This window comes from Streptomyces mirabilis (genome assembly GCF_039503195.1).
Taxonomy (GTDB): Bacteria; Actinomycetota; Actinomycetes; order Streptomycetales; family Streptomycetaceae; genus Streptomyces; species Streptomyces mirabilis_D.
In genome coordinates this window covers 9560530-9614804 of the sequence record NZ_JBCJKP010000001.1, presented here as the reverse complement: position 1 = coordinate 9614804, position 54275 = coordinate 9560530, and the positions used below count along the sequence as shown (strand labels likewise).

The following is a 54275-nucleotide window of genomic DNA, read 5'->3' as shown; positions in this document are numbered from 1 at the left end:
TCCCCGATCACCACATCTGTGTCGTCCGCGTTCCCGACCAGGTCGTCTCCTCCGTGCCCCAGGCCCTGGAGCGCCTGGATCCGACCCGCCCGCTGACCTGGATCTCCGGCCCGTCGGCGACCAGCGACATCGAGCTCGACCGGGTCGAGGGGGTGCACGGTCCGCGCACCCTGGAAGTGGTGCTGGTGAGCGGGGAGTGACCTGCGCGGTTAGCGTGAGGGGATGATCCGGTTCGAACAGGTCACCAAGCGCTATCCGGACGGCACGACGGCCGTGGACGGCCTCTCGTTCGAGGTCGCGGAGGGCGAACTCGTCACGCTCGTGGGCCCGTCGGGCTGCGGCAAGACAACGACCATGATGATGGTGAACCGGCTGATCGAACCGACCTCGGGCCGGATCTTCGTGAACGGCCAGGACATCGCCACGGTCGACCCGGTGCGGCTGCGGAGGCGTATCGGGTACGTCATCCAGCAGGTGGGCCTGTTCCCGCACCGGACGATCCTCGACAACACGGCGACCGTGCCGACGCTCATCGGCTGGAAGAAGGCGAAGGCGCGGACGCGCGCCGCGGAGCTGCTCGACCTGGTGGGCCTGGACCCGAAGACGTACGGCTCGCGCTATCCGGAACAGCTGTCGGGCGGCCAGCGCCAGCGGGTCGGGGTGGCCCGGGCGCTCGCCGCCGATCCACCCGTACTGCTGATGGACGAGCCCTTCGGGGCCGTCGACCCGGTCGTCCGGGAACAGTTGCAGGACGAGTTCCTGCGCATGCAGGAGGCCGTGCGCAAGACGGTGCTGCTGGTCACGCACGACATCGAGGAGGCGGTACGGCTCGGCGACCGCATCGCGGTGTACGGGCAGGGCCGCATCGAGCAGTTCGACACGCCGGGGGCCGTGCTCGGCACCCCGGCCACCCCCTATGTCGCCGAGTTCGTCGGCGCCGACCGCGGGCTGAAGCGGCTGTCGGTCACCGACATCGAGCCCGGCGACCTGGAACAGCCGCCCGTCGCCCGCCTGGACGAGGCCGCCGAGACGGCGGTCGCCCGCCTGCACGCGCAGGGCGCGCGATGGGCGGTCGTCCTGGGCACGGAGGACGACCTGCACGGGTGGGTGGGCGTCGACGAGTTGGCGGCGGGCGGGTCCGTCGGAGACCGCGCCCACCGGATGAACTCGTGGGTCCCGGTGGGAGCCCCGCTGAAGCAGGCCTTCGGTGTGATGCTCCAGCACGACGCGGGCTGGGTCGCGGTACTGGACGGGGCCCGCTTCCTCGGCGTACTCACCCCGGCGAAACTGCACGAGGCACTGCGGAGGTCGGTGGACGCGGATGCGCGGGGGGTGCGGCGGGGGCAGGTGTCGATCGACTCGATCTCCGATGCGTGAGCGCTCCCCTGGGTTGGGCGGGGGTGCGGGTTGGCCGGGGGGTGCGGGTTGGGCAGGGGGTGCGGGTTGTTCGGCGCTGCGGGTTCGATGTGGCTGGGCGCGCAGTTCCCCACGCCCCTTTGGGGCGCCCGCGGCAGCACCCGTGGCCGCGACGGCCGCCACCGAGGGGAGTACGGCCCTGATCGGGCCCAGCAGACCGCGCGGGCGCCCCACGTCAACGTACGCCTCCTGAAGCGGAGTTCCCTCCCGTCGCGCGCTAACCGAAGACGGCCTTCAGGCGGGCCGCCAGGGCCGCCAGACGGGCGGTGAGTGGGGCGCCGCCGAGCTGCCGAGCCAGGCAGGCGAGGATCTGCTCGACGGCCCTGCGGACCCGTTCCTCATCGATCGGGGGGCGGGCCAGCTCCACCTTGATCACCGCCGCGGCCTGCCGAATGACGTACTGCGAGTAGAGATCGAGCCCCAGCCGATCGACCTCGCCCCGCAGGGTTTCCACCACCTGTACGGGGTCCGCGCGCCGCGCCGGATGGAAGTGCGTCCGGTACAACTGCTCGGGCCGTGCGTCGGTTTGATTTCGAGTCACATTCCCTTGGGAGCTGATCGCCACCTGGCTGTCGGTGATCGGGCCGAAGACATAGACCAACGGAGTCGTCGGCTCGTCCGGACGCAGGGGGCTGATCTGCTCGGGACTCGGCTCACGGGCCAGGCGCAGTAAGGAGTCGTAGTCGCGGTAGTCGATGAGCGGCGGCCCGGCGGTGCGCGGTGCCTGTGCCGGCCCAGCCGTCGGCGGTGCACCATGCGGCGTCCATGCCGGTACCCCGGCCATCCCCCGCCGGTGGATCGATCCCCCCGCCTCATGCGCGGTCTCCCTCGCGGGCTGGGACGACACGCTGGGGTGCGGGCGCTCGTTCTCGTACCGGAATCCCGCACTGGCCATGTGAACCCCCCGTGGCAGAGCACCTCCTTGAAGCGTAGCGAGACAAACCCCGGGAGGAAGGCCTCATCCGGCATCGGAACACCGCATTCTGGCCACTTCCGCGCACGTGTGTCTCTCCGATGCGAGGGCACCCGTTCCGCGGGAGGTCCACATGAACGCAAGTGCGACAGCACGAACCGGACGCATCAAGGCTCGGCGCGCGGCGAGGGGCTCGGGGGTGGAGTACGCCGCCCGGGCGGGTCTGACCGCGCGGGGCGTGATCTACCTGCTGGTCGGTGTGCTGGCGCTGCGGATCGCCTTCGGGGACGGGAAGAAGCAGGCGGACCGCAATGGTGCCGTCGCGGAGATCGCGCAACAGCCCTTCGGCGCGGTGCTGCTGTGGGCGCTGGCCGTCGGCCTCGTCGGCATGGCGTTGTGGCGGCTGTCCGAGGCGTGCTTCGGTTCCGCCGGGCCGGACGGCCGGGCGGCGAAGAAGCGACTCCTGTCGGCCGGGCGCTTCGTGTTCTACGCGTTCGTCGCCTACTCGGTGCTCTCGTTCGCGGCGGGCTCGGGCAGTGGCGGGAAGGGTTCGAGCGACCAACGGTCGCGGGACGTGACGGCCAAGGTGCTGAATCTGCCTGCGGGGCAGTGGATCGTCGGAGTCGCCGGAGTCGGCATCGTCGTGGCGGGTCTGCTGATCGGCGGGCGGGCCGTGTTGCGCAAGTACCACAAGAAGCTGAAGCTCGGTCAGATGTCGGCGCGCACGCGGCGGCTGGTGGATGTGACCGGCGTGGGCGGTGGCGCGGCGCGCGGGCTGGTGTTCGCCGCGGCGGGGTGCTTCGCCGTGCGCGCGGCGATCGACTACGAACCCGACCGGGCGAAGGGGCTGGACGACACGATCCGCTCGTTCGCCCACACCCCTGCGGGGCCGTGGCTGCTGGTGTGCGTCGCCGCCGGACTCGTGCTGTTCGGCCTGTTCTCCTTCGCGATGGCGCGCTGGCGCCGGGTCTGAGGGCATCTGAGGGCACTGAGGGAACCGAGGGCATCACTTCAGCAGGCCCTTGTCCTTCAGATAGGTCCGCGCCACGTCCTCGGGCAGCCGTCGCCAGCTGTCCACCTGCTGGTTCATCGATGCCAGGTCCGCGGTGGTGAGTACGTCGTTGACCTTGCCGAGTGCCTTGATGACGCCCTCGCTGCCGGCGCGCGAGCGGTTGACGACGGGCACGATGTAGTCGGCGTTCTGCAGATGTTTGTCGTCGGCGAGGAGGACGAGGCCGAACTCGTCGAGCGTCGCGTCCGTCGTCGTGGTCAGGACCATCTGGTCCTGACCACTCTGCACGGCCCGCTTCGCCTGGGTGGTGCCCACACCCTTCGGGTCGACGCCGGTGATGTCGATGCCGTACGTCTTCTTCAACCCGGGTTCGCAGTAGGGCCGTTGGACGCACTCGTCGCCCGCCGCGAGCCGTACCGGAAGACGGGACGCGCCGAGGTCGCTGAGCGTCTTCAGGTGATGCTGCCCGGCATACGCCGCCGTCACCGCGAAGGCGTTCTGGTCGACGGCCCTGCTGGGGTCGAGGACGGTGAGGCCGCGCGGTGTGGCGAGCGCTCGGAGCGCCTTCATCGTGGTGGCGAGATCGGGTGAGCCGACGGGCGGCGCGTCCGCTCCGTGGGTCTTGGCGTTCAGCCAGTCCGCGAAGGTGGCCGCGTACTCCGGTACGACGTCGATCTGGCCGGATTCCAGGGCGGGTTCGTAGAGTTCGCGGTTGGCGACCGTCAGCATGGAGGTCTTGTATCCGGCCTGGTCGAGCAGCAGCGCGTACATCTGGGCCAGCAGGTCGCTCTCGGTGAACCCGGCCGAGCCGATGGTCAGGTGCTTGCTGTCGCCGGGCGGCGCGGTGACCGCTCCGCGGTTCTCCAGGGACGGGCCGGTGGCGCAGCCGGTCAGCAGGGCCAGGCTCAGCAGGGCCAGGCTCAGCAGGGTGCCACCTCGCCTCATCGGATGCCCCTCGCCCAGCGCGGTGCCAGCCGTTCGGCGATCTCGAAGATCCCCTCGACGATCAGGGCGAACACGGCGACGAGGATCGCGCCGGCGACGACCTGCGGGGTACTCGCCAGGTTGAAGCCCGCGGTGATGATCCGGCCGAGTCCGCCGCCGCCCGCGAGCGCGGCGATCGTGGCGGTCGCGACGAGTTGGACCGCGGCGATCCGTACGCCGTTCATGACCATCGGGAGCGAAAGGGGCAGTTCTACGTGGAACAGCATCTGTCGGCCGGTCATCCCCATGCCTCGCGCCGAGCTGACCACGCTCCGGTCGACCTCGCGCATCCCTACGTAGGCGTTGGTGAGCAGCGGTGGTACGGCGAAGAGGACCAGCGCGACGACGGTCGGACCCTCGCCCCACTTGCCGAGCGGGGTGAGCAGCAGGAGGACCAGTACGGCGAAGGTGGGGACGGCGCGGCCGATGTTGGAGATGTTGACGGCGAGCGCGCCGCCCCTGCCGAGATGGCCCAGGACGAGGGCGACGGGCAGCGCGATGAGGCAGCTGATGACGAGGCAGACGACGGTCAGGACGAGGTGCTGGGCGAGGCGGTGCCAGACGCCGTCGTCCCCGGACCAGTGCGCGGGGTCGCTGAGCCAGTCCCAGGCCCCGGTCAGGGCGTTCATCCGCGGGCCGCCCGGGTCCAGGGGGTGAGGAGCCGCTGCACCGCGAGCAGGAGGAGGTCCGCGGCGACGGCGATGACGACGCAGAGTACGGACGCGGTGAGGACCTGCGCCTTGAAGTAGGTGTTCATGCCCGCGTAGATGAGATTGCCGAGTCCCCCGAAGCCGACGATCGCGCCGACCGTCACCAGTGAGACCGCCGAGACGGTGGCGATGCGCAGTCCGGCCATCGAGGCGGGCACCGCGAGCGGCAGTTCCACGGTGAGCAGGAGGCGGATGGGCCCGTATCCCATGCCGCGAGCGGCCTGCCGGGTCTCCTCGGGGACGGCGCGCAGGCCCGCGAGGATGTTCCGGACGAGGAGGGTCAGCGAGTAGAGGACGAGTCCGGAGACGACCAGCGTGGCCGACAGCCCGTACACGGGCAGGAGGAGCGAGAACATGGCGAGGGACGGGATGGTGTAGAGGATCGTGGTCACCGCGAGGACGGGTCCGGCCGCCCAGCCCCAGCGCCGGGCCAGGACGGCCAGCGGCACCGCGATGACGAGTCCGACGAGCACGGAGACCGCCGTGAGCTGGAGGTGCTGGACGACCGCGTCCAGGAGGATCTGGCGGCGCGTGCTCAGATACTCACCGCAGATCCACTCGTTGCGGGCGAGACAGTCGTCCGGGGGCGCGGTCACGCGTCCATTCCATCGGGGGCGGGCGGGAGTCGGCGCGTTCTGGTGGCCCGTACGGGGTGTCGCTGAGTACACCCCGCGATACGGGTTCTGCGCCCCATGTGGGTCGAGCGTTCGCTCCGTAGCGTCGTGAGCGAGGCACAGGGCGTGCCGGACGGAGAGTGATGACGATGTTTCGCCGCACCTCGCGACGTACGAACGGATCGGAGCCCGCCCAGGAGGCGCTGCGGCTGGTCAAGGTCGGCAAGACCTACGGCGCCGGGGAGAGCGCCGTGACCGCGCTGGACGGGGTGAGCCTCGGCCTGGCGCGCGGCAGCTTCACCGCGGTCATGGGGCCCTCGGGGTCCGGCAAGTCCACGCTGCTGCGGTGCGCGGCGGGGCTGGAGCGACCCGACAGCGGCATCGTGCGGGTCGACGGAACGGAGATGACGGGCCGCGGCGAGGCCGAGCTCACGAGGTTCCGGCGCGGCCGGATCGGTTTCGTCTTCCAGCAGTACAACCTGATGCCGACGCTGACCGTCGCCCAGAACACGATCCTGCCGCTGAAACTCGCCGGGCGGCGCGTCGACCGGGCCCGGGCGCGGGAGATCCTAACGGCGGTCGGTCTGGGCGACCGGCTCGGCAGCCTGCCCGACCAGCTCTCCGGCGGGCAGCAGCAGCGGGTGGCGATCGCCCGTGCGCTGGTCGCCGAGCCTCGGGTGATCTTCGCGGACGAGCCGACCGGCGCCCTCGACAGCCGCGGCGCACGGGAGGTGCTGCGGCTGCTTCAGGAGGCGGTGCGGGCGCACGGCAGGACGGTCGTCATGGTGACGCACGACCCCCTCGCCGCCTCGTACGCCGACGCGGTCGTGTTCCTCGCGGACGGGCGGATGGCCGGCCACCTGCACGCGCCGACGGCGGACGCCGTGGCCGAGCGCCTGGCGCACCTCGGCGACGACACGAGGGTGGGGGTGTGAGCCATGCTCGCTCTGGCCCTGCGTTCCCTCCGGCAGCGCCCCGGGCGCGCCACGGCGACCCTGCTGTCCGCCTTCCTCGGCGCGGCGGTCGTCATGACCTTCAACTCCCTGCACGACACGGCCGCGCGACCGGGCGTGGACTCCGTGAGCGCGGAGTCGCTGTCCACCGCGGCGGGCGTCGTCGGCGGCTACGGGACCCTGCTGGTGTTCTTCGCGATCGCCTCGACCCTGACGGTGAACGTCCGTCAGCGCGGCGCCGAGATGGAGCTGCTCAGGTGCTCCGGGGCGACTCCCGCGCAGATCAGGCGGATGGTCGTGGGTGAGGCGGTGGCGATCGCGCTGGTGGGCGCGGTAGTGGCGATCGGTCCGGCGATGCTCGGCGGACGCGCCCTGCTGGGCGTCTTCCAGGACAGCGGCCAGGTCGCCCGGTCCGTCGACTACTCCTTCGGTCCCGTCGCCCTCGCATCGGGCATCGCCATCACGGTGTCGGCCGCGGCGGGCGCGGCGTTCCTCGCGGTGCGGCGGGTGACGCTCCGCCGTCGCCCCCGGGGTCGGGCACGGACGTTCCTCGCGTACGCGGCTCTGCTCGCCGGTGGTGCGGCGGTCTGTTCCACCTTCGCGTTCTCGGCCGAGGACGCCGCGCTGATGGCGCCTCCCGCATACGGGGCGATCCTGCTGTCCGTGGGGTGCGCGCTGCTGGCGCCGCGGCTGCTGGAGGGCCTGCTGGACCGGCTGCCCCTGGCAGGCCCGAGCGGCTATCTGGCCGTACGGAACCTGCGTCGGCGTGCCGCGGAGATGTCCGGTGTCCTGATGCCGCTGATCCTCTTCACCTGCATGGCGTCGGCGACGCTGACCATGCAGGCGGTCGAGAGCGACGCGATCAGGGCCTCCGGTGTTCCGAAGTCGGTCGACGCGAAGAACCTCGAGACGCTCAACCTCACGGTCGTCGGCGTCATCGTGGTCTTCTGCTGCGTCATGCTGATCAACTCCCTGTACGCGGCGACGACTTACCGCGGCCGGGAGTTCGGGCAGCAACGGCTGGTGGGTGCGACGCCGGGGCAGGTGCTCGGGGCGGTCGGCGCCGAGGGCCTGATCCTGACGGTGACGGGCGTCTTCCTCGGCACGGTTGCCGGGCTCGGCGGGGTCGTCGCGTTCAGCGCCGTGCGCACGGGCTCCCCGTGGCCGGGCCAGGGGCCCGGTATCTGGCTCGCCGTCGTCGCGGTCGCGACGGCGGTGACCCTGGGGACCGTCCTGTTCACGGCCCGCCGCACCCTGCGGACGCCGGCCGTGGCGGCGGTGACCCTGGTCGCGTGAGCGGGCGGCGGACTGGGGGCTGTATATGGGCGCGGTCCGCGCTGGCACCTGAGCGGCCGAGTGGCCACGATGGACTCCAAGGACGACGGTTTCCGCCGCCAGGATCCAGGCCCCGGAGGGGACGATGACGTCAGACGCCCGTTCGGGAGGCGCCGAACCGTGCGACGCGCCGCAGGAGTCGGCTTCCCCTTCCGACACGGCGGACCGGATGGTCGAGTTGCGGGAAGAAGTCGACCAGCTGAAGGAGGCCGTCACCTCGCACGCCACGGTGGACCAGGCCATCGGCATGGTGGTCGCCCTCGGCCGGGTGTCGCCCGACCAGGGCTGGGCCGTACTCCGGGAAGTCTCTCAGCACACGAACATCAAACTGCGCACCGTCGCGGAAATGATTCTCGTCTGGGGGCGGCAGGGAGATCTTCCGCCCGATATTCGCGCGGCTCTGGAGGAGACGCTCGACAAGTACGGGCCCACGCAAATCCCGGACGGTCCCCCCGCCCCGTAGGCGCGGAATTTGTTTGGATCTGATCCACCCAGGTAGTTCAGAGAGAGGTGGCCCGCTGGCCAACCGCTCCCGGGAGGGTTCGGCAGTGAGCTCGCCTCCGACCGCCCGGACGGGGTGACCCCCCGGGCGGCCGGGTGTCGTCCCACCCCTCGTACGCCCGGGCAGGCCCTAGGCCGCATCGGCGAGCACCTGTTCGCGCAGGGTGGCGCAGCAGTCGCTGAGGAGGCGCGAGACATGCATCTGTGAGATGCCGAGCTGGTCGGCGATGCAGCTCTGCGTCATGCCCTGGAAGAAGCGCAGGTAGAGGATGGCCCGTTCGCGCTCGGGGAGTTCGTGCAGGGCCGGTTTCACCGACTCGCGATCGATGACCAGGTCGAATCCGGTGTCGCGCGCGCCCAGCGCGTCGTTGAGCGCGTAGCCGTCGTCCCCGCCGGGCAGTTCGGCGTCCAGGGAGAGGGCGGAGAAGCTGTCCAGGGCCTCGAGACCGGTACGTACCTCGTCCTCGCTCAGGTGTGCGTACGCGGCGATCTCGGCGACGGTGGGCCGTTGGCCCTGCATCGTCTGTGACAGGTCCTTGAGGGCCGCGCGCACCCTGTTGCGCACGTCCTGGACGCGGCGCGGGACGTGCAGGGTCCACATGTGGTCGCGGAAGTGCCGCTTGATCTCGCCGGTGATGGTCGGGACGGCGTAGCTCTCGAAGGCGTTGCCGAGCTCGGGGTCGTAGCGGTCGACGGCCTTGACCAGGCCGAGCGCGGCGACCTGGTTGAGGTCCTCGACCGACTCGCCCTTGCCCCGGTAGCGGCCGGCGACACGCTCCGACATCGGCAGCCAGGACCGGATGATCTCCTCGCGAAGCGCCTGTCGCTCGGGCCCGGCCGGCAGCCCGGCGAGGCGGACGAAGGCCGCGGCGGTGTCGGGGGCGTCGTCATGGGGATGTCTCTTGGAGCCGGACGTCATGCGCATAGTGCTCACAACTCCCTCAGGGGTTGCCGACGGGGCAGTCCCCGTGGGAGGGCGCGCACAAAAAACCGGACGGGAGACATCCGGCGATCTGGCGAACCAGCTCCCACGGACGTGCCTCCTGTCCGAAGCACTGCTAGGACAATTCCCGCATATCGGTCACTCAAACAGTGTCGAAACAATCCAGGAGAATCATCCAAGGGGCGTGGCGCCGGGCGAGGGGGCGATTCCGGAGCGTCACGCGTCGTCCATGAATCCACTTCCGTACGCCGCGCATTCACTGCGCGACATCCACGCGATCTCCGCACCCGCCGCCACACCGTTCACCGCGCGATACGCCGCGCGAACGAGCGATTCGACGCCGGATTCACGATGCGGATCCGAGGCAGGGCACGCGGCGCCACGCTCCGCGACGGCGCCTTCCACGAACCCCGGCCGGCAAGGGTCGTCTCGAAGTCCTCGACGACGATACCGAGATGGAACTGGTCCTGAGCCTTCAGCACCCGGCCGACGGCCGCCTGCCGTCGGGGAGCGCAATGGAGGGACGGGGCCGCCACGAGGCCCGGCGACGACCTTTCTTCGTATCATCGGACGTATGCCGTTTCCCAACGGATCCGGGGGTCACGGCGTGGGTGTTCAGGTTGTGTTCAGGCCCCTCGCGGGCCCTGGCAACTCCTGCACCAGAAGCCCCAAAGCAATGGCAAAAACCCCTGTGGCCAGCACTGTTCGCCATGTCATCGTGCGGGCATGAGCACAGAGCACCTCACCCGCCGTCGTCGCGCCGCCGACCCCACCCATCTGGCGAGCAAGGTCCCGGAAGTCACCGTCTACTTCTGGGTGATCAAGGTGCTGACCACCGGCATGGGTGAGACCGCCTCGGACCTCCTCGCCAAGAAGCTCGGGCCGATCCCCGCCGTCGGCCTCGGCGGCCTGGCCCTCGTGGTGGCGCTCTTCGTCCAGCTCAAGGCCCGTCGCTACGTCGCCTGGATCTACTGGACGGCGATCGTGATGGTCAGCGTGTTCGGCACCATGGCCGCGGACATCCTGCACGTCGGCCTGGGCGTCCCGTACACGATCTCCACCCCCTTCTTCATGGCCGCGCTGGCAGCCGTGTTCGCCGTCTGGTACGCCAGCGAGAAGACCCTCTCCATCCACAGCATCCACACCCGCCGCCGCGAGCTCTTCTACTGGGCCACCGTGCTGGCCACCTTCGCGCTCGGCACCGCCGCCGGTGACCTCTCCGCCACGGTCGGCCTCGGCTACCTCGGCTCGGCCGTGCTGTACGCCGTCGCCATCGCCGTCCCTGCCGTCATGCACAGGTGGGGCGCCCTCAACGCGGTGGCCGCCTTCTGGACCGCGTACGTCATCACCCGCCCGCTCGGCGCCTCGGTCGCCGACTGGATGGCCCTGAGCCACGCCCGCGGCGGCCTCGACCTCGGGCTGGGACCGGTCACCCTGTCCTGGACCGTCGCCATCATCGGCTTCGTCGGATACCTGGCCATGTCCCGCAACGACGTCGGGGACACCGAGCGCCTCGCGTAGGACACCGGCCCTACGGGGGGTGACCACCGGGGCCGCTCTCACAGTGGTGGACGACCGCGGATCGACGGGCGCGCGGTCGTCCACGTGGGGTTCACCACCTGACGCCCGCGCCGCCCGTCCCGCCACTCCTCAGCAGATCCTCGGCAGCTGTTCCCCGATCGGCAGGTCGACCACCCGGGTGCCGCCCAGCCCGGTGCGGGCCACCACCATGCCCGGATGGGCGTCCACGACCTCGCCGATGATCCTGGACTCCGCACCCAGCGGATGCGCCCGCATGGCGTCCAGGACGGCGTCGGCGTGCTCGCGGGGCACGAACGCCACCAGCTTGCCCTCGTTGGCCACGTACATCGGGTCGAGGCCCAGCACGGCGCAGGCGTTGGCGACGGCCGGCGGGACCGGGACGTCACGCTCCCGGATGACGACGCCGGCGCCCGAGGCCACCGCGATCTCGTTCAGGGCGGCGGCCAGCCCGCCCCGGGTGGGATCGCGCAGCACATGCACATCCGGGGTGACGGCGAGCATGGCGTCGACCAGACCGCCGAGCGCCGCGCAGTCGCTCTCGATCTCCACCCCGAACTCCAGGCCCTCACGCACGCTCATGATCGCCACGCCGTGCACGCCGATCGCACCGCTGACGATCACGACATCGCCGGGCACGACCCGCTGCGGGCGCAGATCGACGCCCGCGGGGATGAGCCCGATACCGGCCGTGTTGATGAAGATCCCGTCGCCGTGACCGGCCTCCACCACCTTGGTGTCGCCGGTCACGACCTCGACGCCCGCGCTCCGCGCCGCCGCGCCGAGCGCCTCGGCCACACGGGCGACGGTCTCCATCTCGACGCCCTCCTCCAGGATGAAGCCGCAGGAGAGGTAGGCGGCCCGGGCACCGCTCATGGCGAGGTCGTTGACGGTGCCGTTGACGGCGAGGTCACCGATGCTGCCGCCGGGGAAGAACAGTGGCCGCACCACGAAGGAGTCGGTGGAGAAGGCCATCCGGACACCACCCAGCGACAGTGCCGCGGCGTCGCCCAGCTGGGCGAGCACCTCACCGCCGAACGCGGGCGCGAAGACGTGCTGGACGAGTTCGGCGGACAGGGCGCCGCCTCCCCCGTGGCCCATGACGATCCGCGGCTGGTCGCGCAGCGGGGCCGGGCAGGTCCAGGCGGCGGGGTCGAGTACGGGCGTACGGAGTTCGGTGGTGGTGCCGGTGGTCTCAGACAACGGGGGTCGCCTCCCGGGGCGCGGGGGTGAGGTCCAGGCGCCGGTAGAGGTAGTACGCGGCGCAGGCGCCCTCGCTGGAGACCATGGTGGCGCCGAGCGGGGTGCGGGGGGTGCAGAGCGTGCCGAACGCCTCGCACTCGTGCGGCTTGAGCAGGCCCTGCAGGACCTCGCCGCTGCGGCAGGCGGCCGGTTCGCGGGTCTGGATGCCGTCGACCGAGAAACGGTACTCGGCGTCGTATTCCCGGTACTTCGGGGACAGCCGCCAGCCGCTGTCGGGGATCACCCCGATGCCGCGCCAGGCCCGGTCGGTGACCTCGAAGACATCCTCCAGCATGGCCCGCGCCGCCGGGTTCCCTTCCGGGCGGACGGCACGGGGGTAGGCGTTGTCGACGGTGTGTTCGCCGCGCTCCAGCTGCGCCACGGTCCGGCGTACGCCTTCGAGGATGTCCAGGGGTTCGAATCCGGTCACGACGATCGGGACCCGGTAGCGCTCCGCCAGTTCCGGGTACTCCCCCACCCCCATCACGCTGCACACGTGCCCGGCCGCCAGGAAGCCCTGGACGCGGCAGGTCGGTGACTGCATGATCGCCTCGATGGCGGGCGGTACGCGCACGTGGGACACCAGCAGGCTGAAGTTCGGGATGCCGAGCTTGCGGGCCTGATACACCGTCATCGCGTTGGGTGGCGCGGTCGTCTCGAAGCCGATGCCGAAGAAGACGACCTGGCGGTCGGGGTTCTGCTGGGCGATCCGCAGGGCGTCGAGCGGCGAGTACACGACCCGTACGTCGCCGCCCGCGCCCCGCACCTGGAACAGGTCCCGTCCCGTGCCGGGCACCCGGAGCATGTCGCCGAAGGAGCAGAAGATCACTCCGGGCCGGGAGGCGATCTCCAGCGCCTTGTCGATGACCTCCAACGGGGTCACACACACGGGACACCCTGGCCCGTGGATCAACTCGACCTGATCCGGCAGGAGTTGGTCGATGCCGTGGCGGATGATGGTGTGCGTCTGTCCGCCGCAGACCTCCATCAGCGCCCATGGCCTGGTCACCGTGGAGTGGATGTCGTCGAGCAGCCGACGTGCCAGGTCGGGGTCCTGGAACTCGTCGATGTACTTCACTTCCGCGCCTCCTCTCCCGCGGACGGCAGGGCCTCGCCCGCCTCCGCGGCCATCTCCCAGGGGTCGCCGAACTCCTCCTGCAGCAGGCCGAGGGTGGCGAACAGTTCGAGCGTCTGCTTCGCCGACTCCTCGTCGAGGCGCTGCAGGGCGAATCCGACGTGCACGATGGCGTACTCGCCGACCTGGAGGTCGGGCAGGTACTCCAGGCACACCTCCTTGACCACACCGCCGAAGTCGACGTTGGCCATCCGGGTGCCGTCCCGTTCCTCGATGTCCAGCACTCTGCCGGGTACCGCCAGGCACATGAGCCTCTCCTCTCTGTTGGTCAGTCGTTGGCTCGGGTACGGTCCTCGGCACGCGCGGCCACCACGAGCTGCCCGAGGGCCAGACCGCCGTCGCCCGGCGGGACCAGGCGGTGGCGCAGGACCGTGAAACCGTCCGCACCCAGGGCCGCCGCGCAGGCGGAGGACAGCAACGAGTTGGCGAACACCCCGCCGGTCAGGGCCACCGTCTCCACCGCGTGCCGTTCACGCGCCAGCGCACAGACACGGTGCACGAGACCGGCGACGGCCCGATGGAAGCGCGCCGCGACGACGGCCGGTCCGGCCCCCACCCGCAGGTCCTCGACGATCGCCGCGAGCACAGGTGCGGGATCCGCGAGGACGGGTGAACTGTCGGTCGGCCCTGCCGGTCGTAGGGCGAACGCGTACGCGACAGGGTCCCCGGCGGGAGCCCCCAGCGCCGCGGCCTCCAGCTCCATCGCCGCCTGGGCCTCGTAGCCGACCGCATGGCACACGCCCACGAGGGAGGACACGGCGTCGAAGAGGCGGCCCATGCTGGAGGTGGGGACGCAGTTCAGGTCGCGCTCCAACTGCCGCTCCAGCACGCGCCGTTCGTCGGGCGGGCAGGCGCTCACGCAGGCCAGCTCGTCCGACCAGTCGATCCCCGCCGCGCGCAGATGCGCGAGCGCCATCCGGTACGGCCGTCGCACCGCCGCGTCACCACCGGGCAGCGGCGCATAGGCGAGGTGTCCGAACCGGGTGAAGCCGTCGTAGTCGGCGAGCAGGATCTCCCCGCCCCACACCGCACCGTCCTCGCCGTAACCCGTGCCGTCGAAGGCGACCCCGATCACCGGACGGCTGCCGTCCAGCCCGTGTTCGGCCATCGCGGCCGCGACATGGGCGTGGTGGTGCTGGACGCGTACGACGGGCCGGCCCGACGCGTTCCGGTCGGCCCAGCGCGCCGAACGGTATGCGGGGTGCCGGTCGGCCGCGAGCAGTTCGGGCCGTACGGGGGTGATGGACTCCAGTTGGGCCACGGCGCGTTCGAAGGCGTGCTGGGTGGCGAGGTCGTCCATGTCGCCGATGTGGGCGGACAGCCAGGCCCGGCGGCCCTCGCCGAGGCAGAGCACGTTCTTGAGGTCCCCGCCGACGGCGAGGGCCGGGCGCACCGGGACCGGCAGGGTCAGCGGCAGGGGCGCGTAGCCGCGGGCACGGCGCAGCGGCAACAACGCGCCGTCGCACACGCGCACCACCGAGTCGTCGCACGGCACATGGATCGGCCGGTCGTGGGTGAGCCAGCCGTCGGCCAGCCGCGCCAGCCGCTCCAGTGCCTCACCGTCGTCGGTGACGATCGGCTCACCGGACACGTTGCCGCTGGTCATGACGAGCAACGGGGGCCCCTCGAGGTCGCCGGGCAGTCCGAACAGCAGGTGGTGCAGGGGGGTGTACGGCAGCATGACGCCGAGGTCGGGGCTGCCGGGCGCGACGGAGTCGGCGGGCCGTGGTGCCCCCGCCACGGGTACCTCCCTACGGCGACGCAGCAACACGATGGGCCGGGTGGCGCCGTCGAGCAGGCTCCGCTCCTCGGCGCCGATCCGAACGAGGTGCCAGAGGTCGTCGAGGCTCCGGGCCATGACGGCGAAGGGTTTGTCCCCTCGGGCCTTGCGGCGGCGCAGCAGGGCGACGGCTTCGGGGTTCGTGGCGTCGCAGGCCAGGTGGTAGCCGCCGAGGCCCTTGACCGCGAGGATCGCGCCACCCGCCAGGAGCCGGCGGGCCTCGGCGACCGGGTCCGCTCCCTCGAAGGGCTCCACAGGGCCGCTCACGCCCGGTCGGGGGACGAGCAGCCGAAGTCGGGGACCGCAGGCCGGGCAGGCGACGGGTTGCGCGTGGAAGCGGCGGTCGGCCGGATCGGCGTACTCGCGGGCGCAGGCGGAGCACATCGGGAAGCCGGCCATGGTGGTGTGGGAGCGGTCGTAGGGCAGGCCGGTGACGATGGTGAACCGGGGGCCGCAGTGCGTGCAGTTGATGAAGGGGTGGCGGTGGCGCCGGTCGGAGGGGTCGGCGAGTTCGCGCAGGCAGTCGGCGCAGGTGGCCGTGTCCGGCGGGATCAGGGTGCCCGCCCGGCCGCCCGTGCGGGAGGCGAGGATGGTGAACGCCGCCTCACCGGTGACGGGTACGTCGTCGTGGTGCACGGAGTCCACCCGGGCCAGCGGCGGTGCCTGGACGGCGATGCGGTCGCAGAAGCGGGCGACGGCCGAGGGGGCGCCCTCGACCTCCGCGATGACGCCCTCCGGGGTGTTGGTGACATGGCCGGACAGTTCGAGGCCGGTGGCGAGGGTGTAGACGTACGGGCGGAAGCCGACGCCCTGCACCACACCCCGTACGGTGACCCGTCGGCGCAGCGGTGTCCCGTCGGCGACGGCGGCCGCGGAGGGCGGACCGCTCACGAGTGGGAGTGCGCCATGGCGCCGGTGCCGTGCTGGTGCTCGTGGCCGTGATGTCGGTGGGTGTGTGAGGCGCCGTCGGGTCGGCGTGCCATGACGGGCTCATGGAGCGGGACGCCGTCCGCGGCAGCCAGCGCCCGGTCGAGCACGGCGCCGACGCCCCGGTCCCGGCGGGCCGAGGTCAGCAGCACGTCCACTCCGGGGTTGACCCGCTCGACGTTCGCGCGGAACGCCGCCTCGTCGAACTCGACGGCCTCGGCGATGTCGGTCTTGGTGACCACCACCAGGTGGGCGAGGCCGAAGGCGGTCGGGTACTTGAGCGGCTTGTCCTCGCCCTCGGTCACGGAGGCGAGCACCACTCTCAGGGTCTCCCCGAGGTCGTAGGAGGCCGGGCAGACGAGGTTGCCGACGTTCTCGACGAACAGCAGCCGGGTGTCGTCGGGCAGCCAGCCCTCCAGGTGGCGGCCGAGCATCCCGGCCTCCAGGTGGCACAGCCCGTCCGTGAGGACCTGCTTGACCGGGACGCCCGAGCGGGCCAGCCGCTCCGCGTCGTTCTCGGTGGCGAGGTCGGCGGTGAGCGCCGCGACCGGCACGGACCGCTCGCGCGCGAGTCCCAGTTCCCGTTCCAGCAGGGCGGTCTTGCCGCTGCCGGGGCTGGAGAGCAGGTTGACGACCGTGGTGCCGCGGGCCGCGAGGCCGACGCGCAGGGTGTGCGCGGTCTCGTCGTTCTTGGCCAGGACGGCTTGCTGCAGGTCGACCACACGGCACATGGTTCAGCGCTCCTCGGAGATCGGTTCGCGGGGGTGGGCGTGCGTCGGGCCGTCCTCCCACTGCACACTGAGGATCTGGAGTTCCCGGCCCGCCAGTAGCTCCGTGGTGGCTCCGCCGCACCGCGGGCAGGTCAGCGCGGGCGGCATGCCGACGGCCCATTCGTGCGCGCAGGATGCGCAGCGGGCCCGTCCCGGCACGGCTTCGGTGACCAGTTCAGCGCCTTCCAGCACGGTTCCGGCGCAGGCCAGTTCGAAGCAGAAGGAGAGGGCGTCGGGTACGACACCCGCCAGCTCGCCCACCTGAAGCCGCACCGAGCGCACGGCCGTGACGGCGCCGGCCCGCTGCGCCGCCTCTTCCACCTGGCCGATCACCGCCATCGCGAGGGACATCTCGTGCATCGATCGGTCTCCGTCTCGGGCAGGGCGTCCGCCGCCCCTCATTAGAGGGGAGGCGTCGGAGGGCGGCGGACCGGCACGCCGTCGTCGGCCGGCCACGTACGCCGTTCGCCGCAACGGCACGGCACGGCGGAGACAACGGAGGGCGTACGAGGGGAAGGTGTCGGCTCACATGCTCCGGATCCGCAGGTAGCGTCTGAGGTCGGGCAGGATCTGCACGAGGACGGCGGTGACAGCGGCGGCCAGCACGCCGCCGACGAGGGTCTTGATCATGGCTTCTCTCCTCACTTCGCGGCTTCGCCGACCGTGGCCCGCGGCGCGGACTCTCCCGGTTCGTCGGCCCGCAGCAACTCTTCGATCAGCCGGACGGCCTCCGGCACGGCGGCCGAGACCGGCGGGCTGAGCCCGATGCCCTCCTCGACGGAGGCGGGTTCGCATCCCACGACCAGCGTGCGGCGCGGCGGCTGCCCACCGGTTGTGGCGCAGAGGGTCCCCAGCAGTGCGAGCACCGTGTCGGGGGTCATCCGGTGGCCGTCGAGCGGGACGCCGTGCGGCTCGCCCGCGTCGGCGCCGTCGTGCTCGATGACGTACAGGGTGCCGGGGCGCTCGCCGCGCGCGGTGGCGTCCACCAGGATCAGGGTGTCGTAGCCGTCGAGGACCTGGTACGCGAGGTGCACGCCCCGTACGCCGATGTCCACGGCCTCGACGTGCGGGGGCAGTTGCCGCCCGGTGAGCGCGCGCACGGTTTCCACGCCGAAGCCGTCGTCCCCGAGGAAGATGTTCCCGATCCCGGCGACGAGGACCTTGCCGCGCTCCTGGCGGGGTGGGTCCGGGGGCGGGCTCATGCCTCGTCCTCCAGTGGTTCGACCTCGTCGGGCTGGAAGTAGAGGAAACGGCCCTGTTCGCGGCGGATGTCGGCGCCCGGATCGTCCTCGACCGTCACGGCCAGGTGCACCCCGCCGTCCACGTCGTGCAGCACGGCCTCGACCTTCGCCGTACGGCCCGCCAGGAACAGGTCCTGTGCGTCGGTGCGGCGCAGCCCGGGCCGCAGCAGCACCCTGCTTCCCGCGCCCAGCGACCGGCCGTCGACGACGATGCGGTCCTGCCCCGGGTCGAAACCGGCATCGCTCGCCGGGTCCCACCACGGGGTGTCGGGTCGCGGCACGCCGAACTCGTCGGGGAAGCCGTCCGCGGCCGGAGCGGACGCCGTTCCCGTGCGCGTCCCGGTCACCTCGCGCAGACTGCGCACCGCCCCGTGCAGGCGCTCCAGGACCTCGGGCGGCATGGTGTCCGCCAGGTCGATCACGGCGGCCGCCCGGTCGTCGGTGCCCCGGGCCTCGCGCTTCTCCTCGTCGGTGAGCGCCGCGGTGCGCAGGGCGAGGATCTCGTCGATCTCGGTGGCGTCGTACAGGGCCCCGGGGCTTTCCGGGGCGATCGCCGGGTGGTCCTCCAGGATGATCGGCGAGGACAACACCACGTCCGCGCGCCCGGGTTCGCCGGCGAGGACCGGCCAGGTGTGCAGATTGCGGCAGGTCGCGACCGCGTCCTTCGCCCACTCGGGGGGATCCGTCATCGAAAGGAACGACCCCGCGCCGAGCCCCATGAGGAGGTGGGTGGCGACCAGGGAGCGCGGGAGGGCCGCGTCCCGGTCGGCCGCGGTGCCGTCCGGGGGTGTCCAGGTGCTGGTGTTCTCGACGACCGCGGTCAGCCGCAACACGCGGTAGGGCCCGTCGAGTTCGCTCGCGGACAACCGGAGTACGCCGCTCGTCTCTTCGTGGCGGCGGACCATCCGGCCGACGACGCGACCGCTCTCGTCGAGGACGGGCTCGGTGTCCTCACCCGCGGGGCGGTCGAAGGGGACCCTCACTCCTTCACCCAGGAGTTCGTCGACGGGTGCGACCGCCTCGACGCGCTCCTCCGTTCCCTCGTCCCAGGGGACCAGCGTCCGGTCGCCGAGCCGGAGTTCGGGAACCGTCTCGAAGCCGCCGTCCGGGCGCGCCTGTTGGACCGTGCGGCGCCGGGCGCGCAGGAAGCGCAGCTCGACCGCGAGGGTGGCGTCCGCCTTGGGTTCCATCAGGCATTCGGTGTGCTGGAATTCGTGCTCCTCGCGGTCGGCGCCCCAGGCGGGCGGGACGAGCACGCCGAACTGCCAGCGCAGCCGGTTCTTGGCCGCGGAGGCACGGTACGGGTAGAGCACGTAGCCCTCGAAGAGGACGGCGTCGGCCACCTGCCGGGCGACGGCGAGGCGGGCCTCGGTCTCCGGGGCGAACGTGGTCACGCTCACGGAGCGGTCCTTCCGGTGGTGCTGGCGATGCCGGTGAGACTGAATCTTCGGGGTGGTGCGGGAGCTGCTCCGCCGCTCTCGTCGAGCAGGGCCCGCACGGTCGCCTCCCAGGAGGGCAGGGCCCGTCGGGAGCGGAAGGCGAGCAGGGCGTCCATGGTGTCGCGGGGCAGCCGGATCCAGCCGCAGCCGGGGAAGTGCTGCTCGACCATCTCCCGCCAGGTGGCCACCGGCATCCGGAAGACCGCCTCCCGGTCCCACGGGACGGGTTCGACGCGGAAGCCGCCCGCTCCGGTGAACGCCGTGCCGGAGAACAGCATCAGCAGCGGCACCTCGCCGCCGGTCAGGGCGTCGAAGTAGCGGGTCGCGGCGATGTCCATGTCGTACGTGCACGGCACGACGAGGTCCGTCTCGGTCTCCCCGGTGAAGGCGGGGACCATGACGGAGACCTGGGCGAACTGCACCGGCTGGAGGGTGCTGCCCCAGCGCGAGCGCTCGCCGAAGAGGTCGGCGAGCCCCTCGGCCTCCGCGGTCTCGTAGCCGCGCTTGGCGGGCTCGATGCGGATCTGGCAGCGCAGCGCCATGGCGTGGACCGGTTCGTCTCCGGTCGCGGTGATGCGCAGCCGGAAGACCAGGGTCGGTCCGGCGGCGAACCGGTCCGCGCGCACACCGGTGCAGGCGAAGGCGAACTCCGTCACGCCGGGCCCTCCTCGCGTACGGGGCGGGCGCGTCGCCCGACGTGTTCGAAGAAGGTGTCGAGGGCGGCGCGGGCCTCGGCGCCGCCGTCGAAGCCCTGCCACAACAGGCGCATCCGGCCGACCAGTTCGTAGCAGATGTCGACGGGCACGAGATAGCACTCGCAGCGGCCCTCGTGGCGGCGCAGCAGCAGCGCCTCCACATCGGGTTCGAGGAGTTCGGCGAGGCGGCTGTCGCCGAGGACGGCGCTCCACGTCGCCGGATCGAGCTCGCTCTCGGTGGCCCCGGCCGGGCTCGGATAGAGGGCCACCAGCCGGTCGAGCGCGGCGTTGCGGAAGAAGAAGGCGACGCCGACCGGGATCTGCAGCGCCTCCCAGGCCCCGTCGTCGAGGTGGTGGTCCGGGTCGGTGAGAAAGCGGTCCGGAACCGCGCGGAAACGGCCGCGTGCGGCGCCCGGCTGTTCCATCAGCAGGGCGCAGGACGTACAGGCGCAGACGATGGCCCGCTGCTCGATGTCCACCAGGTGGCGGTGGCGCGCCTCGTCCACCGCCACCGCGCACAGTCCGCAGCGCTCCGGCCGCGGTTCACGTCCGGTCAGGAACCTGCGCAGCCCGGAGTCGCGCGTGGCCGGTCGGGGAACCGGGGGCGCGTTCACGGGGCCTTCGCCGGAGCCGGGGCGGCGGCGGTGGCGCGGGTCCCGGGGCCGGTGCCGATCTGGAGCAGCGTGGGCTCCCCCGAGCGGCCGGCGGCCTGTACCTCGACCGCCGTGACCTCCGGCGCGAAGCAGGCCAGCGCGCCCTCGGCCGCCTGCTGGGCCGTCGTACCGCTCGCCGCGCAGCCGCATCCGCCGCCTCCGGCCGCCCGCAGCCGGAGGGTGCCCGTCTCCTCGTCGAAGTCCACGACGTCCAGTTCGTGGTCGCGGACGCTGTCGAGCGCGCGGGTGATGCGGGTCGTCCGGTCCTCGGGGTGCAGATCGTGCAGGACGAGGAGGCTCGCGACCAGTTCGTCGCCGAGCAGGCCCGCCAGGGGATCACCGGGGGTTCCGCGGCCCACGGGCGTGGACAACAGGTGGAGCATCCGGGCCAGGCCCGCACCGTAGAAGTCCATGAGGGCCTGGACGAGTTCCTCGGCCGCCGCGCGGGCGGCCGGGTCACCGGTGGTGGCGAGCCGGTCGAGTACGTCCTCGATCCGCTGCCCGGTGCGCACCGCGTCGACCGCCGGTGCCGCCTTCGTCGCCTCGATGGTCGTGCCCGCGCTCATCCGCCCAGTCCGCTCAGGCCGGTGGGCATGTGCATCTTCTGGACGGTCTTGCCGCCACCGACGTACATGTGCACGCCGCACGGCAGACAGGGGTCGAAGCTGCGGACGGCACGCATGATGTCGATGCCCTTGAAGTTCTCGGGGGAGTTCTCCTCGAAGATCGGCGTGTTCTGCACGGCGTCCTCGTACGGGCCGGGTGTGCCGTAGGTGTCCCTGGTGCTGGCGTTCCACGGGGTCGGCGGGTACGGGTGGTAGTTGGCGATCTTGCCGTCGCGGATCACCATGTGGTGGGAGAGCACACCACGCACCGCCTCGGTGAAGCCGACGCCGATGCTCTCGTCGGGCACCTCGAACTTCTCCCAGGTCTGGGTGCGCCCGGCGCGGACCTCCTCCAGCGCCTTCTCCGCGAAGTGCAGGGCGACGGCGGCGGTGTAGGCCTGGAAGTAGGTGCGCGCCCGGTTGCGTTCCAGCGCGTTGCTCCAGCGCGGGATCTTCCACTCGAAGGTGGTCTCGGGCTTGTTCATGGTGCGCGGCAGGTTGATGACCACGCTGTGGCCGGTCGCCTTCACATAGCCCGTGTCGACGAGGCCGGACAGGGCCGTGGACCACAGGCGGGCGATGGGGCCGCCGCCGGTGTCGAGGGCGAGGTGGTCCTTGCCGTCGAACCAGCGGGGCGACATGACCCAGCTGTACTTGTCGTCGAAATTCCGCTTTTGCGGGGCGGGGATGGTGTGCTGGTTCCACGGGTGGCGCGGGTCGACCGGGTTGCCGAGCGGGTCGTGGGTGACGAACTGCTCCTGGCCCTCCCAGTCCTCGTAGTACGAACTGCCCAGCAGGATGCGGATACCGAGGTTGATCTTGGTGAGGTCGTTGGTGACGAGCTTGCCGTCGACGATCACGCCGGGGGTGACGAACATCCGCCGGCCCCAGTCCGTCATGTTGGCGTAGGTGAAGTCGCAGTACTCGGGGTCGTTGAGCGCGCCCCAGCAGCCGAGCAGCACCCGTCGGCGTCCCACTTCCTCGTACCCGGGAAGGGCCTCGTAGAAGAAGTCGAACAGGTCGTCGTGGAGGGGGACGACCCGCTTCATGAACTCCACGTAGCGCATCAGACGGCTGAGGTAGTCCGTGAAGAGCTGGACCGAGGCGATGGTGCCGACGCCGCCCGGGTAGAGCGTGGAGGGGTGCACATGGCGGCCCTCCATGAGGCAGAACATCTCCCGGGTGTAGCGGCTCACCTGGAGCGCCTCGCGGTAGAACTCGCCTTCGAGGGGGTTGAGGGACCGCATGATGTCGGCGATCGTGCGGTAGCCGTGCTCGGCGGCGTGCGGCGCCTCGGTGCGCTCGGCGAGTTCGAGGACGCCCGGGTTGGTCTCCTTGACCATCTTCTCGCAGTAGTCGACCCCGACCAGGTTCTCCTGGAAGATGTTGTGGTCGAACATGTACTCGGCGGACTCGCCGAGGTTGATGATCCACTCACCGAGGTGCGGGGGCTTCACGCCGTACGCCATGTTCTGCGCGTACACCGAGCAGGTGGCGTGGTTGTCCCCGCAGATCCCGCAGATGCGGCTGGTGATGAAGTGCGCGTCGCGGGGGTCCTTGCCGCGCATGAAGACGCTGTAGCCGCGGAAGACGGACGAGGTGCTGTAGCACTCCGCGACCCGCTTCTGCTTGAAGTCGATCTTCGTGTGGATGCCCAGGCTGCCCACGATCCTCGTGATCGGGTCCCAGGCCATCTCCATCAGGCCGCTACCGTCGCCGGCCGCCTTCGTCTTCGGTGCCATCGTGTGTGTCGTGCCCTTCTTCGCGGGTGGTCCGGGAGGGTGTGGACGGGGTGGTGGAGCTGCGTCTCAGGTGGGTCGGGGGTTCACCACGGCGGCCGGTATCCGGTGGTGATCTTGTCTCCCGTGTGGCGCCACTTCGGCTCCTTGTCCACGGTGTTGGTCGTGAGCGACCTGAGTCTGCGGATGACCGCCCCGTAGGCGCCGCTGGCCGTGACGGACAATTTCGCGCCGGGAGGTTCGTCCATGAACGGCATGAACTTGTCGGGGAACCCGGGCATGGTGCAGGCGATGCAGATACCGCCGACGTTCGGACAGCCGCCGATGCCGTTCATCCAGCCTCGCTTGGGCACGTTGCACTTGACGACCGGGCCCCAACAGCCCAGCTTCACCAGGCACTTGGGCGAGTCGTAGGTCGTCGCGAACTCACCCTGCTCGTAGTAGCCCGCGCGGTCGCAGCCCTCGTGCACGGTGGCGCCGAACAGCCAGGACGGGCGCAGCTTGTCGTCGAGCGGGATCATCGGGGCGGAGCCGGCCGCCTGGTAGAGCAGGTACGTCAGTGTCTCGGCGAAGTTGTCGGGCTGGATGGGGCAGCCGGGGACGCACACGATGGGGATGCCGGCGTGCGACTTCCAGTCCCAGCCCAGGTAGTCGGGCACGCCCATCGCGCCGGTCGGGTTGCCCGCCATGGCGTGGATGCCGCCGTACGTGGCACAGGTGCCGATGGCGACGACGGCGAGCGCCTTGGGCGCGAGCCGGTCGATCCACTCACTGGTCGTGATCGGCTGGCCGGTCTCGGGATTGTCGCCGAAGCCGCACCAGTAGCCCTCGGGCTTGATCGACTCGTTGGGGATGGACCCCTCGACGACCAGCACGAACGGATCGATCTCGCCCCGCTCTCCCTTGAAGAACCACTCGATGAACGTGTCCGCGCCGCCGACCGGACCGCATTCGAAGTCGATGAGGGGCCAGTGGACGGCGATCTTGGGCAGACCCGGCAGATCACTGAGCGCGATCTGTTCGATGCTCGGCTGCATGGCCGCCGTCAGCGCGACGGAGTCTCCGTCGCAGCTCAGCCCGGCGTTGATCCAGAGGATGTGGATCGTGGGCGTCTCGTCGGCGGGCGCACCACCGGCGTTCGTCGCGCCGGCCGTACTGGGTGTCGCCGCTGTCATGGGACCGCCTCCTCGGGGAGGTGAGGGATAAAAACGTACATTTCGACCATCAGCTCTCTTGGTACCAGCCATCCGGCCGACGCGAGAGGTCATCCAGGGCCGTTCCGGTGACACGCGTCCGCGTGGACCGATCCGCTCCCGCCGCCGCCCTCGCGGCCGTGGTCGCCGCGAGGCCGAGGTGCAGAGGGGTGGACCGCGGTCGCCGCTTGTGGACGAACGCGCGGCGCAGTGCGTGGTAGGGGGCGTCCGGGTCGTCGAAGGTGTGGCGCATCCTGGTCAGCTCCCGCTCCCGGAAGGCGGCCAGGGGCTCGCCGCACTCCTGACGTTCCAGTTCGGCCTTCTTCGCGGCGATCCGGGACGGTGAACCCGGCAGCGCCGCCAGCCGGGCCGCGAGGCGGCCGACCTCCGCGGCGAAGTCCCCGGGGCCGCAGTCGACCACCCGGTCGACGAGCCCGAGGTCGTGGGCGCTCGCCGCGCTCATCGGCAGGGCCTCGCCGAGCAGTCGGTCGGCCGTCGCCGCACCCACACGGCGCGGCAGGGTGTACGTCCAGTACTCCGAGCCGTACAGGCCCATGAGCCGGTAGTGCGGGTTGAGTACGGCGCCGGCGCGGCACCAGACCTCGTCGGCGGCGAGGGCGAGCATCATCCCGCCCGCCGCGGCGTTGCCCGCGACCGCGGAGACCACGAGCCGGTCCGTGGTGGTCAGGACCGCCTCGACGAGGTCGTCGATGGCGTTGATGTTGGCCCAGGACTCGGCGGCGGGGTCCTCGGCGGCCTCGATGACGTTGAGGTGGATTCCGTTGGCGAAGAAGTCCCGCTGCCCGCCCAGCACCAGCACCGAGGTGGGCCGCGCGCACGCCTGCCGGTAGGCGTCGAGAAGGCGTCGGCACTGCGTGGTGCTCATCGCGCCGCCGGGGAACGAGAACGAGAGGACTCCGACGCTCCCCTCCTCCCGGTACCCGATGTCCGTCCAGGTGCGCCGGCGCGGGTCCGCGGAATCCGGTGCGGCGAGCTCCGGCAGGGACGGCAGCCGGTCGCCGAGGGCCTGTACGGCGGGCAGTTTGTACGTGGGCGGCCATCCCGGAGCGCGCCTGCGCCGCAGCTCGGGGATCCACACGGCGCCGTCCTTCGTGGCCCGGCAGATCGCCCCGGCCCGGGTGGCGAGCAACTCCCCCGGGGCGCCGCGCAGGCCGCCCTCGGGGTGGCCGCCGTGCAGGTACCACTCGGCGCCGCACAGCACGTCCAGCACGCCGGGCTGCGAGTCCGCCGCGCGCAGCTTGCGCAGGACGGTCTCGGTGGAGTCGGCGTGCCAGTCGATCCGCCGGACGCCCTGGTCGAGGTACGGGCGGATGCGCACCGGGGTGTACTCGGCGTGGGCCGGGCCCTGTGGGCGCGGGGTGTGGGTGCCGGAGGCGAAGCGTTCCACGGCGAGCAGGACGGCCGTGAGCGCGGCGTCGGCGATCTCGCCCCGGTACAGGTCGCTCTTTCCCACCGGCGGGACCACGCAGTCGACGGACGCCCAGACGTCCCCTGCGTCCATGTCCTCGACCGCCTGAAGGACCGTCACCCCCCATCGGTCGGCGCCCCGCTGGATCGCCCAGTCCAGCGAGGACGGCCCCCGGTCCCCGAAGGGCCCGGGGTGGACGATGAAGCACGGGTACGCGGCCCACACCTCGCGGGGGATCGCCGTCTTCAGCATGGGCGCGAGCACGAGGTCCGGCGCGTGCCGTCGGACGGCCTCGGCCAACGGGCGCTCGGGCAGAGCGAGTTCCACCGCGACCGTGTGCCCGTGGTCGCGCAGTTCGACGTGGACGCGCTGGGTGAGGCTGTTGAAGGCGCTGGCCACGAGCAAGATGTGCACGGCGGGCTCCGGCGGCGGACGGTGCGGGCGGCGACGCCCCGGTCGACTGCGATGCTCGGACACGCCGAACCGCCGGGCCCGACGACAGGCTGAGGGGTCACCCGAAAGCGGACGCCTACCCGCCACCCGGCGGCCCGGTCCTGATCCGAACGACAGACCCTAAGTGCGGTACGTCGCCTCGTCGAAGTCGGCCGGCAGCCCGCCCCCGGTCAGGTCCCAGGCCCAGAGTCCGACGAACGCTCCGGTGAACCCGAGGGCGCGGATCCGCTCGCCCTCCATCTCCTCGGCGTGTTCGTCGGAGAGCACGGTCGCGTCGAGTGTCGGGCCGAGGGGACGCCAGCCGGGCCCCGTGTCGTAGCGGAAGCGCAGGGCGGATCCGTCGAGGTCGAGACCGAGGCGCAGCCGCGTGGTGTCGCCGAGGGGTTCCCCGCCCGCTTCGTCGACGGTGAGCTCGCCCCGGTCACGGGCCGCCAGGCGCAGCACCCGGCTCCCACGCGGAGGATGGACGGGTCCGGATGCGAGCCGGCGAGGACCGGATTCCGGACGACCCGCGTGGTCCGCTGCCGCAAATGTCTCCTTCGACGGGCGATGATCGAGAGCGGGTGATCGAAGAGGACCGTAGTGTCGAACACGTTCGCAGGCAACGGTGGTTCCGCCGCCGACAGCCCGTGCACACCGAAGGGATCGGAATCGATGAACGACGTCACGACCGAGAGCCAGGTCCGCTCGCTCAAGGAGGCCGTCGGGCGGTACGGCATCTGGAGCGCGGGCCTGCGCTCGGAGGATCCGCAGGGGCGTGGCGAGCGCGCCGAGGCCGCCGCCGAGCTGGAGCAACTCGGCTTCGGCGCGGCCTGGTTGGGCGGCAGCGGCACCGCTCAGAACGCGGCGCCGCTCCTCGCGGCGACCGAGCGGCTCATCGTGGGGACCAGCATCCAGAGCATCTGGACACAGGACGCCTTCGCGAGCGCCGCGGGCTTCGCGAAGGTGGAGACGGCCCACCTCGGCCGCTTCGTGCTCGGCCTCGGGGTGAGCCACGCCAAGATGGCGGACCAGTACCGTCGCCCCTACGCGAGCATGGTCGCGTATCTGGACGAGCTGGACGCGAAGGGGGTGCCCGCCGGACGCCGGATGCTCGCCGCCCTCGGCCCGAAGATGCTGGAGCTCTCACGTGACCGCGCCGCCGGGGCGCTCCCCTACCTCGTGACGCCGGAGCACACCGCGCAGGCCCGCGAGATCCTGGGCGAAGTCCCGCTGCTGGCACCGGAGTTCAAGGTCGTCCTGGAGACGGACCCGGACCGCGCCCGCACGCTCGCCCGGGGCGTCCTCGCCCTCTATCTGTCGCTGCCGAACTACACCAACAACTTTTTGCGGCTGGGCTTCGCCGAGTCCGACTTCGCGGACGGGGGCAGCGACCGCCTCGTGGACGCGATGTTCGCCTGGGGCGACGAGGACCGTATCCGCGCCCGTGTCGAGGCCTTCCACGCGGCGGGCGCCGACCACGTGGCGCTCCAGGTGGTGACCGGACAGACCCCCGACTCCCTCCCGCGCGTGGAGTGGCGCCGACTGGCGGGCATCCTGCTCTGACTCTCCCCGCGCTTCCAGGTCCTCGCTGGTCTCCTCCGTGGCGGCTCACATGGTGTAACGCGCTACACCATCCATCCGGGGGACCGGTCCCGCGTGGCGGCGGACGGGCGACGGGATCGTTGACGGCAGAGATCGCAACGGACCTGCGCGTCCCCTGCCGAACGAAGATCCCGTGAAGTCACTGCTCGCCGCCGTGCGGTCGTTCGTCGCCAACCTGCTGCTCTGGTCGTTCTTCGTGGGCGGTCTCGCCGCGAGTTCCGCCTCCGGCGCCGTCCTCGACGGCACGCAGAAGGACGTGGCCACGTACGCCGGTATCGCCGTGGCACTGGTGGCCGGGTCGCGCATCGCGAAGAAGCCGAAGATCAAGGCGTTCCTCTCGACGCCGCCGGTGCTGTGGTGCCTGTTCCTGTTCAACGGCGCCGTGGCCGCGGTCTGCTACGTCACCCTGGACGGCGTGAAGGGGATCATGGCCGCGGTCGGCATGGGTCTGGTCTCGCTGGGCGCCGCCGGTGGCCTCGCCGCAGGCCGCCGGAAGAAGCCGGTCCAGGCGGTCGACCAGCCCTGGTACTGACCGGCCGACCCACCCCGCTTCCGCTGCCCCCTCACCCAGTCACGCCCGCATTCCTCTGAAGGGACCCTCCCATGGCCGCCGACCGCCGACGTGGACGCCGCGTCGCCACTCTCGCCACCACCCTGGCCGCCATCGCCCTGACCGCCGGGCTCGCCACCGGTTGCGACGGCGTCGACAACTCACTGGACTGCCTGCAGAACGCCGACACGATCGCCGACAGCCTCAAGGTCATCAACGAGGCCGGCCTGGACGCGGCGAAGGATCCCACCCGGACCGACAAGTCCATCGAGACCATCAACAAGAACCTCGACAGGATCGGGGACAAGACGGGCGACGGCAAGGTCGACAGGGCGGTCGACAAGCTCGACAAGGCCGTCGTCGACTACAACAAGGCCATCCTGAACGGCGACACGAACCCGGACTCCAACAAGATCAATGACGCGGCCGACGAGTTGAAGAACGTCTGCGCGTCGTAACGTCAGGTGCGGCGTGCGGCCCACACCGTGCGCTCGGTGCGCACACTCAGGTCGATGCGGCGCAGGATGCTGTGCGGGCCGCCGGTGTCGAGCAACCGGTCGAGAGCGGTCAGGTCCTCGGCCGTCAGGGCGGATGCGACGCTGCCGCGCATGCGGCGCAGACTGCTGAGTGCGTAGCGGCCTGCCGCGTAGGTGCGGGGCGGGCCGATGTCGACGGTGACGGTGCGCTCGCCTTCGACGATGAAGCCGGCCTTTGTCAGCTTGGTTCCCCAGTCGGCTCCGCGGTGGGGAACCTGCTCGGCGTGATGGTGGTCGAGTGCGGCATGGCAGCGCTCCTCCAGACCGGGAGCGTCCTCCGGGGCGTCCTCGGGCAGGAACCGGGGAAGCCGGCCAGTTCGACGACGGCGAACAGCCCGCCCGGTGCCAGCAGGTCGTGAACCTGGCGCAGGGTGCGGTCGGGGTCGGGCATGTGGTGCATGGAGGCCGATGCCCAGACCAGCTCCGGCGTGCCGAGTTCGGGCCACGCCGTCGCGTCGAGGTCGGCCCGCACGATGCGCACGCGGTCGGCCGCACCGACTGCGGCTGCCTTCTCCCGCAGACGGTGCAGGTGGGCGGCTGACAGGTCGACAGCCGTCAACTCCGCCTCGGGAAAGCGCTCGAGCAGGGCGAGGGTGCCGGCTCCGGTCCCGCAGCCCAGGTCCACGATGCGGCGGGGGCTGGTGCCGACGGACAGCCAGGCGGTGAGGGACGCGATGTGTTCGGCGAGCACTTCCGCGTCCAGGTCGAGGATCTCCGCCTGGTCGCCTGCCTCGTGCTCGTGCTCGTGCTCGTGCTCGTGAACATGGTGCCCGCCTTGGGGCGCTGTGTGCGGGGAGAGGTGGTTCATGCGGCCACGCTAAGCGGGCCCTCCGCGTGTGACCTGGCGGGTTGCTGAATGCGCAAGACGATGGCCCGCCGGACTGCGGAACACGCAAACGGTCACAGTGACGGGCGGTTCGCTGTCCCTACGCCCTCGCCACGCTGGTGGCCGCGGCGGGCGTCGCGGTCGAAGATGCCCAGGATCTCGCACGGTCCGCCCTCGGCGCCGATGGCGTGCGGGAGCATCGTGGGGAACTCCGCCGCCTGGTGGGTCTCGATCCGCAAGCGCCGATTGCCCAGAAGCAGGCTCGCGGTGCCGGAGAGAACGACGAGCCATTCGCGGCCCGGGTGGGCCCGCATGCGCGAGGGGTTGTCGGGCGGCGGGTCGGTCATGCGCTGGCGTACGACGGTCATGCCGGGTTCTGCCTTGATGGGCCAGCGCATCAGCCCGTGGGCCGCGTCGATCATCGGGTGGGAGACGATGTCGTCCGCGGCGGTCTCGACCAGCTGGTCGAGGGAGGTGTCCAGGGCGCGGGCGAGGGTGACGAGCTGGTCCAGTGCCAGGCGGCGCCGGCCGTTCTCGATGCGGCTGAGCGTGGAGGGGCTGATCCGGGCGCGGGCGGCCAGCTCCTCCAGGGACCAGCCCTGGGCCACGCGCAGGGCGCGGATGCGTTTGCGTACCAGGCCGTCCAGCTCACCGTTGTCTTGCGCCATGGGCAACATCGTATGCCGCTGCGGCAAGGTGCCGTCAGGTACGCGTGGGAGGACCCCGCCACCGGGGCGGGGTCCTCCACCAGGGCGGTCGAGCCGCCGTACGGCTACACGGTCAGCGACGGAACAGGATCAACGGCGGCCGTCGTGACGCTCACCGTGGCGCCCTCCGAGGTCATGACGCCCATCGAGGTCATGACGCCCATCGAGGTCGTGGCGGTCACCGACGTCGTGACGCCCGCCGACGTCGTGGCGGTCACCGACGTCACGAGGGCCACCGTGCTCGCCGCCACGCTCACCCCGGTGCTCACCGGCACGCCCGCCGCCGCGGTACTCCACTCCACGCTCATCCCCGTAGGCGCCGTCACGGTTCCCGGGGTGACGGGCGCCCCAGGAGAAGGTGTCGACCAGGCGGCCGTGCTCGTCGCGCAGGGCGGCCGTGTCGGAGCGGTCGCCCCACACGGAGGTGCGGCGGTCCTGGTAGAGGTCGTGGGAGGTGTCGCGGCCCATGCCGGTGTGGACACGGACGACGGAGCGGCCGTCCAGGCGGTAGTGATGGAAGGTGTACGTGTGACCGTCACGGTCCGACAGCGTCCAGCCGCTCAGGTTCACCGCACGGCGGGCGCCGTTGGTGACCTCCACCCACTCGCTGTTGAGCGAACGGTTGGAGCGGACCCCGTCGCCCACGAAGCCGTGCTGCACGTCGGCGATCCTCACGGCGGCCTCGCGATCCGCGCGGTCGGCCGCGGACGCCGGCAGCGTCGCCGCCCCGGCCACCGCCACCACCGTCAACGTGGCGGCGGCGAGACGACGAACGGTCACAAAAGCAGAAGCGGACACAAAGCCCTCCTACTGGGTGCTGGCATCCCGCGGCCGTCCTACGCGGTCCGTTCCGGGGTGCGTGTGCGGGTGTGCGGCCTGCTGGCCGACGCGCACACATTGCTCTCACTCCCCGACGATTCGGGCGATACATGAGTGCTGTTACCCATCAGCCATATTTTCGTGACACTCGCATGTAACGTCCATTTATGTACTGAATGCGATGACTTACCGCTTCGTCAGGAGGCTTTCCCTTGCGGGCACGCGCCTCGAACGGGTCCACGCGACGCTCCGCCCCGCCACGCCCGCCCCGGCCATCACCCGAAAGTTGATCACGACCCCCGGAGGGCGTCCTGTCGCAACGGACAGGTTTGCGCTGAGCTTCCCAGGTCAGGCGTAGTGGTAGAGCGCAGAGGAGAGAGGCATGTGTGCGGAGCACCGGACGAACTCCCCCGACACCACGACCGTTCCCGGCCGACTGCGTTCACCCGGACCGCGCAGCCCTGCCGAAGTGCGCGAGGCGATCAGGCACGCACTCGAAGAGGACGTACGACGGTCCGGCGGGCGCGACGGCACGGGCGATGCCGTCGCCGTCGGCGACGCTCTGCTCGTCGCCTCGGAACTCACCACCAACGCGATGATGCACGGCGGCGGTGTCACCGAGTTCGAGGTGGTGCTGGTCGACCGGGAAATACGCCTGTCGGTGAGCGACCACAGCCGGGAACTGCCCACACCGGCAGAGCACCCCGCCGAGCCGGGATCCATGAGGATCGGAGGCCATGGCTGGCCGATCATCTGCCGCCTCGCCCGCGACATCACCATCGCGGAGCTCCGCGCCGGCGGCAAGTGCATCACGGCCGTCGTACCACTCTCACCGCACTAGGACTGGGATCACGAGGGCTGGGAGTACGACGCCGCCGTACTCCTGTGATCGGCCGCGGCCGGAACGAGTTCACGCCGTGAGGACCTGGCGGGGTGTGCCGGTCGCGGAGGGCGCGCCTCGCACGACGGGGCGCACCGGGTACGTGGTCTTCGCCGGATCCACCACCGGGTCACCCAGCTCGATCCGGCCCGCCGCGTGCAGCGCGTCACACTCGTCCGTGGGCAGCGCCACGTAACAACCACCGCGCCCGGAACCGGAACTGAAGGGCTGCCAGTACCCGTACCGGCGCCGCCCGTTGACATGCACGGTGAGACAGACGAGGACGCGCTGGACGGTGATCAGACGCAGGACCTCCGCACCGCCGGGGCCGAGGGGAGCGGGCGTGCGCGGGAGGGATCGGAGCATCATCAGCGGTCTCCGTTCAGGGCTCGCGGCACGGCGCGGCGTCGGAGAGCGGGCGTCATGTGCGGGCGGCCTTTCGACGGACGGGTTCGATCGCGTACCGCCGGGAGCGGTGACGTTCTCGCTGCTCAGCATTGTTGCGGAGGGCACTGACAATGCGGTCGGGGCTGCTCCGGGGCACTCCCCCGATCCCGGGCCCTATCCAGATCCCGGTCCGGTTCCGGGTCCCGTTCACCGCTGGCGCGGCAGTGTCCGTGCGCGAGGGGCAACGGGGGCGGGGCCGTCGCGAGCGTCCTGCTCGCCCTGGACGAAGGGGTCGTCGGCGGGGTCGTAGGGTCCCGCGTGGTCGGCGAGCGTCCCGGTGACCCGCTCCCACTCCTCGACCTCCGCCCGTGCGACGACCGCGTCCCGCCCGGTGGGCGAACCGCCACGCGCCTCCTTCCGGGCGGTGGCCAGCGCGGACCTCGCCTCGGGGTGGCACATTCCCGTGGCCGAGCGGCGTACCCGCGCCCAGGCGGCACGCTCTTCGTCGGAGGGCTCCGGCACCTCGTCACCCGTGTCGTCGACGGGACCGGACGCTCGGCGCTGCTCCAGGCTCACTGCTCCACCTCGTTCGGGTGCGGGGGCTGATGTGTCCTTCGGCAGTCCCGTGTGCCCCGTTCGCGCGAACCGACACCTGCCGGCGGCGAAGAAGCGCTCACCAGGGCAGGAAAGCGTGCACATCCTTGCCGTCGGGCCGCACCACGACGCTCACCTGGTGGCACAGCGCGTGGAGGAGGTGCCAGCCGATTCCGCCCGCGCCGTGGGCCGGGTCGACGCGGCGCGGCGCGGGCGGCGTCCTGCTGCTGTCACGGAGCGTGACATGCACGCCGTCGAAGGTGGGGCGGATCCGGAGTTCGAAGGGGCCGGGAGCGTACTGGACGGTGTTGGCCGCCAGCTCCGTCACCACCAGAAGGATGTCGTCCCAGTGCTCGGCCGCTCCGGGCGGTGACGTCCGCGCGAGTTCCCACAGATAGCCGTCCGCCACGAGGCGGGCGTCGGTCACGTTGCGCAGCTGTCCGGGGAAGGTGCTGGTCAGGCCCTGGGGCTCGTCGCTCGGCACCTTCTCGTCCCCGTTCGGGTCGCTTTCCATCGCGCCTCCCGGGTCTCGTCGGCGGGATGTCCTGCTCTTCATCGCCCCACGCCTCTTCGCACAGGGTGTCCTCGCACCGCGCGGGCGTCGCCCGCCCTTCGCGACCCGCGTGTCTACGATCCGGTGTCCCGGGACCTACGGGCGACCGTACGTCGCCTCAGCGCGCGTCGTTCGGTCTCGCTCGTACCGCCCCAGACGCCGATGGTCTGCCCCGTGTCGAGCGCCCAGCTCAGGCACTCCTCACGGACGGGGCAGTGTCGGCAGACGGCCTTCGCCTCCTCGACCTGCGGCAGCGCGGGGCCTGTGCTGCCGATGGGGAAGAACAGATCGGGGTCGACGTTCCGGCAGGCCGCGGACTCGCGCCAGTCGTTCATGGGTGCCTCCTGTGATCACGATGGTCTTGCGCGATCTGTTGTTCGTGGGACTTCGGTCCTCCTTCGGGTCACCCTTGATCGCACCTGCGAAACAGACGGTTTCGCGGGGACGGCGCGGTTTGAACGAGGAATGGCGGGGACAGCCGTGTACGGACACGGCTCCCCCACCCGCCCGTCCGGCGCGGCGGGGACGCTCGAGTGGCAAAATGGGACCGCGGATGAGCGTCGGCGGCGCTTCGACGAACAAGCAGGTGGCACATGTCGCAGGAGCCCGGCGAGGTCTGGGAGCAGTTCGCCGTCGCCCTGGCGGAAATGGCGCGGGATCTGCTGGCCCAGGACACGGTCCAGGCCACACTCGACCGCGTCGTGGAGCACGCGACGGTTCTGATCAACGGTTGTGACGACGCCGGCATCCTCACCGTGCGGCGGGGCGAGGTACGTCCTCTGGCGGCGACGAGCGACGTGGTGCGACGTGCGGACCGGATCCAGCAGGATCTGCAGGAAGGTCCGTGCTTCGACGCCGTGACCGACCGTCAGCAGATCTACACCATCGAGGACTTGAGCCGACCGCATGAGCGCTGGTCCCACTTCGCCCCCGAGCTGAGAAGGTTGGGCATGGGGAGCGTGATGGGCTTTCTCCTCTTCACCGAGGACGACGAGCTCGGGGCCCTCAACCTGTACTCCCACCGGCCGCGCACCTTCGACGAGGCCGCTCAGCGGGCCGGCTGGATCCTCGCCTCGCACGCGGCCGTGGCCTTCTCCGCGGCCCGTACACATCAGCAGCTCGGTGACGCCCTGGAGACCCGTCACGAGATCGGCGAGGCCATGGGCATCCTCATGGAGCGCTACGCGCTGACCGAGGACTCCGCGTTCAAGCTGCTCAAGAAAGCGTCCCAGGACCGCAACATCAAACTGCGCGAGGTCGCCCGCCGCATCTGCGAAACCGGCGAGAAGCCCAGCTGACCCCTCCGGTCACAACGGGCGGCGATCCGGCACGAGCGACCCTGCGGAGACCGCCGAAGCAGCCGCCGACCTGCTGTGACTTCGGCCACCCCCTCTTGCCCCGGCAAAGAAGGCATACCTAAGTTTCGTTTCATGGCCCCACATACCCCCCCGCATCCCGACGGCACCGCCGCGCTGGTCGACTTCTCCGTCGACCTCACCGCACAGGAGGTGCAACGACAGGCCCAGGTCCTGGCCGCCCTCGGCCCCGACTGGGACCCGATGGAGGTCATGCGCGGCGAGGAGGCCGCGTACGACCTGCTGTACTCCGGTCTCGATGAGGAGCAGCAACGCCTGTACGACGACCTGGTCGCGGCCGGCGTGCTGCCCCCGCGCGGAGGCGGCCATGCTGCCGCTTGACCCGCAGGCGGACCGCGGGCGCCGTGCCTGGGTGAGCTGTCCGAACTGCAACGACAGTCGCGGCTGCGCACCGTGCGAGCAACGGCGCACCTGCTCCGACCACTGGCGCTATCTGCTCTCCAACACCGGCAGCCTGCTCCACCTTCAGTGCCCGTCCTGCACGCACGTGTGGGTCCACGAGAGCGGCTTCGGTGCCACCCGCTCCCTGTGGAACCGCATCACGAGCGGCCGCCCGGATCCTCGCTGATCGCTCCGGCTCAGAGCGCGTGCGGGTCGGTGGGTGCCCGCGGTTCGTCGGGGATGTAGCAGGCGATGAGTGCGGCCGTGTCGTCGTTGAGATGGTTGTCGCTGTAGGCGAGCAGATCGTGGTGGAGCCGGTCGAGGAGTTCCCGGGGCGGGAGGACTCCCCAGGAGCGGATGCGCTGGACGAGCGGGTAGAAGGCGCCGTCACTGTCGCGTGTCTCGGTGACGCCGTCGGTGTACAGCAAGAGCTGATCGCCCGGCCGAAAGGGATGTTCGTCGGTGCGGAACGGCTCTCCGACGAGCACTCCGAGGTTGAGGGGCGGTGAGGACTGGGCCGTCTCCAGTTCGGTGACTTCGGCGGCGCTGATGAGCAGCGGGGGCGGGTGGCCGCAGTTGACGATCCGCACGACACGGTCGCGGCTCACGATTTCCACGAAGACCGCGGTGACGAAGCGCTCGGCCATGTCGCTGCTCGTGTAGTCGGCGGCCCGGCGACTCATGCTGGTCTCCACCCGTTCCGCCAGGGCGGCGAGATCGGGTTCGTCGTGGGCGGCTTCCCGGAAGGCGCCGAGCAGGGTGGCGGCGGTCTCCACGGCGAACAGACCCTTGCCCCGGACGTCGCCGATCACGAGGCGGAGGCCGTGCGTCGTGGGCACCGCCTCGTAGAGATCGCCGCCGACGCGTGCCTCCGCGTCGGCGGAGAGGTAGAAGCTCTCCACCAGGATGTCACCGACGCGGTGCGGAACGGGCCTGAGCAGGACGCGCTGGGCGATCTCGGCCACGAAGCGCACGGTGGCCAGCGTGCGCTCCCGTCGCATCCGGCTGACGGCCAGGATGGTTCCCAGGGTGCCGATGAGAGCGGTGCAGAAGTAGGCGGCCACGTAGTGGCGGTCCCACAGGTAGCCGACGGAACGTCCCGCACAGCACGGGGTACCGGCCAGAACCCCTTCGAACACCACGGCGAAGACGGTGACACAGACGACCGTCACGGGGCCGTGCGCGAAGGCGGCCACCAACGGGAGAGCGATCAGCAGGAAGCTCACCGGCCACTCCACGGGCGTGAGGGGCTCGATCAACAGGACGGCCGCGACGTAGAAGAGGGGGAGCCAGCGCATCCACATGGGGGGTGCCGGCAGCGAGCGGCCCGTGCTGTTCGGGTGCGGCGTGGCGCTCATTGCCTCCGCGCCGCGGCCCCGCCACCTCACGGTGTCCCGCGACGCTGTGCGAGGGGCGGGAACTCGGACACCAGCGAGGCAGGGGGATGCACCGAGAGCGGGCCCGCGAGTGGACGACACGACTGACGGCTCGTTTGATGCAGCCTGTTCACACGGAACTCCTGGCACACGGTTTCGGCAAGACGCCCAGCCTGCTGGGACTCGGTACGGCGTACCGGTCATTGCTCCACTCAACGGCATGTCAGGCACCGGACCGTGCCGACGACACACCCGTGACCGCAGCTGCCGCGGGGGTGCGTGCTTCAGAGTGCCTGGAGCTGGGTGAGCAGGCTCAGGGTGTCGGTGTTGACCCAGTACTCCGCGAACTTGCCGTCCCGCATGCGCAGTGTGTCGGTGCCGGTGAAGGTGACCACGGTTCCCGGCTGGGCCTTGGCGCCGGGGAAGCCGCCGGCGTAGGTGCCGGTGGCCGTCCAGCGCACCGATGCGTAGCGGCCGTCGACCAGCGGGGGAACCTCGATGGTGAAGCGCAGGTCGCGGAATGCCGCGCGGGTCTGGCCGATCCAGGTCACCAGGCCGTCGACGCCCCGGATGGAGCTGCCGTCACCGCCGTCGAGGAGGGCGGCGTGGACGCGGAATCCGGAAGAGATGATCCCCGGGGCCTGGGCGAAATCGCCGTTCCAGAGCCGCAGCCACGCGTCGAGCATCGCCTTCGGCTTCTGCTCGGCCCCCCGACGGTCGTGGGCCGTGGCCGTCCCGACCGCGGTTGTCGGTGAGGTGTCCGCGGCGGCCGTCGTGGCGGTGAAGGCGAGGACGGCGATCGCCGCGGGGACGAGCAGCCGAGCCCGGCGACGCCTCGGGGTGGCGGGGGCGGGCGTGTGAGTGGTGGGGGTGCCGGTCATGGCGGTTCCTCGCGTTTCTGGGCAGGGAGGGATGGCAGGGGCAAGGTGTGCGATCGCCCGGCAAGGTGTGCGACCGGGCGGCTGCGGAAGACCCCGCTACGGGTTCAGCACGACCTTCCCGGCGACGGTGCCGGACTCGGCCAGTCGCAGGGCGTCGGCGACGCGGGTGAGGGGCAGTTGGGCGGCTATCTGGGCGGTGACGTCACCGCGCTGGAGGGCTCCGAAGACCTGGGTGAGGTCGGCGCGCAGCTGGGCCCGGAACCGGTTCTTGGCCAGCGCCCGCCCGGCCCACACATTGAAGAAGTAGGCGCGGCGGCGGTTGGGCAACGCGTTCCACAGCCACACCCGGCCGAGCAGCTTGAGCACGGGCCACTGCTTGGAGCCCTCGTCGTCCCGGGTGGAGGCGCTGCCGTACGAGACGAGCGTGCCGCCGGGCGCGAGGAGGTGCCAGGAGTCGACCGCGCTGCGGCCGCCGACGTGGTCGAAGACGGCGTCCACCCCGGTGGGGGCGAGCTCGCGGACCCGTGCGACCACGTCCTCGGTGCGGTAGTCGACGGGGATGACGCCCCGCTCCCGCAGCGCGTCGTGGTGACGTGCGGACGCCGTACCGATCACCTTCACGTCCGCGGCCTGGGCGAGCTGGACCAGGACCGAGCCGACGCCGCCGTTGGCACCGTGGACCAGGATGGTCTGCCCCGCGCGGACGCGTGCCTTGCGGTGCAGCATCTGCCAGGCGGTGATGCCGTTGACCACCACGGTCTCCGCCTCCGCAGCGCCGATCCCGTCGGGCACCGGCACCACGTCCGCCGCGTCGACGAGCACGTGGCTCGCCCAGCCGCCGACCTTGACCAGCGCGGCCACCCGGGTGCCGGCCAGAGCGGGCTCGACGCCCTCGCCGGTCGTGAGGACGGTGCCGACCAGGTCGTAGCCGGGCACGAACGGGAACGCCGGCTGGTCGTAGTACCGGCCGCGGCGCATCTGCTGTTCCGCGAAGGAGACCCCGGTCGCCTCCATCCGGATCAGGACCTGGCCGACGCCCGCGGCGGGCACGGCTCCGTACCGGATCTCCAGCCCTTCCGGCTCCACCTTGCCCGGCAGTACGACCTCGACGAGTCCTTCGGCGTTCATGACGACCTCCACTGCGCTCCGCGTTGGTTACTCACTTTTGCGTTCGTGAGAAGTTATAACGCAACACGAAGAGGAGAGTCAAGAAGTTCAGTGATACCTTCTAACTACAACTTGACTCTCTATCGTCGCGACCGCGGAAAGGTGGCAGGCCATGGTCGACGGGGCACACGGATCCCGCGTGGGCGCTACCGCGCCCACATCCGTGCGGAGATCAGGGAACGCGCAGGGGAGCAGCCCCGTGCTCAGGGAAGCGCGGGCTCCTCCGGAACGACCACCTGGTCGACCATGCGCTGGATCTGTTCCGTGGGGAGGGCAACCGCCATGGCCCAGTAATAGATGGCGAGGCTGAGGACTGTGACCGCCGCCAGGTCCCACCACAAGGGGAACCACGGATGCCTGAGGGGGCCGAAGTCGCTGGCGTAGACGACGAGGCCCATGCCGATCAGGTAGGCGGGGAGCCACTGAGCGGCACGCAGATCGAGTTGGGGAGTGACCGGGTTCATCCTGAAGACGCGGTTGACGATGAGGATGACGTAGCCGATCAGGATCGCGATGCCCAGTTTCCAGTCCGTGGTCCAGCCCGACCACAGGATCAGGAAGTTGGCGACGACGAAGGCCAACGGGGACATCCAGCCGCCGCCGGGCAGCCGGTACGGACGGTCGACGTTCGGGAGACGGCGGCGGAAGACCCCGAAGGACAGGGGCGCACCGGCGTACATCAGCACGCTGGCACTGGTGATCAGCCCCACGAGCGAGCGCCAGCTCGGGAACGGCAGGAAGCACACACAGCCGACCACGAAGGCGGCGATGAGACCGACCCACGGCACCCCGCTCCGGTTGGTCGCCTCGAAGGCCGACGGCACATAGCCGTTGCGGCTGAGTCCGTAGGAGACCCGCGAGGAGCCGGTGATGTAGATCAGGCCGGTGCCCGCGGGCGAGACCACCGCGTCGAGGTAGAGGACCGTGGCCAGCCAGCCCAGACCGATGAGCGTGGCGACCTGCGCGAACGGACCGGTCAGGGTGTTGAAGGCGGCGGTGGCCCAGGTGCCCTGGATCTGGGAGGCGGGAAGCGCGGCGAGGAACGCGACCTGAAGCAGGATGTAGATGATCGCGCCGATGACGATGGAGCCGATCACCGCACGCGGGATGTCGCGTTTCGGGTTGGCGCTCTCACCGGCGAGCTGGTCGGCCTGTTCGAATCCCAGCAGCGCGAAGATGATGCCGCTGGAGGAGACCGCGGACAGGATGCCCTTGGTGCCGTAGGGGTTGAACCCGTCGGCGGCGGTGAAGTTGTCGACGTGGAACTGGGCGACGGCGAACACGAAGATCGTCAGCAGCGGGATGCCGACCTTCCACCAGGTCGCCGCGCTGTTGGTGCGGGCCAGCAGGCGGATGCTGAGGAAGTTGATGGCGGTGATCACCGCCATCAGCCCGACCGCGACGGCGATCCCGGAAGCGGTCAGGATGTGCTGGCCCCCCTGGGTCTTCAGCCAGCCGTTCGCCCATGAGTAGTGCTGGCCGTACGTGATCATGGCCAGCACCTCGATCGGTGCCACCGTGGCCGCCTGGAGCCAGGAGAACCAGCCGAACGACGCTCCCGCAGCGCCGCCGAACGCGTAGTGCGGGAAGCGGGCCGTACCGCCGGACACCGGGTACATGCCGCCGAGTTCGGCATGCACCAGGGCCAGGATGAGGATCGCGACGCCGCCGATCCCCCAGGAGATGATCGCGGCCGGGCCCGCCGCCGCGAGCGCACCCTGCGCGCCGAACAGCCAGCCGGAGCCGATGATCGACCCCTCCGAGGCCCAGATCAGCCCGATGAATCCGACTTCCCGCCTCAGGCCGGGAGGCCCGGCATGCGTGGCGGGTGCCGCTTCGGTAGCGCCCATGACCCTCACCCCTGCACCAAAGGGGACGAACATCGCAATACGGCGATATTGATACTTTAACTTCCGAGTGAGGCGAGCACGAGAGGCGCGACGAGTCCGTTCCGTATCGACAGCCATTGACATGCACGCAACATGCTTCCAACACTGAACCCCAAAGGTCCATACCTTCTCCGGCAGTTGAGAATGGAAGGGGTTCACCCATGCGACGTGTTACGCGTCTTCGCTGGGGCCTGTCCGTCCTGTTAGCCCTCGGCACGTGCACTGTGGGGCTGTTGCCCGTCGACACGGCGACGGCACGACCGTCCACTCCCCGCCCCCTCTCCCCCGGCCTGGTCACCGCCATGCGGCGGGACCTCGGCCTCACCGCGTCGCAGGCCCGCGCCAGGGGCGAGCGTGAAACCGCCGCCGCCGAACTCGCGCCGCGGGCCGAACGGGCGGCGGGGCGGACGTTCGGCGGTTCCTGGTACGACCCGGCGCGCGGCACCCTCGTCGTCGGAGTCACCGACACGGGCACCGCGGCGGCCGACGCCGTACGAGCCACCGGCGCCACGGTCGTACGGGTCGCACACAGCGCCCGGACGCTGGACGCGGCCAAGGCCGCCCTCGACGACACCGCCACGTCGGACGGCGCCCCCACAGCCGTCCGCAGTTGGCATGTCGACCCCCGCACCAGCACCCTGGTGGCCGAGGTCCGAAGGGGCGCGGAACACAGCGCCGCGGTGACGGCGTTCCTGGCGCCCGCGCGCGAGGCGGGTCTGCTCACGGTCCACACCTCCGCCACCGCGCAGACGCCGCGCACGTTCTCCGCGGGCACCGTCGGCGGCGACCCGTACTACATCAACGGCAACACCCGCTGCTCCATAGGCTTCTCCGTGGTGGGCGGCTTCGTGAGCGCCGGCCACTGCGGCTCGGCCGGCAGCTCGGTGGCCGGCTGGGACGGCTCGGCGATGGGCACCTTCGCCGGGTCGTCGTTCCCGGGCAACGACTACTCGTACATCCGGATCGGCAACGGCTGGTGGACCGTACCCGTGGTACTCGGCTGGGGCACCGTCAGCGACGTACTGGTCCGCGGCTCGGCCGTGGCCCCCGTCGGCTCGTCCATCTGCCGGTCAGGATCCACCACCCACTGGCACTGCGGCACCGTGCTGACCCAGAACGAGACCGTCAACTACAGCCAGGGATCCGTCTACGGCCTGACCGGCACCAGCGTCTGCGCCGAACCCGGTGACTCCGGCGGCTCGTTCATCACCGGCGACCAGGCCCAGGGCGTGACCTCGGGCGGCTGGGGCAACTGCACGAGCGGCGGCCAGACCTGGTTCCAGCCCGTGAACGAGATCCTCAGTACGTACGGACTCACCCTCGTCACCGCCTGACCGCCACGGGCCGCGGGCCGAGCGCTCCCCGCTCGGCCCGCGGTCGGGGAGAAACGCTCCCGCGGTCACCGACAGGTCACTGCTGACGAAGATCCTTCACCCGGCGGAGCTTGCCCAGTGAGCGCTCCAGGGTCTCCGGGTCGACGATCGCCACCTCGACGGTGACACCCACGCCGTCCTTGACGCCCTGGGCGATCGTCTTCGCGGCCGCCTCCCGCTGCTCGGCCCCTGCCCCGGGACGCGCCTCGACGCGGACGGTCATGTGGTCAATCCGGCCGCGCCGGGTCAGCTGCACCTGGAAGTGCGGGGCGACTGCGGGCGTGCGCAGCACGATCTCCTCGATCTGACTGGGGAACACGTTCACACCCCGCAGGATGATCATGTCGTCGGAGCGGCCGGTGATCTTCTCGATGCGGCGGAAGGCGGGCCGGGCGGTGCCGGGCAGCAGCCGGGACAGGTCGCGGGTCCGGTAACGGATGATCGGCAGGGCCTCCTTGGTGAGGGAGGTGAAGACCACCTCGCCCTCCTCGCCCTCGGGCAGCACGGCGCCGGTGAACGGATCGACCACCTCGGGGTAGAAGTGGTCCTCCCACACGTGCAGCCCGTCCTTGGTCTCGACACACTCCTGCGCCACGCCCGGGCCGATCACCTCGGACAGGCCGTAGATGTCGACCGCGTGGATGTCCATGCGCTCCTCGATCTCACGGCGCATCGCCTCCGTCCACGGCTCGGCCCCGAAGATGCCCACCTGGAGGGAGGTCGTGCGCGGGTCGACGCCCTGTCTCTCGAACTCGTCGAGCAGCGTGAGCATGTAGGACGGGGTGACCATGATGATCTCGGGCTCGAAATCCTGGATGATCTGTACCTGGCGGGCCGTCATGCCGCCGGAGGCGGGGATCACCGTACAGCCGGCGCGCTCGGCGCCGTAATGCGCGCCCAGACCGCCGGTGAACAGGCCGTAGCCGTAGGAGATGTGCACCTTGTGCCCGCGCCGGCCGCCGGCCGCACGGATGGAGCGGGCGATCATGTCGGCCCACATGGAGAGGTCGTTCTCGGTGTATCCGACGACCGTGGGGCGGCCCGTGGTGCCGCTGGAGGCGTGGATGCGCCGCACGTCCGCCATCGGGACGGCGAACATGCCGAAGGGGTACGTCTCCCGCAGATCCGCCTTGGTGGTGAAGGGGAACCGCGACAGGTCCTTCAGGGAGCGGCAGTCCTCGGGCTTGATCCCGGCCTCGTCGAACTTCCTGCGGTACAGCTCCACATTGTCGTACGCGTGCCGCAACGTCGCCCGCAGTCGGTCGAGTTGGAGCTCCCTCAGCTGTTCGCGGGTGAGGCGCTCGCCGTCGTCCAGCAGATCCTGGGGAAGCGGCTCTCCCAGGCGGGCCGGGCGGGGTCCCGTGGCCGCGCCGGCCGTCGCTGCGGTGTTCATCGCGACTCCTTCGTCGTCGTGCCTCTGATACTGCGGCTGCGTCCGCGGAACTCCGCGACCACCTCGTCGCCGCGCAGCACGCTCACGTCGTAGATGCCGCTGCGGCCGAACCGGGTGCGCTCCCGTGCCGTGGCCACCAGGACATCACCCTCGTACGCCGGGGCGACGAAGTCGATGTCGGCCCCGGCCGCGACGGTCACGGGTCCGTGGCTGTTGCAGGCGCAGGCGAAGGCGGTGTCGGCGAGCAGGAACAGATAGCCGCCGTGGGCGATCCCGTGTCCGTTCACCATCGCCGGCGTCACGGTCACCCGGAGCACGGCGGTCCCTTCACCCTGCTCGAGAAGCTCGATGCCCAGCGCGCGGGACGCCTCGTCCGCGGCGAACATCACCTCGGCGGGCGTCGCCCCGGCCGAGGTCGCTCCTGTGGCCTGCTTCACCTTTTTCACCATCTTGTGTCCCGACCGAACATTCGGTTAGCGTGCGGCACGGCCTAGTAATCCAGCATCACCACTGCCTGTCAAGAGGTGGAACGCATGCCCCAGAACCTCCCCGAGCGTCCACACTTCTTCGCCCGTCACCGCGCCCTGCTGGAGCAGGCGGTCGCCGCCACCGCGAGCCGCGGCCACTGGACCCCGTATCCGGAGTCGCCCAGCAGGTCGGTGTACGGGGAGGACGCGACGAAGGCCGGGGAAGCTGCCTTCCATGACCGGCTGGGCGGTCACCTCGAGCTGCCCGGTCACCCGGCGAGCGGCACGACATCCGCCACGGAGGCCTCCCCGTACGGCTTCCCGCTCGGTGTCACCTACCCCCGCCTCGCACCGGACGAGGCCGTGGCCGCCGCACGGGCCGCCACCGGCCCCTGGCGTGCCGCGGGCCCCGACGCCCGGGCCGGTGGAGCGGCGGAGATCCTGGCCGTGCGCGCGCACGGGGCGCTGACCGCCGCCGTCCACTCCACCGACGAGGACGTGCTCGACGCCACCGAGCTGGCGGCCCTCGACGCGGGAGTGCATCTGTCGGAGAACCCCACCGGCGGCGTCTTCGTGAACCAGTCCGCCGCCTTCAGCGACTTCCACGGCAGCGCCGCCAAGCCGGCGGCCAGCGCCACCCTCTCCCACCCCGCCTTCGTCACCGGCCGCTTCGCCACGCTCCAGTCGCGTCGGGCCGCCACCGCCGAGGAACACACCGAGGAGTCCGCAGATGCCTGACGAGGTCTTTCTGATCGACGGCGCCCGCACCCCGCAGGGCCGGTACGGGGGCGCACTGGCCTCCGTACGGCCGGACGACCTGGCGGCCCTGGTCGTCGGCGAGGCGGTGCGGCGCAGTGGGATCCCCGGCGAGGCCGTGGACGAGGTGATCCTCGGCGCGGCCAACCAGGCCGGTGAGGACAACCGGGACGTGGCCCGCATGGCCGTGCTGCTCGCCGGCCTCCCGCACACCGTGCCGGGTTACACCGTCAACCGGCTGTGCGCGTCCGGGCTGACGGCGGTCGCGAACGCGGCCCAGGCGATCCGGTCCGGGGAGGCCGACCTCGTCGTCGCCGGCGGTGTGGAGTCGATGACCCGCGCGCCCTGGGTGATGGCCAAGCCCGGCAGCCCGTGGGCCAAGCCGGGCGAGGTGCACGACACCTCGCTGGGCTGGCGCTTCACCAACCCGCGTTTCACGGCCATCGACCGGGCCGTGCCGGCGGGCGCGGGGCCCGAGACGGCCAAGGTGACCCTGTCGATGGGGGAGACCGCCGAAGAGGTCGCCGCGCTCGACGGCATCACCCGCGCCGACTCCGACGCCTTCGCGCTGCGCAGCCACCAGCGGGCGGTGGCCGCGCAGGAGGCCGGCCGCTTCGACCGCGAGATCGTGCCGGTGCGGGTGAAGGACGGCGAGGTCACCCGCGACGAGGGCCCGCGCCCCGGTACGACCCTGGAGAAGCTCGGCACCCTGCGGACCATCTTCCGGCCGGACGGCATCGTCACGGCCGGTTCCTCCTCGCCGTTGTCCGACGGCGCCGCCGCGCTGGTGGTGGCGAGCGCGGCGGCCGTCGAGCGGTACGGGCTCACCCCGCGCGCCCGGATCCTCACCGCCGCCTCGGCCGGCGTACAGCCGAATCTGATGGGGCTCGGCCCCGTCCCCGCCACCGAGAAGGCCCTTGCCCGGGCCGGCCTGGAGAGCGGCGACCTGGACGCCGTCGAGCTGAACGAGGCGTTCGCCGCGCAGGCACTCGCGGTGATGCGGCGGTTGAAGCTCGACGAGGAGAAGGTCAACGCCGACGGCGGTGCCATCGCGCTCGGCCATCCCCTCGGCTGTTCCGGCGCCCGCATCCTGCTCACGCTGATCGGCCGGCTGGAGCGGGAGGACGCCCGCCGGGGCCTGGCCACCCTGTGCGTGGGTGTCGGCCAGGGCGTCGCGATGCTCGTGGAGCGCGTATGAGCGCCGCGGACGAGTCCCCCGCTGGTCGAGGAGCGCCTATGAGCGCCATGTACGAGACGTTGCTGGTCGAGGAGCGCGACGACCGGGCCGTCGTCACCCTGCACCGCCCGGAAGCCCGCAACGCCATCAGCGGGCTGATGATCCGCGAACTGCACGCCGTGTGCGACCTGCTGGAACGTGACCCGAAGTTCCTGCTGCTGACCGGGCACGGCGGTGTCTTCGCGGGCGGCGCCGACATCGCGGAGCTGGTGCGACGCGGGCGCGACGAGGCCCTTCAGGGCATCAACAGCCGCCTGTTCGAGCGGGTGCGCAGACTGCCCATGCCGACCCTCGCCGCCGTCGACGGCTGGGCGCTGGGCGGCGGCGCCGAACTCTCGTACGCCTGCGATCTGCGCATCGCGGGACCGGACGCGGTGTTCGGCAACCCGGAGCCGGGGCTCGGCATCCTCGCCGCGGCAGGGGCCTGCTGGCGGCTGCCCGAGCTGGTCGGCGAGTCGGTGGCCAAGCAGGTGCTGCTCGCCGGACGGAACCTGGACGCGCCGGCGGCGCTGGCGGCCGGGCTGGTCATCGATGTCGTACCGGCCGACCGGCTCCTCGACGAGGCGCACGCGCTGCTGGACCGGATGGCCCGCTCCTCGGCCGCGGCCCTGCGCCTGACCAAGCTCGTGGTCGACTCGCCGGGTGCCCATCCGGTCGCCGACGACCTGGCGCAGGCCGTGCTGTTCGAAGGACAGGACAAGCGGGAGCGGATGACTCGCTTCCTGGAGAAGAGGAGCAGCGCATGAACACGGCCGCGACAGGCACCGCGTCCGCACCCTCCGTCGTGGGCGTGATCGGCGGCGGCCGGATGGGCGCCGGTATCGCCCAGTCGTTCGCGGCCGCGGGATCGTCCGTGACCGTCGTGGAGAGCGGCGAGCACGCCGCGGCCGCCGCGCTGGACCGGGTCGCCACCGGGCTGACGCGGGCCGCCGAGCGCGGCAGGCTCGACGCGCGCGCCGAGGACGTACTCGGCCGGATCACCGTCGTCGGCTCGGTCGACGAGTTGCCGCGGACGTCCGACCTCGTCGTCGAGGCCGTCCCCGAGGACGCCTCGCTCAAGGCCCGGCTGCTCGCCGCCGCCGAGCGGGCCCTGAGTCCGGCGACCGTCCTGGCCAGCAACACCAGCTCCCTGTCGGTCACCGGTCTCGCGTCGGCTCTCTCCCGCCCTGGGCGCTTCCTCGGCATGCACTTCTTCAATCCGGTACCGGCCTCCGAGCTGATCGAGATCGTCGTCGCCCCGGAGACCGAGGACGCGACCGTAGGGCTGGCGCTCGCCTGGACGCACGCCCTCGGCAAGAAGGACGTCGTCGTCAAGGACTCCCCCGGGTTCGCCAGCAGCCGCCTCGGCGTGGCGCTGGGCCTCGAGGCGATCCGCATGGTCGAGGAGGGGGTCGCGGGACCGGATGCCATCGACGACGCCATGCGTCTCGGCTACAAGCACCCCATGGGCCCGCTGCGCCTGACCGACCTGGTCGGACTGGACGTACGTCTCGCCATCGCCGAGCACCTGCACGCCACGCTCGGGGACCGCTTCGCGCCGCCGCGGCTGCTGCGTGACAAGGTCGCGCGCGGCGAGCTCGGGCGGAAGACCGGGCAGGGTTTCTACACCTGGCCCTGAGCGGCCCGGGCCGCGCCTTGGCACCGGGTCCCGCGCCCTGGTCCCGGGTTCTGGTCTCGTGCCCCGGCCCCGGGCCCTGCCCGGCCGCACGAAAGTCTTGCCCGTCCGGAAGAAAACCGTCACACTGGAACCGAACGAATGGTCGGTAGGGAAGCTGGTATCGATGACCACGACACACTCCGCCGCCACCGGCGCCGACGGCGTCGGGCCGGCGGCCGAAGAGCGGCTTCAGGAGCACTTCGACGCGACCGTCGCGCGTGACCAGCGGGTCGAGCCGCGCGACTGGATGCCCGACGGCTACCGCAAGACGCTGATCCGGCAGATCGCACAGCACGCGCACTCGGAGATCATCGGCATGCAGCCGGAGGGCGAGTGGATCACCCGCGCGCCGTCGCTGCGCCGCAAGGCCATCCTGTTCGCGAAGGTCCAGGACGAGGCCGGGCACGGGCTGTATCTGTACTCGGCGGCCGAGACCCTGGGCGCGGACCGCGCCGACCTCACCGAGCGGCTCATCGAGGGCCGGCAGAAGTACTCGTCGATCTTCAACTACCCCACCCTGAGCTTCGCCGACGTCGGCGTGATCGGCTGGTTCGTCGACGGCGCCGCGATCTGCAACCAGGTGCCGCTGTGCAGGAGTTCCTACGGCCCCTACGCGCGCTCCATGGTGCGGATCTGCAAGGAGGAGTCGTTCCACCAGCGCCAGGGGTACGAGCTGCTGCTGACCATGATGCGCGGCACCGACGCCCAGCGGGCGATGGTGCAGGACGCGGTGGACCGCTGGTGGTGGCCGTCGCTGATGATGTTCGGGCCGCCCGACGACAACTCCCCCAACTCGGCCCAGTCCATGGCCTGGAAGATCAAGCGCCACAGCAACGACGAACTGCGCCAACGCTTCGTGGACATGACCGTCCCGCAGGCGGAGAAGCTGGGCGTCGTCCTGCCCGACCCCGAGCTGCGCTGGAACGAGGAGCGCGGACGCCATGACTTCGGCACCCCGGACTGGGACGAGCTGATGCGGGTCATCAAGGGCGACGGACCGTGCAACGCCGAGCGGATCTCCCGGCGGCGGACGGCCCATGAGGAGGGCGCCTGGGTCCGTGAGGCGGCCACCGCCCACGCGGCCAAGCAGAGCGAGCGAGCCCGGAAGGAAGCGGCGGCATGAACGACATCGACGGCAAGAAGGACGGCTGGCCGCTGTACGAGGTGTTCGTACGGGGCAAGCGCGGACTGAACCACGTACACGTCGGCTCGCTGCACGCCGCCGACGACGCGATGGCCCTGACCCACGCCCGTGACCTGTACACGCGTCGCAACGAGGGCGTGAGCATCTGGGTGGTGCGCTCGGAGTACATCGCGGCCTCCACCCGCGACGAGAAGGACCCGTTCTTCGCGCCGAGCGCCGACAAGGTCTACCGCCATCCGACCTTCTACGACATCCCCGACGACGTCCCGCACATCTGAGGAGCAGGGCATGAGTGACGACCACGTCTACCTGACCCTCGCCGAGGGACACGAGGACGACACCCGCTGGGCGTACGGCACCGGCTTCGAGGACCCCCTGCACGGGGTCGACACCACCGTGCCGGACGGGCTGGACGCCGCGGAGCTGGCGGCCTCCTGCGTCGCGCTCGCCGACGACGCGCTCGTGTGCGCCCAGCGACTGGCCGAGTGGACCACCCGTGCCCCCGAGCTGGAGGAGGAGGTGGCGCTCGCCAACATCGGCCTCGACCTGCTCGGCCAGGCCCGCCTGCTCTACGCGCGCGCCGGCCAGGTGGACGGCACGGGCCGCGACGAGGATGCCTACGCCTACTTCCGCGACGCCGACGACTTCCGCAACGTACGCCTGGCCGAACTCCCCAACGGGGACTTCGCGTTCTCCGTAGTGCGGCTCCTGGCGCTGGCCAGCTGGCGGCTCGCCCACTTCGAGCGGCTCGCCGCGCACCCCGACCCGGTGCTCTCCGCCATCGCCGCGAAGGGCGTCAAGGAACTGGCCTACCACCGCCAGTACGCGGCCGAGTGGGCCGTGCGACTCGGCGACGGGACGGCGGAGTCCCACCGCAGGATGCGTACGGCGCTGGAGCGGGTCGCCCCGTACCTGGGCGAGTTGTTCACGGCCTACGACGTACGGGACGAGGTCGTCGCCGTGCTGCGCCAGGTGACCGAGGCGGGCGGACTGCCCATGCCCGTGTACCGGCCGCTGCCCGGCTCCGGACGCGCGGGCGAACACACCGAGCATCTGGCGCCGCTGCTCGCCGAGTTGCAGAGCGTGGCCCGCGCCCACCCGGAGGCGACATGGTGAGCGTGCTGACCGACGTACGACGGGCCCGGCACATCGCCGAACAGGTGCCGGACCCCGAACTGCCCATGCTCACCCTCGCCGACCTGGGCGTGCTGCGCGAGGTGTCGCTCAACCCCGACGGCACGGTCGTCGCGAGCCTCACGCCGACCTACTCGGGCTGCCCGGCGATGGCCGAGATGCGTGCCGACGTGGCCGCGCGGCTCACCGCCGCCGGGTACGAGCGCGTCGAGATCCGTACCGTCCTCGACCCGCCGTGGACCAGCGACTGGATCACCCCGGCGGGCCGCCGCAAGCTCACCGAGCACGGGATCGCCCCGCCCGGCGTCGCGCCTCGGCGCCCGGCCGGTCCGGTGCCGCTCGTGCTGACCACCACCCGGCGGGCCGCCGTGCCCTGCCCGCGCTGCGGCTCGGCGGACACGGAGGAGACGTCCCGCTTCGCCGCCACGTCCTGCAAGGCGCTCTGGCGCTGCCGCGCCTGCCTGGAACCGTTCGAGTACGTCAAGGAGATCTGATGGACGACCTGATGGAGTCGGCCGCCCCCGCCCCGGCGGTACGCCCGCGTACCCGCCGTCGGCCGGCCTTCCACTCCCTGCGGGTCGCCGCCGTGCAGCCCCTGTGCGAGGACGCGGCCGCGGTCAGCTTCGACATCCCGGCGGAGCTGGCGGATGAGTTCGCCTTCGCCCCCGGGCAGTCGCTCACCCTGCGGCGCGAGATCGACGGCCGTGACGAGCGCCGCTCGTACTCCATCTGTTCTCCGGCCGGATCCGTGCCGCGCATCGGGGTGCGGGTGGTGCCGGGCGGCCTGTTCTCCGCCTGGCTGGTGCGGGAGGTGCGCCCCGGAGACATGGTCGACGTCATGGCCCCGACCGGCGCCTTCACGCCCGACCTCACCACCCCCGGCCATCATGTGCTGATCGCCGCGGGCTCCGGCATCACCCCCATGCTGTCCATCGCCGAGTCGGTGCTGGCCGCGGACTCCCGCTCGACGGTCACCCTCTTCTACGGCAACCGGCGCACCGACACCGTGATGTTCGCCGACGAGCTGGCCGACCTGAAGGACCTCTACCCGGCCCGGTTCCAGCTCGCCCACGTCCTCTCCCGCGAGCCCCGCGAGGCCGAGGTGCTCTCCGGCCGTCTGGACGCCGAGCGGCTGTCGGCGCTCGTCGGCTCGCTGGTCGACGTGGCGGGCGCGGACCACTGGTGGCTGTGCGGCCCGCACGGCATGGTCCGCGACGCCCAGCGGGTGCTGGCCGGGCTCGACGTGCCGGCCGACCGGGTCCACCAGGAGCTGTTCTACGCCGACGACGAGCCCGTGCGGGAGGTGCACCACCAGGACACGGCCGTCGTGGGCCCGGTCAGCGAGGTCACCATCACGCTCGACGGCCGCTCCACGACCGCCGCCCTGCCCCGCGGTCGGAGCATCCTCGACGGCGCCCAGAAGACCCGCCCCGACCTGCCCTTCGCCTGCAAGGGCGGTGTGTGCGGCACCTGCCGGGCCCTGGTCACCGACGGCAAGGCCGACATGCGCCGCAACTTCGCCCTCGAACCCGCCGAGGTCGACGCGGGGTATGTCCTTACCTGCCAGTCGTTCCCGGTCACGGAGACACTCGCCGTCGACTACGACAGCTGACGCTGTCGTCCATCACCATCGCCATCATCATCGTCGGAAATGGTTGCGGCAGCTCGGCGTGACATCCGTCACGCCGAGTTCCCGTATCAACGTGGTGCGGTAGTACATGACGACTGGGCGATATAGCCAGACTTGCCACCCGCAATCCGACATACGCGCGCATGTTCCTCCGTCGTACGTCATACGCGGTCGCGTCACGCCGCCCGCCGGGCATGTGAAGCATCCTGACGGAACGTCAGACCATGCCGCGCTCCGGTCAGCCGGGTCTGCACACCCATGCGCCCGATTCAAGGACGTTCAGGTCTACGAGGCCGGCTAGTAGTGACGCTCGTTGCCGCTTACTCACGCAGGTTTTAACAATGGCGGCCCCAAACGGCGTCACCACAGCTCAAGCACCCTGTCCGTGCGGAGCCGGCCCACCGGTGGCGCCCCCGCGACGACCGAGCGAGGCCCGCATGAGCAAGCACCGCAGGAAGACGCGCCACCGGCAGATCACCATCGCTGCCGTCGTGCTCAGCGCGCTGGCAGTACCGACCGCCGCCATGGCGTGTATGAACGACCAGAGCGGCGCGGGCGCCGAGTCCTCCAGTCACTGGCAGGGCTGGAAGCACTGGCAGAACTGGCAGAACGCGTCCCTGCAGGAGCGCGCGTCCCTGAAGAAGCGGTGGAAGGGCGGCGGGTGGACCGCTCAGCCCCAGGAACCGACTTCGCGGGCCACCACCGCCCCCGCCGCGCCCGAGGCACCGGCCTCCACGTCTCCCGCCGCACCGGAGGCGCCCGCTTCGACGGCACCCTCCGCGCCCGAGGCACCCAGCTGGACGGCACCGTCCCGGCCCGAGGCTCCCGCCTCGACGGCGCCCGCCACACCCAAGGCACCAGCCTCCACGGCGCCCGCCACACCCAAGGCACCGGCCTCCACGGCGCCCGCCACACCCAAGGCACCCGCCAGCGCGTCCCCGAGCCCCGCGGGCACGACGGCCCCGGCATCCGCCGCCGTGGCTCGCGTCCTGGCCCTGGTCAACAGTGAGCGCGGCAAGGTCGGCTGCTCCCCGCTGACCCTGAACGCGAAGCTCTCGAAGGCCGCCCAGGACCACAGCGCGGACATGGCGAGCCACCAGAACATGTCGCACACGGGCTCCGACGGTTCGGATCCCGGTCAACGCATCACGACCGCCGGCTACACCTGGAGTGCGTACGGCGAGAACGTCGCGTTCGGATACTCCACCCCTGAGGAGGTCATGGCGGGCTGGATGTCCAGTCCCGGCCACAAGCGCAACATCCTGGACTGCGGCTTCAAGGAGATCGGCGTAGGTCTCGCACAGCCCGGCAGCTACTGGACGCAGGACTTCGGCACGGCCCGTTGACCTACCTCGAGGCGGCCTTCGTCAGCCTCCTCCGTTGCGGCCGCACGGCGTGAAGGAGCCGAGCGGAACACCCGGGTCCACCGGTTCGCCGGCCCGCTCGGCGAACCGGATGCGGCTGTCCCGGGACGGGGCGGAGCCGGGGCAGCCGTCGCGACCGACCTCGGCCGCCGCTTCGGGCACGGCCGAGTACGGAACGCCCGGGTAACGAAGGGCCGGGTCGGCGACTGCCGGGTCGGCAACTGACAGGCCGTGAACCGCCGGGTCGGCAACCACCAGGTCGGGGACCGCCGGGTCTTGGACCTCCCGGTCCTGAACCGCCGGGTCCTGGACCGCCGGGTCCTGGACCGCCGGGTCGGCAACCGCCGGCTTGTGGAGCAGGAGCAGCGCCGCGTCGTCGTGCAGTCGGCCACCCACGTGCGCCAGCAGTTCGTCGTGCAGCGCGGTGAGCGTGCGCGCCGGCTCGTCGCACAGGTGGCGCGCCAGGCCCTCGGCCAGCGGGTAGAACTCACGGTGGTGGTTGCGGGCCTCGGTGACCCCGTCGGTGTAGAGCAGCAGCTGATCCCCGTCGGCGAAGGGCAGCACCTGAAGGCTGGGGGTCTCGCCCGTGAGAGCGCTCAGCCCGAGCGGCGGGGCGGGATGGGTGGGGTCCACCGACACGACGCCTCCGGACGCACGCGCCAGCAGCGGCGGCGCGTGTCCGCAGTTCACCACCTCCAGATGCCCTGCCTGCGGGTATCCGGCCACAACGGCGGTGACGAAGTCGTCGGTACCGAGGTTGCGCGCCAGGCTCCGCTCGATCCTGGCGACGACGGCGAGGAGGTCGGGCTCGTCGTAGGCGGCCTCCTGGAAGACACCCAGGACGAGTGCGGCGGTGCTCACGGCCGGCAGCCCCTTGCCGCGCACATCCCCGACGATCAGCCTGACGCCGTACGGAGTGGGCAGCAGCGCGTAGAGATCCCCGCCGATACGGGCCTCCGCAGCCGCCGCGCTGTAGCGGACCGCCACCTGAAACGGCCCGACCGTCGCCGGTACCGGCCTGAGCAGCGCGTGCTGGGCGGCCTCCGCGACCGAGCGGACAGCCGCGAGCACCCGCTCACGACGTCCCCGCAGCGCGCCGGACAGGCCACTCGCGAGAGTGACGGCCGCCAGCCCGGACAGTACGGCCACCAGTTCGCGGCCCGGCAGACCGCCGCGGATCCCGAGCGCGGCACCCAGCACCGCGGCGAGGAGACCGACGCACAGGACCCCGCGCGGCCCGCTGGTGGTGGCGGCCAGCGCGGGCCCGGCCACGAGCAGGGAGAGCCAGATCACGCCTGCTCCGCCGACGAGGCCGACGAGCACGACAGCGAGTACGATCAGCACGGACAGTACCGGCGTACCCGAAGCCAGGTGTGCGGCGGCGCGTGTCCGG

Annotated in this window: 59 protein-coding genes and 2 pseudogenes (1 of these 61 running past the window's edge); 25 read left to right on the top strand and 36 right to left on the bottom strand. The window is 71.2% G+C overall.

Annotation, left to right across the window (positions count from 1 at the left end):
* Positions 1-200, top strand: partial view of a LutC/YkgG family protein gene (locus tag AAFF41_RS43625; protein ID WP_343325813.1) — the 3' end only. 448 nt of this gene lie to the left of the window's left edge; the window shows 200 of its 648 coding nt (coding positions 449-648); the start codon falls outside the window, past its left edge; its stop codon occupies positions 198-200.
* A gap of 22 nt (positions 201-222) precedes the next feature.
* Positions 223-1377, top strand: coding sequence for an ABC transporter ATP-binding protein (locus tag AAFF41_RS43620; protein ID WP_319751089.1), 1155 nt, complete (start codon positions 223-225; stop codon positions 1375-1377).
* 256 nt (positions 1378-1633) lie between these two features.
* Here AAFF41_RS43620 and AAFF41_RS43615 read toward each other — a convergent pair whose 3' ends face one another.
* A complete protein-coding gene (locus AAFF41_RS43615) occupies positions 1634-2311 on the bottom strand; it encodes a hypothetical protein (protein ID WP_343325812.1) in 678 nt (225 codons plus the stop codon).
* A 151-nt stretch (positions 2312-2462) separates the two neighbouring features.
* Here AAFF41_RS43615 and AAFF41_RS43610 point away from each other — a divergent pair, with 151 nt between their 5' ends.
* Positions 2463-3302, top strand: coding sequence for a DUF1206 domain-containing protein (locus AAFF41_RS43610; protein ID WP_343325811.1), 840 nt, complete (start codon positions 2463-2465; stop codon positions 3300-3302).
* Between the two features lie 33 nt (positions 3303-3335).
* Here AAFF41_RS43610 and AAFF41_RS43605 read toward each other — a convergent pair whose 3' ends face one another.
* From AAFF41_RS43605 to AAFF41_RS43595, 3 genes are read right to left on the bottom strand one after another with little or no spacing between them, the layout of a single operon-like run.
* Entirely contained in the window at positions 3336-4286 is a 951-nt protein-coding gene (locus AAFF41_RS43605) for an ABC transporter substrate-binding protein (protein ID WP_343325810.1), read from the bottom strand.
* Positions 4283-4954 (bottom strand): ABC transporter permease, encoded by a 672-nt coding sequence (locus tag AAFF41_RS43600; RefSeq protein WP_343325809.1) that lies wholly within the window; start codon positions 4952-4954, stop codon positions 4283-4285. Before AAFF41_RS43600 ends, AAFF41_RS43605 begins: the two co-directional genes overlap by 4 nt.
* Positions 4951-5631, bottom strand: a complete 681-nt coding sequence (locus tag AAFF41_RS43595) for an ABC transporter permease (protein ID WP_097287748.1) — start codon at positions 5629-5631, stop codon at positions 4951-4953. The genes AAFF41_RS43600 and AAFF41_RS43595 overlap by 4 nt, the downstream gene beginning before the upstream one ends.
* Before the next feature lie 161 nt (positions 5632-5792).
* Between AAFF41_RS43595 and AAFF41_RS43590 the strand changes: the two genes are divergently transcribed.
* The 3 genes from AAFF41_RS43590 (at position 5793) to AAFF41_RS43580 (ending at position 8400) form a co-directional block, all read left to right on the top strand.
* Positions 5793-6584, top strand: a complete 792-nt coding sequence (locus tag AAFF41_RS43590; RefSeq protein WP_343325808.1) for an ABC transporter ATP-binding protein — start codon at positions 5793-5795, stop codon at positions 6582-6584.
* Positions 6585-6587: 3 nt separating this feature from the next.
* Positions 6588-7898, top strand: a complete 1311-nt coding sequence (locus tag AAFF41_RS43585) for an FtsX-like permease family protein (RefSeq protein WP_319751096.1) — start codon at positions 6588-6590, stop codon at positions 7896-7898.
* Between the two features lie 208 nt (positions 7899-8106).
* The gene (locus tag AAFF41_RS43580; protein ID WP_319751192.1) at positions 8107-8400 is read left to right on the top strand and encodes an ANTAR domain-containing protein; all 294 of its coding nucleotides are present in this window, start codon (positions 8107-8109) and stop codon (positions 8398-8400) included.
* A 168-nt stretch (positions 8401-8568) separates the two neighbouring features.
* Here AAFF41_RS43580 and AAFF41_RS43575 read toward each other — a convergent pair whose 3' ends face one another.
* Together AAFF41_RS43575 and AAFF41_RS43570 are read right to left on the bottom strand one after the other, a co-directional pair.
* Complete coding sequence (locus AAFF41_RS43575) at positions 8569-9363, bottom strand: SigB/SigF/SigG family RNA polymerase sigma factor (RefSeq protein ID WP_319751097.1); 795 nt, start codon at positions 9361-9363, stop codon at positions 8569-8571.
* Positions 9364-9683: 320 nt separating this feature from the next.
* A complete protein-coding gene (locus tag AAFF41_RS43570) occupies positions 9684-9863 on the bottom strand; it encodes a hypothetical protein (protein WP_343325807.1) in 180 nt (59 codons plus the stop codon).
* Positions 9864-10107: 244 nt separating this feature from the next.
* Here AAFF41_RS43570 and AAFF41_RS43565 point away from each other — a divergent pair, with 244 nt between their 5' ends.
* Positions 10108-10902 carry a COG4705 family protein gene (locus AAFF41_RS43565; protein WP_319751100.1) on the top strand — a complete coding sequence of 265 codons (795 nt, stop codon included), beginning with the start codon at positions 10108-10110 and terminating at the stop codon, positions 10900-10902.
* Positions 10903-11031: 129 nt separating this feature from the next.
* Here AAFF41_RS43565 and hypE read toward each other — a convergent pair whose 3' ends face one another.
* From hypE to AAFF41_RS43490, 16 genes are all read right to left on the bottom strand, one after another.
* Positions 11032-12021, bottom strand: a complete 990-nt coding sequence (gene hypE / locus AAFF41_RS43560) for a hydrogenase expression/formation protein HypE (protein ID WP_343326448.1) — start codon at positions 12019-12021, stop codon at positions 11032-11034.
* Between the two features lie 94 nt (positions 12022-12115).
* Positions 12116-13240, bottom strand: coding sequence for a hydrogenase formation protein HypD (gene hypD, locus AAFF41_RS43555; RefSeq protein WP_319751101.1), 1125 nt, complete (start codon positions 13238-13240; stop codon positions 12116-12118).
* Positions 13237-13545, bottom strand: coding sequence for a HypC/HybG/HupF family hydrogenase formation chaperone (locus AAFF41_RS43550; protein WP_054232499.1), 309 nt, complete (start codon positions 13543-13545; stop codon positions 13237-13239). The genes hypD and AAFF41_RS43550 overlap by 4 nt, the downstream gene beginning before the upstream one ends.
* 20 nt (positions 13546-13565) lie before the next feature.
* Positions 13566-15968, bottom strand: coding sequence for a carbamoyltransferase HypF (gene hypF, locus AAFF41_RS43545; protein ID WP_343325806.1), 2403 nt, complete (start codon positions 15966-15968; stop codon positions 13566-13568).
* Positions 15965-16735 (bottom strand): hydrogenase nickel incorporation protein HypB, encoded by a 771-nt coding sequence (gene hypB / locus AAFF41_RS43540; RefSeq protein ID WP_343325805.1) that lies wholly within the window; start codon positions 16733-16735, stop codon positions 15965-15967. Before hypB ends, hypF begins: the two co-directional genes overlap by 4 nt.
* 3 nt (positions 16736-16738) lie before the next feature.
* Positions 16739-17134 carry a hydrogenase maturation nickel metallochaperone HypA gene (gene hypA, locus AAFF41_RS43535; RefSeq protein WP_319751104.1) on the bottom strand — a complete coding sequence of 132 codons (396 nt, stop codon included), beginning with the start codon at positions 17132-17134 and terminating at the stop codon, positions 16739-16741.
* A 165-nt stretch (positions 17135-17299) separates the two neighbouring features.
* Positions 17300-17404, bottom strand: coding sequence for a DUF6893 family small protein (locus AAFF41_RS51920; protein WP_371643157.1), 105 nt, complete (start codon positions 17402-17404; stop codon positions 17300-17302).
* An 11-nt stretch (positions 17405-17415) separates the two neighbouring features.
* Entirely contained in the window at positions 17416-17976 is a 561-nt protein-coding gene (locus AAFF41_RS43530) for a hydrogenase maturation protease (protein WP_343325804.1), read from the bottom strand.
* Entirely contained in the window at positions 17973-19415 is a 1443-nt protein-coding gene (locus AAFF41_RS43525; protein WP_343325803.1) for a hypothetical protein, read from the bottom strand. The genes AAFF41_RS43530 and AAFF41_RS43525 overlap by 4 nt, the downstream gene beginning before the upstream one ends.
* Entirely contained in the window at positions 19412-20110 is a 699-nt protein-coding gene (locus tag AAFF41_RS43520; RefSeq protein ID WP_319751107.1) for a DUF6084 family protein, read from the bottom strand. The genes AAFF41_RS43525 and AAFF41_RS43520 overlap by 4 nt, the downstream gene beginning before the upstream one ends.
* Entirely contained in the window at positions 20107-20763 is a 657-nt protein-coding gene (locus tag AAFF41_RS43515) for a DUF5947 family protein (protein WP_060896001.1), read from the bottom strand. The genes AAFF41_RS43520 and AAFF41_RS43515 overlap by 4 nt, the downstream gene beginning before the upstream one ends.
* Entirely contained in the window at positions 20760-21368 is a 609-nt protein-coding gene (locus tag AAFF41_RS43510; protein ID WP_343325802.1) for a hypothetical protein, read from the bottom strand. Before AAFF41_RS43510 ends, AAFF41_RS43515 begins: the two co-directional genes overlap by 4 nt.
* Positions 21365-23149 (bottom strand): nickel-dependent hydrogenase large subunit, encoded by a 1785-nt coding sequence (locus AAFF41_RS43505; protein WP_343325801.1) that lies wholly within the window; start codon positions 23147-23149, stop codon positions 21365-21367. Before AAFF41_RS43505 ends, AAFF41_RS43510 begins: the two co-directional genes overlap by 4 nt.
* An 83-nt stretch (positions 23150-23232) precedes the next feature.
* Positions 23233-24321, bottom strand: a complete 1089-nt coding sequence (locus tag AAFF41_RS43500) for an NADH-quinone oxidoreductase subunit B family protein (RefSeq protein WP_319751110.1) — start codon at positions 24319-24321, stop codon at positions 23233-23235.
* Between the two features lie 49 nt (positions 24322-24370).
* Positions 24371-26182, bottom strand: a complete 1812-nt coding sequence (locus tag AAFF41_RS43495; RefSeq protein ID WP_319751111.1) for an enoyl-CoA hydratase-related protein — start codon at positions 26180-26182, stop codon at positions 24371-24373.
* A 159-nt stretch (positions 26183-26341) separates the two neighbouring features.
* Positions 26342-26665 carry a beta-xylosidase family glycoside hydrolase gene (locus AAFF41_RS43490; protein ID WP_319751112.1) on the bottom strand — a complete coding sequence of 108 codons (324 nt, stop codon included), beginning with the start codon at positions 26663-26665 and terminating at the stop codon, positions 26342-26344.
* Positions 26666-26875: 210 nt separating this feature from the next.
* Here AAFF41_RS43490 and AAFF41_RS43485 point away from each other — a divergent pair, with 210 nt between their 5' ends.
* The 3 genes from AAFF41_RS43485 (at position 26876) to AAFF41_RS43475 (ending at position 28813) form a co-directional block, all read left to right on the top strand.
* Positions 26876-27766 (top strand): LLM class F420-dependent oxidoreductase, encoded by an 891-nt coding sequence (locus tag AAFF41_RS43485; RefSeq protein ID WP_319751113.1) that lies wholly within the window; start codon positions 26876-26878, stop codon positions 27764-27766.
* A gap of 172 nt (positions 27767-27938) precedes the next feature.
* A complete protein-coding gene (locus tag AAFF41_RS43480) occupies positions 27939-28337 on the top strand; it encodes a hypothetical protein (RefSeq protein ID WP_319751114.1) in 399 nt (132 codons plus the stop codon).
* 71 nt (positions 28338-28408) lie between these two features.
* Positions 28409-28813, top strand: a complete 405-nt coding sequence (locus AAFF41_RS43475; RefSeq protein WP_319751115.1) for a hypothetical protein — start codon at positions 28409-28411, stop codon at positions 28811-28813.
* 2 nt (positions 28814-28815) lie between these two features.
* On the opposite strand, the pseudogene AAFF41_RS43470 reads toward AAFF41_RS43475, so the two are convergent.
* From AAFF41_RS43470 to AAFF41_RS43460, 3 genes and pseudogenes are all read right to left on the bottom strand, one after another.
* Positions 28816-29699 (bottom strand): annotated as a pseudogene (locus AAFF41_RS43470) (class I SAM-dependent methyltransferase).
* Between the two features lie 92 nt (positions 29700-29791).
* Positions 29792-30385 (bottom strand): helix-turn-helix domain-containing protein, encoded by a 594-nt coding sequence (locus AAFF41_RS43465; RefSeq protein ID WP_319751116.1) that lies wholly within the window; start codon positions 30383-30385, stop codon positions 29792-29794.
* A 129-nt stretch (positions 30386-30514) separates the two neighbouring features.
* Positions 30515-31204, bottom strand: a complete 690-nt coding sequence (locus AAFF41_RS43460) for a lamin tail domain-containing protein (RefSeq protein ID WP_319751117.1) — start codon at positions 31202-31204, stop codon at positions 30515-30517.
* Positions 31205-31625: 421 nt separating this feature from the next.
* On the opposite strand from AAFF41_RS43460, the gene AAFF41_RS43455 reads away from it, so the two are divergent.
* Positions 31626-32084, top strand: a complete 459-nt coding sequence (locus tag AAFF41_RS43455; RefSeq protein WP_319751118.1) for an ATP-binding protein — start codon at positions 31626-31628, stop codon at positions 32082-32084.
* 69 nt (positions 32085-32153) lie between these two features.
* Here the strand turns inward: AAFF41_RS43455 and AAFF41_RS43450 are convergent, their stop codons facing one another.
* The 4 genes from AAFF41_RS43450 to AAFF41_RS43435 form a co-directional block, all read right to left on the bottom strand.
* Positions 32154-32492, bottom strand: coding sequence for a hypothetical protein (locus tag AAFF41_RS43450; protein WP_319751119.1), 339 nt, complete (start codon positions 32490-32492; stop codon positions 32154-32156).
* 225 nt (positions 32493-32717) lie between these two features.
* Positions 32718-33086 carry a hypothetical protein gene (locus AAFF41_RS43445; protein ID WP_343325800.1) on the bottom strand — a complete coding sequence of 123 codons (369 nt, stop codon included), beginning with the start codon at positions 33084-33086 and terminating at the stop codon, positions 32718-32720.
* 97 nt (positions 33087-33183) lie between these two features.
* Positions 33184-33618 (bottom strand): ATP-binding protein, encoded by a 435-nt coding sequence (locus AAFF41_RS43440; protein WP_319751121.1) that lies wholly within the window; start codon positions 33616-33618, stop codon positions 33184-33186.
* Positions 33619-33731: 113 nt separating this feature from the next.
* Positions 33732-33992, bottom strand: coding sequence for a WhiB family transcriptional regulator (locus tag AAFF41_RS43435; protein WP_319751122.1), 261 nt, complete (start codon positions 33990-33992; stop codon positions 33732-33734).
* A gap of 258 nt (positions 33993-34250) precedes the next feature.
* On the opposite strand from AAFF41_RS43435, the gene AAFF41_RS43430 reads away from it, so the two are divergent.
* From AAFF41_RS43430 to AAFF41_RS43420, 3 genes are all read left to right on the top strand, one after another.
* Positions 34251-34955, top strand: a complete 705-nt coding sequence (locus AAFF41_RS43430; RefSeq protein ID WP_319751123.1) for a GAF and ANTAR domain-containing protein — start codon at positions 34251-34253, stop codon at positions 34953-34955.
* Positions 34956-35087: 132 nt separating this feature from the next.
* Positions 35088-35354, top strand: a complete 267-nt coding sequence (locus AAFF41_RS43425; RefSeq protein WP_319751124.1) for a DUF6400 family protein — start codon at positions 35088-35090, stop codon at positions 35352-35354.
* Positions 35341-35601, top strand: coding sequence for a hypothetical protein (locus AAFF41_RS43420; protein WP_054232522.1), 261 nt, complete (start codon positions 35341-35343; stop codon positions 35599-35601). The genes AAFF41_RS43425 and AAFF41_RS43420 overlap by 14 nt, the downstream gene beginning before the upstream one ends.
* A 10-nt stretch (positions 35602-35611) precedes the next feature.
* Here the strand turns inward: AAFF41_RS43420 and AAFF41_RS43415 are convergent, their stop codons facing one another.
* From AAFF41_RS43415 to AAFF41_RS43400, 4 genes are all read right to left on the bottom strand, one after another.
* Positions 35612-36772 carry a PP2C family protein-serine/threonine phosphatase gene (locus tag AAFF41_RS43415; RefSeq protein ID WP_343325799.1) on the bottom strand — a complete coding sequence of 387 codons (1161 nt, stop codon included), beginning with the start codon at positions 36770-36772 and terminating at the stop codon, positions 35612-35614.
* 302 nt (positions 36773-37074) lie between these two features.
* Positions 37075-37671 (bottom strand): ester cyclase, encoded by a 597-nt coding sequence (locus AAFF41_RS43410; protein WP_319751126.1) that lies wholly within the window; start codon positions 37669-37671, stop codon positions 37075-37077.
* A 96-nt stretch (positions 37672-37767) separates the two neighbouring features.
* Positions 37768-38799, bottom strand: coding sequence for a medium chain dehydrogenase/reductase family protein (locus AAFF41_RS43405; RefSeq protein ID WP_319751127.1), 1032 nt, complete (start codon positions 38797-38799; stop codon positions 37768-37770).
* 242 nt (positions 38800-39041) lie between these two features.
* Positions 39042-40688, bottom strand: coding sequence for an APC family permease (locus AAFF41_RS43400; RefSeq protein WP_343325798.1), 1647 nt, complete (start codon positions 40686-40688; stop codon positions 39042-39044).
* Positions 40689-40888: 200 nt separating this feature from the next.
* On the opposite strand from AAFF41_RS43400, the gene AAFF41_RS43395 reads away from it, so the two are divergent.
* Complete coding sequence (locus AAFF41_RS43395) at positions 40889-42061, top strand: S1 family peptidase (protein ID WP_319751130.1); 1173 nt, start codon at positions 40889-40891, stop codon at positions 42059-42061.
* 76 nt (positions 42062-42137) lie between these two features.
* Here the strand turns inward: AAFF41_RS43395 and paaK are convergent, their stop codons facing one another.
* Positions 42138-43493, bottom strand: coding sequence for a phenylacetate--CoA ligase PaaK (gene paaK / locus AAFF41_RS43390; protein ID WP_343325797.1), 1356 nt, complete (start codon positions 43491-43493; stop codon positions 42138-42140).
* Positions 43490-43942, bottom strand: coding sequence for a hydroxyphenylacetyl-CoA thioesterase PaaI (gene paaI, locus AAFF41_RS43385; RefSeq protein WP_388414198.1), 453 nt, complete (start codon positions 43940-43942; stop codon positions 43490-43492). Before paaI ends, paaK begins: the two co-directional genes overlap by 4 nt.
* An 84-nt stretch (positions 43943-44026) precedes the next feature.
* On the opposite strand from paaI, the gene AAFF41_RS43380 reads away from it, so the two are divergent.
* From AAFF41_RS43380 to AAFF41_RS43335, 10 genes are all read left to right on the top strand, one after another.
* On the top strand, positions 44027-44698 hold the full coding sequence (locus tag AAFF41_RS43380) for an aldehyde dehydrogenase family protein (protein ID WP_319751132.1): 672 nt from the start codon (positions 44027-44029) through the stop codon (positions 44696-44698).
* Positions 44691-45914 (top strand): thiolase family protein, encoded by a 1224-nt coding sequence (locus AAFF41_RS43375; RefSeq protein WP_319751134.1) that lies wholly within the window; start codon positions 44691-44693, stop codon positions 45912-45914. The genes AAFF41_RS43380 and AAFF41_RS43375 overlap by 8 nt, the downstream gene beginning before the upstream one ends.
* 38 nt (positions 45915-45952) lie before the next feature.
* Entirely contained in the window at positions 45953-46699 is a 747-nt protein-coding gene (locus AAFF41_RS43370) for an enoyl-CoA hydratase/isomerase family protein (protein WP_319751135.1), read from the top strand.
* Positions 46696-47571, top strand: a complete 876-nt coding sequence (locus AAFF41_RS43365; RefSeq protein ID WP_319751136.1) for a 3-hydroxyacyl-CoA dehydrogenase family protein — start codon at positions 46696-46698, stop codon at positions 47569-47571. The genes AAFF41_RS43370 and AAFF41_RS43365 overlap by 4 nt, the downstream gene beginning before the upstream one ends.
* A gap of 163 nt (positions 47572-47734) precedes the next feature.
* Positions 47735-48733 (top strand): 1,2-phenylacetyl-CoA epoxidase subunit PaaA, encoded by a 999-nt coding sequence (paaA, locus tag AAFF41_RS43360; RefSeq protein WP_060895979.1) that lies wholly within the window; start codon positions 47735-47737, stop codon positions 48731-48733.
* Positions 48730-49032: a 1,2-phenylacetyl-CoA epoxidase subunit PaaB gene (gene paaB / locus AAFF41_RS43355; protein WP_054232532.1), complete on the top strand. Its 303-nt coding sequence runs from the start codon at positions 48730-48732 to the stop codon at positions 49030-49032. The genes paaA and paaB overlap by 4 nt, the downstream gene beginning before the upstream one ends.
* Before the next feature lie 10 nt (positions 49033-49042).
* A complete protein-coding gene (gene paaC, locus AAFF41_RS43350; RefSeq protein ID WP_319751137.1) occupies positions 49043-49870 on the top strand; it encodes a 1,2-phenylacetyl-CoA epoxidase subunit PaaC in 828 nt (275 codons plus the stop codon).
* The gene (gene paaD, locus AAFF41_RS43345; protein WP_319751138.1) at positions 49864-50382 is read left to right on the top strand and encodes a 1,2-phenylacetyl-CoA epoxidase subunit PaaD; all 519 of its coding nucleotides are present in this window, start codon (positions 49864-49866) and stop codon (positions 50380-50382) included. The genes paaC and paaD overlap by 7 nt, the downstream gene beginning before the upstream one ends.
* Positions 50382-51500 carry a 1,2-phenylacetyl-CoA epoxidase subunit PaaE gene (paaE, locus tag AAFF41_RS43340; RefSeq protein ID WP_343325796.1) on the top strand — a complete coding sequence of 373 codons (1119 nt, stop codon included), beginning with the start codon at positions 50382-50384 and terminating at the stop codon, positions 51498-51500. The genes paaD and paaE overlap by 1 nt, the downstream gene beginning before the upstream one ends.
* 455 nt (positions 51501-51955) lie before the next feature.
* Positions 51956-52864 (top strand): CAP domain-containing protein, encoded by a 909-nt coding sequence (locus tag AAFF41_RS43335; RefSeq protein ID WP_319751140.1) that lies wholly within the window; start codon positions 51956-51958, stop codon positions 52862-52864.
* Positions 52865-53209: 345 nt separating this feature from the next.
* Here AAFF41_RS43335 and AAFF41_RS43330 read toward each other — a convergent pair.
* Positions 53210-54226 (bottom strand): annotated as a pseudogene (locus AAFF41_RS43330) (PP2C family protein-serine/threonine phosphatase); the annotation flags it as partial.
* Positions 54227-54275 lie beyond the last annotated feature (49 nt).

Coding starts and splice junctions, on each gene's coding strand:
- AAFF41_RS43620 (WP_319751089.1), top strand. CDS start 223: ATGATCCGGTTCGAACAGGTCACCAAGCGCTATCCGGACGGCACGACG.
- AAFF41_RS43615 (WP_343325812.1), bottom strand. CDS start 2,311: ATGGCCAGTGCGGGATTCCGGTACGAGAACGAGCGCCCGCACCCCAGC.
- AAFF41_RS43610 (WP_343325811.1), top strand. CDS start 2,463: ATGAACGCAAGTGCGACAGCACGAACCGGACGCATCAAGGCTCGGCGC.
- AAFF41_RS43605 (WP_343325810.1), bottom strand. CDS start 4,286: ATGAGGCGAGGTGGCACCCTGCTGAGCCTGGCCCTGCTGAGCCTGGCC.
- AAFF41_RS43600 (WP_343325809.1), bottom strand. CDS start 4,954: ATGAACGCCCTGACCGGGGCCTGGGACTGGCTCAGCGACCCCGCGCAC.
- AAFF41_RS43590 (WP_343325808.1), top strand. CDS start 5,793: ATGACGATGTTTCGCCGCACCTCGCGACGTACGAACGGATCGGAGCCC.
- AAFF41_RS43585 (WP_319751096.1), top strand. CDS start 6,588: ATGCTCGCTCTGGCCCTGCGTTCCCTCCGGCAGCGCCCCGGGCGCGCC.
- AAFF41_RS43580 (WP_319751192.1), top strand. CDS start 8,107: ATGGTCGAGTTGCGGGAAGAAGTCGACCAGCTGAAGGAGGCCGTCACC.
- AAFF41_RS43575 (WP_319751097.1), bottom strand. CDS start 9,363: ATGCGCATGACGTCCGGCTCCAAGAGACATCCCCATGACGACGCCCCC.
- AAFF41_RS43565 (WP_319751100.1), top strand. CDS start 10,108: ATGAGCACAGAGCACCTCACCCGCCGTCGTCGCGCCGCCGACCCCACC.
- hypE (WP_343326448.1), bottom strand. CDS start 12,021: ATGGGCCACGGGGGAGGCGGCGCCCTGTCCGCCGAACTCGTCCAGCAC.
- AAFF41_RS43550 (WP_054232499.1), bottom strand. CDS start 13,545: ATGTGCCTGGCGGTACCCGGCAGAGTGCTGGACATCGAGGAACGGGAC.
- hypB (WP_343325805.1), bottom strand. CDS start 16,735: ATGTGCCGTGTGGTCGACCTGCAGCAAGCCGTCCTGGCCAAGAACGAC.
- hypA (WP_319751104.1), bottom strand. CDS start 17,134: ATGCACGAGATGTCCCTCGCGATGGCGGTGATCGGCCAGGTGGAAGAG.
- AAFF41_RS51920 (WP_371643157.1), bottom strand. CDS start 17,404: ATGATCAAGACCCTCGTCGGCGGCGTGCTGGCCGCCGCTGTCACCGCC.
- AAFF41_RS43530 (WP_343325804.1), bottom strand. CDS start 17,976: ATGAGCCCGCCCCCGGACCCACCCCGCCAGGAGCGCGGCAAGGTCCTC.
- AAFF41_RS43510 (WP_343325802.1), bottom strand. CDS start 21,368: ATGAGCGCGGGCACGACCATCGAGGCGACGAAGGCGGCACCGGCGGTC.
- AAFF41_RS43505 (WP_343325801.1), bottom strand. CDS start 23,149: ATGGCACCGAAGACGAAGGCGGCCGGCGACGGTAGCGGCCTGATGGAG.
- AAFF41_RS43500 (WP_319751110.1), bottom strand. CDS start 24,321: ATGACAGCGGCGACACCCAGTACGGCCGGCGCGACGAACGCCGGTGGT.
- AAFF41_RS43485 (WP_319751113.1), top strand. CDS start 26,876: ATGAACGACGTCACGACCGAGAGCCAGGTCCGCTCGCTCAAGGAGGCC.
- AAFF41_RS43475 (WP_319751115.1), top strand. CDS start 28,409: ATGGCCGCCGACCGCCGACGTGGACGCCGCGTCGCCACTCTCGCCACC.
- AAFF41_RS43465 (WP_319751116.1), bottom strand. CDS start 30,385: ATGGCGCAAGACAACGGTGAGCTGGACGGCCTGGTACGCAAACGCATC.
- AAFF41_RS43455 (WP_319751118.1), top strand. CDS start 31,626: ATGTGTGCGGAGCACCGGACGAACTCCCCCGACACCACGACCGTTCCC.
- AAFF41_RS43450 (WP_319751119.1), bottom strand. CDS start 32,492: ATGATGCTCCGATCCCTCCCGCGCACGCCCGCTCCCCTCGGCCCCGGC.
- AAFF41_RS43440 (WP_319751121.1), bottom strand. CDS start 33,618: ATGGAAAGCGACCCGAACGGGGACGAGAAGGTGCCGAGCGACGAGCCC.
- AAFF41_RS43435 (WP_319751122.1), bottom strand. CDS start 33,992: ATGAACGACTGGCGCGAGTCCGCGGCCTGCCGGAACGTCGACCCCGAT.
- AAFF41_RS43430 (WP_319751123.1), top strand. CDS start 34,251: ATGTCGCAGGAGCCCGGCGAGGTCTGGGAGCAGTTCGCCGTCGCCCTG.
- AAFF41_RS43425 (WP_319751124.1), top strand. CDS start 35,088: ATGGCCCCACATACCCCCCCGCATCCCGACGGCACCGCCGCGCTGGTC.
- AAFF41_RS43420 (WP_054232522.1), top strand. CDS start 35,341: ATGCTGCCGCTTGACCCGCAGGCGGACCGCGGGCGCCGTGCCTGGGTG.
- AAFF41_RS43415 (WP_343325799.1), bottom strand. CDS start 36,772: ATGAGCGCCACGCCGCACCCGAACAGCACGGGCCGCTCGCTGCCGGCA.
- AAFF41_RS43410 (WP_319751126.1), bottom strand. CDS start 37,671: ATGACCGGCACCCCCACCACTCACACGCCCGCCCCCGCCACCCCGAGG.
- AAFF41_RS43405 (WP_319751127.1), bottom strand. CDS start 38,799: ATGAACGCCGAAGGACTCGTCGAGGTCGTACTGCCGGGCAAGGTGGAG.
- AAFF41_RS43400 (WP_343325798.1), bottom strand. CDS start 40,688: ATGGGCGCTACCGAAGCGGCACCCGCCACGCATGCCGGGCCTCCCGGC.
- AAFF41_RS43395 (WP_319751130.1), top strand. CDS start 40,889: ATGCGACGTGTTACGCGTCTTCGCTGGGGCCTGTCCGTCCTGTTAGCC.
- paaK (WP_343325797.1), bottom strand. CDS start 43,493: ATGAACACCGCAGCGACGGCCGGCGCGGCCACGGGACCCCGCCCGGCC.
- paaI (WP_388414198.1), bottom strand. CDS start 43,942: ATGGTGAAAAAGGTGAAGCAGGCCACAGGAGCGACCTCGGCCGGGGCG.
- AAFF41_RS43380 (WP_319751132.1), top strand. CDS start 44,027: ATGCCCCAGAACCTCCCCGAGCGTCCACACTTCTTCGCCCGTCACCGC.
- AAFF41_RS43375 (WP_319751134.1), top strand. CDS start 44,691: ATGCCTGACGAGGTCTTTCTGATCGACGGCGCCCGCACCCCGCAGGGC.
- AAFF41_RS43370 (WP_319751135.1), top strand. CDS start 45,953: ATGAGCGCCATGTACGAGACGTTGCTGGTCGAGGAGCGCGACGACCGG.
- AAFF41_RS43365 (WP_319751136.1), top strand. CDS start 46,696: ATGAACACGGCCGCGACAGGCACCGCGTCCGCACCCTCCGTCGTGGGC.
- paaA (WP_060895979.1), top strand. CDS start 47,735: ATGACCACGACACACTCCGCCGCCACCGGCGCCGACGGCGTCGGGCCG.
- paaB (WP_054232532.1), top strand. CDS start 48,730: ATGAACGACATCGACGGCAAGAAGGACGGCTGGCCGCTGTACGAGGTG.
- paaC (WP_319751137.1), top strand. CDS start 49,043: ATGAGTGACGACCACGTCTACCTGACCCTCGCCGAGGGACACGAGGAC.
- paaD (WP_319751138.1), top strand. CDS start 49,864: ATGGTGAGCGTGCTGACCGACGTACGACGGGCCCGGCACATCGCCGAA.
- paaE (WP_343325796.1), top strand. CDS start 50,382: ATGGACGACCTGATGGAGTCGGCCGCCCCCGCCCCGGCGGTACGCCCG.
- AAFF41_RS43335 (WP_319751140.1), top strand. CDS start 51,956: ATGAGCAAGCACCGCAGGAAGACGCGCCACCGGCAGATCACCATCGCT.